The 54,029-nt window shown below is 35.2% G+C and carries 56 protein-coding genes, 2 tRNA genes and 1 pseudogene; 34 read left to right on the plus strand and 25 right to left on the minus strand.

The annotated features are described in order from the left end of the window. Window positions 1–808, plus strand: a pseudogene (locus ACNF4Z_RS05470) (hypothetical protein); the annotation flags it as partial. Between the two features lie 1,129 nt (window positions 809–1,937). On the opposite strand, the gene ACNF4Z_RS05475 reads toward ACNF4Z_RS05470, so the two are convergent. Continuing rightward, a tRNA-Thr gene (locus tag ACNF4Z_RS05475) sits at window positions 1,938–2,010 on the minus strand. A gap of 132 nt (window positions 2,011–2,142) precedes the next feature. On the opposite strand from ACNF4Z_RS05475, the gene ACNF4Z_RS05480 reads away from it, so the two are divergent. From ACNF4Z_RS05480 to ACNF4Z_RS05490, 3 genes are read left to right on the plus strand one after another with little or no spacing between them, the layout of a single operon-like run. Further along, on the plus strand, window positions 2,143–2,721 hold the full coding sequence (locus ACNF4Z_RS05480; RefSeq protein ID WP_458328235.1) for a DUF998 domain-containing protein: 579 nt from the start codon (window positions 2,143–2,145) through the stop codon (window positions 2,719–2,721). 41 nt (window positions 2,722–2,762) lie between these two features. Beyond that, entirely contained in the window at window positions 2,763–4,430 is a 1,668-nt protein-coding gene (gene hutU, locus ACNF4Z_RS05485; RefSeq protein ID WP_458328236.1) for a urocanate hydratase, read from the plus strand. A 38-nt stretch (window positions 4,431–4,468) separates the two neighbouring features. Continuing rightward, window positions 4,469–5,554: a sugar phosphate nucleotidyltransferase gene (locus tag ACNF4Z_RS05490; protein ID WP_458328237.1), complete on the plus strand. Its 1,086-nt coding sequence runs from the start codon at window positions 4,469–4,471 to the stop codon at window positions 5,552–5,554. A gap of 2 nt (window positions 5,555–5,556) precedes the next feature. Here the strand turns inward: ACNF4Z_RS05490 and ACNF4Z_RS05495 are convergent, their stop codons facing one another. From ACNF4Z_RS05495 to ACNF4Z_RS05510, 4 genes are all read right to left on the minus strand, one after another. Further along, complete coding sequence (locus ACNF4Z_RS05495) at window positions 5,557–6,444, minus strand: coiled-coil protein (protein ID WP_458328238.1); 888 nt, start codon at window positions 6,442–6,444, stop codon at window positions 5,557–5,559. Between the two features lie 76 nt (window positions 6,445–6,520). Beyond that, window positions 6,521–7,153, minus strand: a complete 633-nt coding sequence (pyrF, locus tag ACNF4Z_RS05500; RefSeq protein ID WP_458328239.1) for an orotidine-5'-phosphate decarboxylase — start codon at window positions 7,151–7,153, stop codon at window positions 6,521–6,523. A 28-nt stretch (window positions 7,154–7,181) separates the two neighbouring features. Beyond that, window positions 7,182–8,216 carry a cell division protein FtsZ gene (locus ACNF4Z_RS05505; protein ID WP_458328240.1) on the minus strand — a complete coding sequence of 345 codons (1,035 nt, stop codon included), beginning with the start codon at window positions 8,214–8,216 and terminating at the stop codon, window positions 7,182–7,184. Between the two features lie 46 nt (window positions 8,217–8,262). After that, window positions 8,263–10,161: an AMP-binding protein gene (locus ACNF4Z_RS05510; protein WP_458328241.1), complete on the minus strand. Its 1,899-nt coding sequence runs from the start codon at window positions 10,159–10,161 to the stop codon at window positions 8,263–8,265. 328 nt (window positions 10,162–10,489) lie between these two features. On the opposite strand from ACNF4Z_RS05510, the gene ACNF4Z_RS05515 reads away from it, so the two are divergent. Together ACNF4Z_RS05515 and ACNF4Z_RS05520 are read left to right on the plus strand one after the other, a co-directional pair. Then, window positions 10,490–11,014, plus strand: a complete 525-nt coding sequence (locus ACNF4Z_RS05515) for a hypothetical protein (protein ID WP_458328242.1) — start codon at window positions 10,490–10,492, stop codon at window positions 11,012–11,014. A gap of 55 nt (window positions 11,015–11,069) precedes the next feature. Continuing rightward, window positions 11,070–11,582, plus strand: coding sequence for a hypothetical protein (locus ACNF4Z_RS05520; protein WP_458328243.1), 513 nt, complete (start codon window positions 11,070–11,072; stop codon window positions 11,580–11,582). Here the strand turns inward: ACNF4Z_RS05520 and ACNF4Z_RS05525 are convergent. Further along, on the minus strand, window positions 11,579–12,937 hold the full coding sequence (locus ACNF4Z_RS05525) for an acetyl ornithine aminotransferase family protein (protein ID WP_458328244.1): 1,359 nt from the start codon (window positions 12,935–12,937) through the stop codon (window positions 11,579–11,581). The two genes, ACNF4Z_RS05520 and ACNF4Z_RS05525, sit on opposite strands and share 4 nt — an antisense overlap. A gap of 113 nt (window positions 12,938–13,050) precedes the next feature. Here ACNF4Z_RS05525 and ACNF4Z_RS05530 point away from each other — a divergent pair, with 113 nt between their 5' ends. The 6 genes from ACNF4Z_RS05530 to ACNF4Z_RS05555 all read left to right on the plus strand — a co-directional run bounded on the left by ACNF4Z_RS05530 (window position 13,051) and on the right by ACNF4Z_RS05555 (window position 16,039). Continuing rightward, entirely contained in the window at window positions 13,051–14,034 is a 984-nt protein-coding gene (locus tag ACNF4Z_RS05530) for a VIT1/CCC1 transporter family protein (protein ID WP_458328245.1), read from the plus strand. 97 nt (window positions 14,035–14,131) lie between these two features. Further along, the gene (locus tag ACNF4Z_RS05535; protein ID WP_458328246.1) at window positions 14,132–14,584 is read left to right on the plus strand and encodes a 30S ribosomal protein S19e; all 453 of its coding nucleotides are present in this window, start codon (window positions 14,132–14,134) and stop codon (window positions 14,582–14,584) included. Between the two features lie 13 nt (window positions 14,585–14,597). Beyond that, window positions 14,598–14,939: a DNA-binding protein gene (locus tag ACNF4Z_RS05540; RefSeq protein ID WP_458328247.1), complete on the plus strand. Its 342-nt coding sequence runs from the start codon at window positions 14,598–14,600 to the stop codon at window positions 14,937–14,939. Window position 14,940: 1 nt separating this feature from the next. Continuing rightward, a complete protein-coding gene (locus ACNF4Z_RS05545; protein ID WP_458328248.1) occupies window positions 14,941–15,096 on the plus strand; it encodes a 50S ribosomal protein L39e in 156 nt (51 codons plus the stop codon). Window positions 15,097–15,105: 9 nt separating this feature from the next. Beyond that, complete coding sequence (locus tag ACNF4Z_RS05550) at window positions 15,106–15,372, plus strand: 50S ribosomal protein L31e (protein ID WP_458328249.1); 267 nt, start codon at window positions 15,106–15,108, stop codon at window positions 15,370–15,372. Between the two features lies 1 nt (window position 15,373). Beyond that, a complete protein-coding gene (locus ACNF4Z_RS05555) occupies window positions 15,374–16,039 on the plus strand; it encodes a translation initiation factor IF-6 (RefSeq protein WP_458328250.1) in 666 nt (221 codons plus the stop codon). Here the strand turns inward: ACNF4Z_RS05555 and pyrE are convergent. Both pyrE and ACNF4Z_RS05565 read right to left on the minus strand, forming a co-directional pair. Further along, window positions 16,029–16,532, minus strand: coding sequence for an orotate phosphoribosyltransferase (pyrE, locus tag ACNF4Z_RS05560; protein ID WP_458328251.1), 504 nt, complete (start codon window positions 16,530–16,532; stop codon window positions 16,029–16,031). The genes ACNF4Z_RS05555 and pyrE overlap by 11 nt on opposite strands. Before the next feature lie 32 nt (window positions 16,533–16,564). Beyond that, window positions 16,565–17,014 (minus strand): DUF5680 domain-containing protein, encoded by a 450-nt coding sequence (locus tag ACNF4Z_RS05565; protein ID WP_458328252.1) that lies wholly within the window; start codon window positions 17,012–17,014, stop codon window positions 16,565–16,567. A 107-nt stretch (window positions 17,015–17,121) separates the two neighbouring features. Here ACNF4Z_RS05565 and ACNF4Z_RS05570 point away from each other — a divergent pair, with 107 nt between their 5' ends. Both ACNF4Z_RS05570 and ACNF4Z_RS05575 read left to right on the plus strand, forming a co-directional pair. Beyond that, window positions 17,122–17,919: a dienelactone hydrolase family protein gene (locus tag ACNF4Z_RS05570; protein WP_458328253.1), complete on the plus strand. Its 798-nt coding sequence runs from the start codon at window positions 17,122–17,124 to the stop codon at window positions 17,917–17,919. Beyond that, window positions 17,916–18,059 (plus strand): hypothetical protein, encoded by a 144-nt coding sequence (locus ACNF4Z_RS05575; RefSeq protein ID WP_458328254.1) that lies wholly within the window; start codon window positions 17,916–17,918, stop codon window positions 18,057–18,059. The genes ACNF4Z_RS05570 and ACNF4Z_RS05575 overlap by 4 nt, the downstream gene beginning before the upstream one ends. Here the strand turns inward: ACNF4Z_RS05575 and ACNF4Z_RS05580 are convergent. From ACNF4Z_RS05580 to ACNF4Z_RS05600, 5 genes are read right to left on the minus strand one after another with little or no spacing between them, the layout of a single operon-like run. Continuing rightward, entirely contained in the window at window positions 18,051–18,656 is a 606-nt protein-coding gene (locus tag ACNF4Z_RS05580; RefSeq protein ID WP_458328255.1) for an METTL5 family protein, read from the minus strand. The two genes, ACNF4Z_RS05575 and ACNF4Z_RS05580, sit on opposite strands and share 9 nt — an antisense overlap. A 1-nt stretch (window position 18,657) precedes the next feature. Further along, the gene (locus ACNF4Z_RS05585) at window positions 18,658–18,960 is read right to left on the minus strand and encodes a hypothetical protein (RefSeq protein WP_458328256.1); all 303 of its coding nucleotides are present in this window, start codon (window positions 18,958–18,960) and stop codon (window positions 18,658–18,660) included. Between the two features lie 57 nt (window positions 18,961–19,017). Continuing rightward, the gene (locus ACNF4Z_RS05590; protein ID WP_458328257.1) at window positions 19,018–19,236 is read right to left on the minus strand and encodes an LSM domain-containing protein; all 219 of its coding nucleotides are present in this window, start codon (window positions 19,234–19,236) and stop codon (window positions 19,018–19,020) included. An 11-nt stretch (window positions 19,237–19,247) separates the two neighbouring features. Further along, window positions 19,248–19,397, minus strand: a complete 150-nt coding sequence (locus ACNF4Z_RS05595; RefSeq protein WP_458328258.1) for a hypothetical protein — start codon at window positions 19,395–19,397, stop codon at window positions 19,248–19,250. Continuing rightward, a complete protein-coding gene (locus ACNF4Z_RS05600; RefSeq protein WP_458328259.1) occupies window positions 19,397–19,933 on the minus strand; it encodes an exosome complex RNA-binding protein Csl4 in 537 nt (178 codons plus the stop codon). Before ACNF4Z_RS05600 ends, ACNF4Z_RS05595 begins: the two co-directional genes overlap by 1 nt. A gap of 135 nt (window positions 19,934–20,068) precedes the next feature. Here ACNF4Z_RS05600 and ACNF4Z_RS05605 point away from each other — a divergent pair, with 135 nt between their 5' ends. Continuing rightward, the gene (locus tag ACNF4Z_RS05605) at window positions 20,069–20,239 is read left to right on the plus strand and encodes a DNA-directed RNA polymerase subunit K (protein WP_458328260.1); all 171 of its coding nucleotides are present in this window, start codon (window positions 20,069–20,071) and stop codon (window positions 20,237–20,239) included. A gap of 9 nt (window positions 20,240–20,248) precedes the next feature. On the opposite strand, the gene metG is transcribed toward ACNF4Z_RS05605, so the two are convergent. Genes metG through ACNF4Z_RS05625 form a run of 4 tightly spaced genes read right to left on the minus strand, consistent with a single transcriptional unit; the run spans window position 20,249 to window position 24,926 of the window. After that, a complete protein-coding gene (gene metG / locus ACNF4Z_RS05610) occupies window positions 20,249–22,360 on the minus strand; it encodes a methionine--tRNA ligase (RefSeq protein WP_458328261.1) in 2,112 nt (703 codons plus the stop codon). 3 nt (window positions 22,361–22,363) lie between these two features. After that, window positions 22,364–23,860 carry a lysine--tRNA ligase gene (lysS, locus tag ACNF4Z_RS05615; protein ID WP_458328262.1) on the minus strand — a complete coding sequence of 499 codons (1,497 nt, stop codon included), beginning with the start codon at window positions 23,858–23,860 and terminating at the stop codon, window positions 22,364–22,366. Next, on the minus strand, window positions 23,861–24,475 hold the full coding sequence (locus tag ACNF4Z_RS05620; protein WP_458328263.1) for an orotate phosphoribosyltransferase-like protein: 615 nt from the start codon (window positions 24,473–24,475) through the stop codon (window positions 23,861–23,863). Between the two features lie 7 nt (window positions 24,476–24,482). Next, entirely contained in the window at window positions 24,483–24,926 is a 444-nt protein-coding gene (locus tag ACNF4Z_RS05625; RefSeq protein WP_458328264.1) for an HIT family protein, read from the minus strand. 115 nt (window positions 24,927–25,041) lie between these two features. On the opposite strand from ACNF4Z_RS05625, the gene lipA reads away from it, so the two are divergent. Genes lipA through lipB form a run of 6 tightly spaced genes read left to right on the plus strand, consistent with a single transcriptional unit; the run spans window position 25,042 to window position 31,214 of the window. Then, entirely contained in the window at window positions 25,042–25,899 is an 858-nt protein-coding gene (gene lipA, locus ACNF4Z_RS05630) for a lipoyl synthase (protein WP_458328265.1), read from the plus strand. Beyond that, window positions 25,900–26,892 (plus strand): thiamine pyrophosphate-dependent dehydrogenase E1 component subunit alpha, encoded by a 993-nt coding sequence (locus tag ACNF4Z_RS05635; RefSeq protein WP_458328266.1) that lies wholly within the window; start codon window positions 25,900–25,902, stop codon window positions 26,890–26,892. Next, window positions 26,889–27,863 carry an alpha-ketoacid dehydrogenase subunit beta gene (locus ACNF4Z_RS05640; protein ID WP_458328267.1) on the plus strand — a complete coding sequence of 325 codons (975 nt, stop codon included), beginning with the start codon at window positions 26,889–26,891 and terminating at the stop codon, window positions 27,861–27,863. Before ACNF4Z_RS05635 ends, ACNF4Z_RS05640 begins: the two co-directional genes overlap by 4 nt. A gap of 5 nt (window positions 27,864–27,868) precedes the next feature. After that, complete coding sequence (locus tag ACNF4Z_RS05645) at window positions 27,869–29,260, plus strand: dihydrolipoamide acetyltransferase family protein (protein WP_458328268.1); 1,392 nt, start codon at window positions 27,869–27,871, stop codon at window positions 29,258–29,260. Window positions 29,261–29,266: 6 nt separating this feature from the next. Further along, the gene (gene lpdA / locus ACNF4Z_RS05650) at window positions 29,267–30,586 is read left to right on the plus strand and encodes a dihydrolipoyl dehydrogenase (RefSeq protein WP_458328269.1); all 1,320 of its coding nucleotides are present in this window, start codon (window positions 29,267–29,269) and stop codon (window positions 30,584–30,586) included. Beyond that, a complete protein-coding gene (gene lipB, locus ACNF4Z_RS05655; RefSeq protein WP_458328270.1) occupies window positions 30,552–31,214 on the plus strand; it encodes a lipoyl(octanoyl) transferase LipB in 663 nt (220 codons plus the stop codon). Before lpdA ends, lipB begins: the two co-directional genes overlap by 35 nt. On the opposite strand, the gene ACNF4Z_RS05660 is transcribed toward lipB, so the two are convergent. Beyond that, complete coding sequence (locus tag ACNF4Z_RS05660; RefSeq protein ID WP_458328271.1) at window positions 31,192–31,626, minus strand: hypothetical protein; 435 nt, start codon at window positions 31,624–31,626, stop codon at window positions 31,192–31,194. The genes lipB and ACNF4Z_RS05660 overlap by 23 nt on opposite strands. A gap of 136 nt (window positions 31,627–31,762) precedes the next feature. On the opposite strand from ACNF4Z_RS05660, the gene ACNF4Z_RS05665 reads away from it, so the two are divergent. After that, complete coding sequence (locus ACNF4Z_RS05665; protein ID WP_458328272.1) at window positions 31,763–32,944, plus strand: hypothetical protein; 1,182 nt, start codon at window positions 31,763–31,765, stop codon at window positions 32,942–32,944. Here ACNF4Z_RS05665 and icd read toward each other — a convergent pair. Beyond that, entirely contained in the window at window positions 32,925–34,130 is a 1,206-nt protein-coding gene (gene icd, locus ACNF4Z_RS05670) for an isocitrate dehydrogenase (NADP(+)) (protein ID WP_458328273.1), read from the minus strand. The two genes, ACNF4Z_RS05665 and icd, sit on opposite strands and share 20 nt — an antisense overlap. 81 nt (window positions 34,131–34,211) lie before the next feature. Between icd and ACNF4Z_RS05675 the strand changes: the two genes are divergently transcribed. The 5 genes from ACNF4Z_RS05675 (at window position 34,212) to ACNF4Z_RS05695 (ending at window position 39,869) form a co-directional block, all read left to right on the plus strand. Next, complete coding sequence (locus ACNF4Z_RS05675) at window positions 34,212–35,480, plus strand: adenylosuccinate synthase (protein ID WP_458328274.1); 1,269 nt, start codon at window positions 34,212–34,214, stop codon at window positions 35,478–35,480. 50 nt (window positions 35,481–35,530) lie between these two features. After that, a tRNA-Pro gene (locus tag ACNF4Z_RS05680) sits at window positions 35,531–35,603 on the plus strand. 2,075 nt (window positions 35,604–37,678) lie between these two features. Then, window positions 37,679–38,692, plus strand: a complete 1,014-nt coding sequence (locus tag ACNF4Z_RS05685; RefSeq protein ID WP_458328275.1) for a hypothetical protein — start codon at window positions 37,679–37,681, stop codon at window positions 38,690–38,692. Window positions 38,693–38,728: 36 nt separating this feature from the next. Then, window positions 38,729–39,595, plus strand: a complete 867-nt coding sequence (locus ACNF4Z_RS05690) for a hypothetical protein (RefSeq protein WP_458328276.1) — start codon at window positions 38,729–38,731, stop codon at window positions 39,593–39,595. Between the two features lie 76 nt (window positions 39,596–39,671). Next, the gene (locus ACNF4Z_RS05695; protein WP_458328277.1) at window positions 39,672–39,869 is read left to right on the plus strand and encodes a hypothetical protein; all 198 of its coding nucleotides are present in this window, start codon (window positions 39,672–39,674) and stop codon (window positions 39,867–39,869) included. 348 nt (window positions 39,870–40,217) lie between these two features. Here ACNF4Z_RS05695 and ACNF4Z_RS05700 read toward each other — a convergent pair whose 3' ends face one another. Beyond that, complete coding sequence (locus tag ACNF4Z_RS05700) at window positions 40,218–40,406, minus strand: hypothetical protein (protein ID WP_458328278.1); 189 nt, start codon at window positions 40,404–40,406, stop codon at window positions 40,218–40,220. Window positions 40,407–41,520: 1,114 nt separating this feature from the next. Continuing rightward, window positions 41,521–41,790, minus strand: coding sequence for a DNA adenine methylase (locus tag ACNF4Z_RS05705; protein WP_458328279.1), 270 nt, complete (start codon window positions 41,788–41,790; stop codon window positions 41,521–41,523). 686 nt (window positions 41,791–42,476) lie between these two features. Between ACNF4Z_RS05705 and ACNF4Z_RS05710 the strand changes: the two genes are divergently transcribed. Next, window positions 42,477–43,136, plus strand: coding sequence for an ATP-binding protein (locus ACNF4Z_RS05710; RefSeq protein ID WP_458328280.1), 660 nt, complete (start codon window positions 42,477–42,479; stop codon window positions 43,134–43,136). Between the two features lie 24 nt (window positions 43,137–43,160). Then, window positions 43,161–44,039, plus strand: coding sequence for a hypothetical protein (locus ACNF4Z_RS05715; protein ID WP_458328281.1), 879 nt, complete (start codon window positions 43,161–43,163; stop codon window positions 44,037–44,039). Window positions 44,040–44,044: 5 nt separating this feature from the next. Here the strand turns inward: ACNF4Z_RS05715 and ACNF4Z_RS05720 are convergent, their stop codons facing one another. Next, the gene (locus ACNF4Z_RS05720; RefSeq protein WP_458328282.1) at window positions 44,045–44,872 is read right to left on the minus strand and encodes a DNA adenine methylase; all 828 of its coding nucleotides are present in this window, start codon (window positions 44,870–44,872) and stop codon (window positions 44,045–44,047) included. 160 nt (window positions 44,873–45,032) lie between these two features. Between ACNF4Z_RS05720 and ACNF4Z_RS05725 the strand changes: the two genes are divergently transcribed. The 3 genes from ACNF4Z_RS05725 to ACNF4Z_RS05735 all read left to right on the plus strand — a co-directional run bounded on the left by ACNF4Z_RS05725 (window position 45,033) and on the right by ACNF4Z_RS05735 (window position 47,630). After that, window positions 45,033–46,025: a DNA-methyltransferase gene (locus ACNF4Z_RS05725; RefSeq protein WP_458328283.1), complete on the plus strand. Its 993-nt coding sequence runs from the start codon at window positions 45,033–45,035 to the stop codon at window positions 46,023–46,025. Further along, complete coding sequence (locus tag ACNF4Z_RS05730; RefSeq protein WP_458328284.1) at window positions 46,009–46,536, plus strand: BglII/BstYI family type II restriction endonuclease; 528 nt, start codon at window positions 46,009–46,011, stop codon at window positions 46,534–46,536. The genes ACNF4Z_RS05725 and ACNF4Z_RS05730 overlap by 17 nt, the downstream gene beginning before the upstream one ends. Before the next feature lie 107 nt (window positions 46,537–46,643). After that, a complete protein-coding gene (locus tag ACNF4Z_RS05735; RefSeq protein ID WP_458328285.1) occupies window positions 46,644–47,630 on the plus strand; it encodes a hypothetical protein in 987 nt (328 codons plus the stop codon). A gap of 53 nt (window positions 47,631–47,683) precedes the next feature. Here ACNF4Z_RS05735 and ACNF4Z_RS05740 read toward each other — a convergent pair whose 3' ends face one another. Beyond that, on the minus strand, window positions 47,684–48,034 hold the full coding sequence (locus ACNF4Z_RS05740) for a recombinase family protein (protein ID WP_458328286.1): 351 nt from the start codon (window positions 48,032–48,034) through the stop codon (window positions 47,684–47,686). Then, on the minus strand, window positions 48,024–48,272 hold the full coding sequence (locus tag ACNF4Z_RS05745; RefSeq protein ID WP_458328287.1) for a recombinase family protein: 249 nt from the start codon (window positions 48,270–48,272) through the stop codon (window positions 48,024–48,026). The genes ACNF4Z_RS05740 and ACNF4Z_RS05745 overlap by 11 nt, the downstream gene beginning before the upstream one ends. A gap of 2,594 nt (window positions 48,273–50,866) precedes the next feature. Here ACNF4Z_RS05745 and ACNF4Z_RS05750 point away from each other — a divergent pair. Continuing rightward, window positions 50,867–53,362: a penicillin acylase family protein gene (locus tag ACNF4Z_RS05750; protein WP_458328288.1), complete on the plus strand. Its 2,496-nt coding sequence runs from the start codon at window positions 50,867–50,869 to the stop codon at window positions 53,360–53,362. Further along, window positions 53,352–53,702, plus strand: a complete 351-nt coding sequence (locus tag ACNF4Z_RS05755; RefSeq protein WP_458328289.1) for a hypothetical protein — start codon at window positions 53,352–53,354, stop codon at window positions 53,700–53,702. Before ACNF4Z_RS05750 ends, ACNF4Z_RS05755 begins: the two co-directional genes overlap by 11 nt. 135 nt (window positions 53,703–53,837) lie before the next feature. On the opposite strand, the gene ACNF4Z_RS05760 is transcribed toward ACNF4Z_RS05755, so the two are convergent. Then, on the minus strand, window positions 53,838–54,029 hold a 192-nt coding region (locus tag ACNF4Z_RS05760), incomplete at its 5' end, for a transposase (protein WP_458328290.1).

The following is a 54,029-nucleotide window of genomic DNA, read 5'->3' on the forward strand; positions in this document are numbered from 1 at the left end:
CTTTGATTCATCCAACGGATACATATATGTGGAGAATTCTGGTTCCAACAATGTCTCAGTTATAAATGGTTCAACAAACAAGGTTATCTCAACAATTTCAGTTGGAGCACATCCATATGGATCAGCCTTTGATTCATCCAATGGATACATATATGTTACTAACTTTTTTTCAGGATCTGTAAGCATAATATCTACTGAAAAACCTTCCGCAACATATCCCGTAACATTCACAGAATCCGGTCTCCCATCAGGCACATCATGGTCTGTAACCCTTAACGGTACAACTGAATCATCCACAACAGACACAATAACATTCACAGTACCAAATGGAACATACTCATACTCGGTATTATCTGTATCAGGTTATACTGTAACACCATCATCAGGAAGCATAACTGTCACTGGAGCAGGTGCTTCAGTAAACATAAAATTCACACCTATTAAGACAAATGTTAGCAAATATACAGTCACACTCACAGAATCCGGTCTCCCATCAGGCACATCATGGTCTGTAACCCTTAACGGTACAACTGAATCATCCACAACAGACACAATAACATTCACAGTACCAAATGGAACATACTCATACACTGTCACAAATGTATCCGGCTATTCAGTGTCACCATCATCAGGTTCAGTAACGGTAAGTGGGAAAAGTGTTTCAGTAACCATAACATATACTTCCACATCTACAAGCAAATCTACATCTTCCGGAATCTCTTATGTGGAATTCTACGGCATAATAGGTGCGGTTGTTGCCATTGCAGTCATAGGTTCTGCAGTTGCACTTATAAAGAAGAGAAAATAGTCTCTTCCATCATATTTTCTCAATACTCTTTATTTAAGTGCCTGATCTATTTCATTGAGTGGGAGAAAAACATATATCAGATCAATTAAATACAATTAAATTAGATGCAAGCCTGTCATTTATCAATTGTAATATTTTTGATTATTATGCATTTAAGGCAAAATATTTAAGGGTTTAGATCAACCAGACACACGCATTTTTTCTGATCATGAATATGAATGATCAATTACTTTTTTATTTATAGGATCACAATTAGAAGGAATAATGCCACAAAGACTAAAAAATATACCAATCTTCATAATTCAATCCCTTAAACTTTCAGAGTTTTATTTTAAAACTTTGACAATGGGATTTCATTATCAAAAATTTATGTGTAGAAAATATGGCAAATATAGGGTATTCACGTTTATTCAGAGTTTGGAAAACAAAATTCTGACCTATACATGCGTGTGCAATAGTACTTAATTTATAGGACAAAAATAAAAAAATGCATTTTGAATTTCAGATTCAATCGCATTAAAACATCTAGAATTATTAGGTCTGTAATAAAATTTGGATGTTTAAAAATGGGAGAATCTGTTTTAAAAATGAGTTAAATTGTTTTTAATTTCAAAAGTCTTATATTTATTTTTTGATTATATTATTATGGCGAAAAGTAGTGCCCGTAGATTAAAAAGGGAAGTAAGAAAAAAAGGCTATCTTTTAGAAAGCGATTATTTCTGCACGATTTGTTAAAAAGATATAAAAATCATTTCAGACCTTATAAGAAATAATGATGGAATTAAAAGGGGAAAATTAAAATGAATTTCACAAAAATGTTTTTAAAATTGGCAGTTTTATTGGGATTGATATTATTTATTCGTATATTTTTAGAATAGAAGAGCATCTACCAGCTATTGTTCGGCCTGCTTATGATAATCTGATTTCTTTCCTGACAATATTGACTTTATTGGCGATATTTGTCACGGTCATATATACCGCATTGATCTCGTAGATTTTGTTCAATGATTCGGCACGAAGAAGGTATGATTATTATTTTTCATATTCTTGCATTTTTATATAATTAAAAATGTGAATTAGTATATAAAGAAAAATTTTTTCAAAAAATTATTTGGAGCGAATTATAAGAAGCCACTGGAGGGATTTGAACCCCCGACCTGCTGATTACAAGTCAGCTGCTCTACCACCTGAGCTACAGTGGCAATCAACTAAGTGATATAATTTCTTATTAGAAATACTTTAAGAAACTGGCACTGTTTTAACATTTATTATCTTTATATATAAAGAAAATAAAAGTATAGAAAAAATAATATTATATATTCTGGTAAATATTCATGGATGAAAAGAAACAGATTAAATATGGTGCACTCATTATTTTCATTGGAATTTTGATCTTTTATTTCGGCGTAAATATATCAGAATTCCTTCAGCCGGTTTACAGCGTTTCAAAGAATTCGATAAGTCATCTTGGAATAGCTTCCTACCCCTACATATTCAATGGGGCAATAATTTTACTTGGTATAACAGAAATCATAGGTAGTTATCTTTTGAAAATTTATAATAAATATTTTTTCATATTCATAATGCTTGGTGGAATTGGATCTGCTGGTGTTGGTATATTTAATGAACACTTTGGTTTTATTCATCTCGTATTTGCTTTTCTTGCATTCTTTTTTGGTTCAGCTGCCTCTTATATAGTATTGAGAAAGGAGAGGAATTTTGTTTCTGTAATATACGCCACTCTTGGAACAATATCAATAGTATCTCTGGTCTTATTTTCAATAGGAATCCTGGCAAAAATGCCCTCTTTCTATTTGGGATTGGGAGAGGGTGGTATGGAAAGGATGATTTTCATTCCTGAAGTATTATGGTCTCTTGCATTTGTATCAGCACTGGCGTTTAAAAATAGCTGATTTTTCAAAGACTAAATATACATTTTTTCTTATATGGAATTATGCAGGAATTTAGAGAGATAAGGGCACCAAGAGGTAAGCGCCTGAATACCAGAGGATGGCAACAGGAGGCAGCACTCAGACTTTTAATGAATAATCTGGATCCTGAGGTTGCAAAGGATCCAAAGAATTTGATAGTTTACGGCGGAAAGGGAAAGGCTGCCAGAACTTGGAGAGATTTTGATGAGATAGTTTCAATGTTGAAAGAACTTTACACAGATGAGACACTCCTCATTCAATCTGGTAAACCTGTTGGAGCGTTCAAAACTTCCAAAGATTCACCAAGGGTTCTGATAGTAAATGCTCAGATAGTACCAAGATGGGCAACTGATGATATATTCTGGGACCTTGAAAGGAGAGGACTCACAATGTTTGGACAGATGACAGCGGGTTCATGGATATACATAGGTAGTCAGGGAGTTCTGCAAGGTACTTACGAAACACTTCACGCACTTGCAAAGAAGGAGTTTGGTCAAGATGACCTTAAGGGTAAATGGGTTTTGACTGCCGGTCTTGGAGAGATGGGTGGAGCTCAACCTCTGGCAATAACCATGAACAATGGTGTTGGCATAATTGTTGATGTCGATCAGGAAAAGATAGACAGAAGGTTAAAGGGAAAATATCTTGACGTTCAGGCCAAAGATCTTGAGACTGCCCTTAAAATGAAAGATGAAGCACTCAGTGAGGGAAAACCCTTGTCAATAGGTCTTCTTGGAAATGCAGCAACCATTTATACAGAACTTGTGAATAAAGGAATAGTTCCTGACGTGGTTACTGATCAGACAGCAGCACATGACCTGAATCTTGGATATATTCCAGAGGGTTTTACAGTTGAAAGTGCAAAAGAACACCTGGAGAAAAATCATGACGATTATATCAGGAAAGTTTACGAATCAATATCCAAGGAGGTAAGGGCTATTCTCGAATTCAAGAAGATGGGCTCAAAGGTTTTTGATTATGGTAATAATCTCAGAACAAGAGCTAAGGAAAACAACGTTAAGGATGCATTTGAAATAGAGGGTTATGTGCCCGCATATCTCCGGGACCTATTTTCCATAGGTTCAGGTCCATTCAGATGGGTTGCGCTTTCAGGAAATCCAGATGATATATTCAGAATAGATAAGGAGATATCCTATCATCTAAGTTATAATGAACACCTAGTGAAATGGTTGAAACTGGCACAAGAAAAGGTAAAATTTCAGGGGTTGCCAGCAAGAATATGCTATGCTGCCTACGGAGAGAGGGAAAAAATAGGATTGATTATAAACGATCTTGTGAAGGATGGACAGATCGAGGCTCCAGTTGCAATAGGAAGAGATCATCATGACACCGGATCAGTTGCATCTCCATTCAGGGAGACTGAGAACATGAAGGATGGAAGTGATGCAATTGCAGACTGGCCAATCCTGAATGCACTTTTGAATGCAGTGTCAGGTGCAACATGGGTTTCTGTTCATCACGGTGGGGGAACAGGTATAGGAAATTCAATACACTCTGGTTTTGTTCTTGTTGCTGAAGGCACAAAGGAATCTGAAGAAAAAATAAAAAGGGTTCTAAATGCAGATCCAGGCATAGGTGTGATACGCCATGCAGATGCAGGATATGATTCCTCCTCAGAATTGATAAAAAAGGGTGTAAAATTTAAAGTTCCATACTATAATGAAAAATAAGCTGGAAAAAAATATAATATAATTCATTATTTTGAAATATGGAAATAAAAGGAATACTGATGGCTGGTGGCAAGGGAACCAGGCTAAGACCTTTAACGTATTCAATTCCAAAACCAATAATTCCTGTTGCTGGTCGTCCATGTATTGATTATGCCATAAATTCTTTCAAAAGTGCAGGAATTGAGGACATAATAGTAACTACGGGATACAAATTTGAGTCACTTATAAAGGGAATCATGGAAAATGATCTTGGTTCTAAAAGCATACTCTATTCTGTTGAAAAAGAGCCAATGGGAACAGCGGGTGGAATAAAACTGGTGGAGAATTTCATTGACAACACAATGATGGTTGGTAGTGGAGACGTTCTTACAGATTTTAATCTGAATGAAGCATTGGAGTTTCACAGGGATAATTCCAATCTCATCACAATCATTCTTACAGAGGTGGATGATCCAACTCAATTTGGTATTGTAGAAACAGATGGTAAATACGTGAAAAAATTCCTTGAAAAACCATCGAAGGATCAGATATTTTCAAGATCAATCAATGCAGGAATATATATAATGGAGCCGGAAATTTTCAGGTACATACCAAAGGGTGTGCCTTATGATTTTGCTAAGGATCTATTCCCTAAATTGCTTTCAGAAGGCATAAAGATAGGTGCAATTAAATTGAAGGGGACTTGGCTTGATGCAGGAAGGCCTCATGACTTAATTAAGGGAACTCAACTGATGATAGCAAAATACGGAAGAGAATATAACCTGAAATATTTGAGTGGAACTGCAATAATAAAAGAAGAGCCAATGGGTAAAAACTTCAGATTACAGGGTAACTGTTATCTAGGACAGAATGTGAAGTTTGGTGACGGGGTTATTGTGGAAAATAGTGCTATTTACAGTAATGTGAGAATATTGGATAATTCAAGGATTTCAAATTCTATCATATTTGAAAATTGTGTCATTGAGAATGATAGTACTATAGAAGGATCATTGTTGATGAGAGGAATAAGAATCGGTTCAAAGACAGAAATTCATGACAGCGCACTTGCCTCAGGAATAAACATTCAGGGTGGCTCAAAAATATTTAATGTATCCTTATCTTCAGAAAATTCAGAAAATGAATAATTTTAAAGTAGACCTGCTTTTTGTAGAATTAAAAGGTCATCCGTAGTAAGCTGCTCACCATTTATGAATTTATTATATAGTTCCACAGCTTTGGTTTGCAATTCTCCTTCCTTCTCCTTCTTTTTTGTAGCTTTATTCTTTGAACTCAATGAGTGAATCATATTTTCTACTTCTTTGAGGTCTTTTTTTACTTTTATGAATTCCTGGTGTTCCTTCTCAGCCTCTTTATTGTTTTTTATGAAAAGTTCATGAAATTCATCTGCTTTCTTCTTGTTCTCATCAAGCTCCAGAAGTCCATTATTTATCTCTTCTCCAAGCCTGTTTATCTCTTTTGATATGGAATCTATTTCAGCCTTAAGTTTATCATACTCTTCTTTTCTTTTATTTATTTCATCAGAAATTTCTTTGTACGATTTACTTTGCTGTATGCTCTCATCTACCTTTGTTTTCATTATTTTTATTTCGTTTGCAAGTTTTCTTATCTGAAGAACAATCTTGTTCTCCTCATCCTTTGATAATTCTGTGGTTTGCTGCTTGTCCTCCAGTCTTTTCAACTCTCTTTCCTTTTTCTTCAGCTCAGCCGGATTGTATTCATCCGATTTGAAATTCTTTTTCTGTTCTCTTATCTTCTCTCTTAACTTTTTAAGGTCCTGAAAAACCTGTTCTTTCTGATCCCTAAGCTTCTGAACTTTCTCTATAAGCGCAGACTTTTCAGAAATCTTTTGCAAAACAGCCTCTCTCATTGACTTCGTCTTTTGGTTTAACTTATCTCTTTCCTCAGCATAGTAATGGCTTTCGCTTGAAAAGCTGTCTCTCTTTCTTACATGTTCATCTGCGAGTTTCTTTAAAAGATCTTTTTTCTGTTCTAATTCTGGAAGGACTTCACTCATAATGATCAGTCATCGCCTTATAATGACTGTATTTACCTTTCTAATATATAACTTTCGTAATGTGATAACCTCTTTATTATTCCTTAATCGTTTTTATAATATCTTCAACAGTTTTCCTAGGATTTTCTGATTGATAAATTGTTCTTCCAACAATTATATAATCTGCTCCATTTTTAATTGCATCCTTATGATTTCCACCTTGAGCTCCTATGCCCGGTGATATTATTTTCATGTTTCCTTTAATCTCTGCAATCTCTTTTAACAATTTGTAATCGTTCCCTGGAGCAACTATGCCGTAAACTCCAACATCCCTGGCTGTTTCTATTAAATCCATATAAAATCTATTCATAAACGCTTTGGCACCATCGTTGCTCATGGCACATACTGCAAAGACATTTGTTCCATCTGCAGATTTTACAACCTCCATAAGGGAGTCTTTTCCTGGAAAAACATGTGATATGTATCCAAATGGTTCATAATCTTTAAATTGTTCTATTATCATCCTGTTGGTATTTGGAATGTCGGCAATTTTAAGGTCCAGTATAACATTTCCAATTTTTGACAATTCCCCTACTATACTTTTTCCACATGATAATATTGTTGGCCAGTTGATCTTGAAAGAGAACACAAGATCATTAATATTTGAGGCAATATCCAAAAGATTATTCCTGTTCAGTATATCCAAAGAGGCTATAATTCTACTTTTCATCTTTCATTATGTTTTGCATATTAAAATATTATACTGAGGGGATTGCTTCCTCCTCTTTTCTCAGTCCAGAATTAATTTCGTTTGATTTTACACCACTCATTACAATGGTTATCTTCACGGCCCCTTTCATCTGTTCGTTTATGTCAAGACCATAAATGATCTCTGAGTTCGGACCTGTCTTCTCTCTCAATATTTTCAGTATTTCCTTGAGTTCCTTCACTTTAAGATCAGATCCCTCAATTTTAACAAGGACTCCCCTTGCATCGGTGCAATCATAATCTATTATTGAGTTTTTCAATGAATTCTCGATAGCAAATTTAATCCTTTCCTCGCCACCTGTTCCTGTACCACTCCCAGTCATAATCTCTCCGGATTCATATGCAACTCTTGCAAAATCGTTAAAATCAATATTTATGAGTGATGGCTTTCTTATTAACTCTGAAATATTCTCTATCTGATTTATAATGAAATCATTTGCAATCTCATAAACTTCCGAGTTTCTTCTCTCCCTGTATATCTCTGATATCTTCTGGTTCTTTATTTCAAATATGGTGTTACAATACTTTTTCAGTTCTTCCACACCCATGTTAGCAAATACCTTGTTCTGTTCCCCCTCATTATTCAATGGCATGGTTACAAAACACATGGTCATTACATTGTTTTTCTTCGCCATCCTTGCTATTTCAGGAGTTGCACCAGTACCGGTCCCTCCTCCCATTCCGCAAATGAGAAAAACCAGATCAAATTTTTTTATCAGGTTTTCCAGTTTATTATCATCCTCAATAGCTGCCTCTTTTCCCTTCTGTGGATCATTTCCTGATCCTCTTCCCTTTGTGGCTGAATTCATTCCAATTACTATCTTATTTGCTATTTTCTTCTCTCTCATGGATATTGCTTCCGTGTTAATTCCAACCTTAATTACACCATTAAGCTTCCCTTTGATTTCCATATCCTCTATTACATTGCATCCGGCTCCCCCTATCCCCAAAACAGCTATCCTGACAAGGGAACTTTTATTGTACTCCTCAATCTTGTCATCCAATTCACTATCAAGAACTGACATTCGTCTTACCTCAATAAGACAACATTATAATAATATTTAATATTTTCTATTGTTTGTATAATATATTTTTACCAATTTCTTTTATTTTGTATACAAGATCAGGATTGGCAAGTGTGGAAATATCTCCAGTTTCCTCATTACAGAGAGCCGCCCTCAGCACTCTTCTCATTATCTTTCCGTTTTTAGTTTTTGGTAGTTCATCCAGGCAAACAATATATTTGGGCTTGAAAGATTTGCCAAAATATGCTGTTACTCTCTCTTCTATTTCCATTTTAGTCTGTTGACTGTTATTCCCAGTATAAAATATACCGATAGCCTCACCTTTTTGTTCGTCTGGAATCCCCACTACGGCAGTTTCAGTCACTCCATTTATCCTATCACATATGTCTTCAATTTCACCAGGTCCTATTCTTTTTCCTGAAGTTTTTATTACATCGTCTGATCTGCCCAGAAGAAAGAAATATCCCTCTTTTGTCTGTATGGCCCAGTCTCCATGGACCCAGTATCCTTTGACTTTACTCCAGTATGATTTTATGTATCTTTCATTATCTTTCCATATCCCTCTGGTCATTGATGGTAAATGAGAATCTGTTGCAAGATATCCCGGAGAATTGAATACCTCATTTCCATTGTCATCAATGACTTTAACTCTCATACCAAGGCCACGGTAAAGACATGAATTGAATAAAGGTATGGAGGGTGTGGAGGCAAGAAAACATCCTATTATGTCAGTTCCTCCTGATACATTGCATATTGGTATGCTTTTTTTTCCAAGTTCTTTGAAAAGGTAATCATAAGATTCAGAATCCCAAGGTTCACCGGTAGAGGCAAAGGCTTTCAACCCTTTAAACGATCTTTTTATTCCTGCAGCCTTTAATGACCTCACAAAAGTGGGAGATAAACCAAGAATGGTAACATTATTTTTCTCAACAATTTCCCAAATTCTCTCCTTATTTGGATAATCAACAGCCCCTGGATATAGAACACATGTACCTCCTAAAGCATTTGATCCAATAATTTCCCACGGGCCCATCATCCAACCAAGATCTGTGATCCAGAAAAGAGTATCTTTTTCCTTAAAATCAAGATAATATTTTACTTCCTTGACCACATTAATGAAAGAGCCGCCATGAACATGAATAGTTCCCTTTGGCTTACCTGTTGTTCCTGAGGTGTAAAGCATTATTGCAGGTTCCTCAGAATTCATTTCTTCCGACTTTATGTATTCTCCACTCTCCAGAAATTCATTGTATTCTAACCAGTTACCTTTTTTTCCATTTATTACAATAAGTGTAAAGCCAAGACCATCAATGGTTTCTGCCATTCTTATTTTTTTCCCCTTTCTTTCATATTCATCTATTGTGAAAATGTATCTTATACCTGCGTCCTCTCCTCTTACCTTAACAGCTTCTTCTCCATATCCTGAAAAGATAGGTACGGCCACCATACCTGCTCTCATTATTGCGTACATTGAGATGACCGCCTCTGGTATCATGGGTAGATATATCCCAACTCGATCACCTTTTTTCAGCCCTAATTTTTTTAATGATCCTGCTAATTTTCCAGATAATCTGTCAAGTTCCTTATATGAAATTTCCTTTCTTTCACCACTCTCAAATTCTGCAATGATTGCAACTTTTTCAGAATCCTTATATCTTTCAACGCAGTTGTATGAAATGTTGATTTTTCCATTTACATACCATTTTGTAAATTCCTTACCATTGCTGTCGTCAGCAACTTTACTATACCTTTGATAAAACTCAATTCCCAAAAAGTCAGGAAGTTTCTCATAGAAATCCAGAATATTATCATCTGAAAATTCATAAAGAGAGTTTATATCGGATAATCCAAATTTTTTTGCAAGGTCCAAAAGGTTACTATTCTCAACGTGGGTATTATCAGGTATGTATAATTCAGCCAATTTATTTCCGTTTAATTCTATCATTATTGTAAATGTATCTTTTTATTAATTATATTTCCCCAGTGTCCATATCTTTTTAATTATGACACTCTGAAATGAAAATTTCATTTCATTAAAAATAAATGACGTTTTCTTCCGTAATTATTCGTGTCGAAAGTTTATTCATAAACATACATCTTCTTTCATAATATTCAAAAATACAAAAAATAGGTAGGGCAGACTAAATTTATGTTATATGATTTTTCTTTTTATCTTGAATTTTATCATGAATAATTTAGCAATTATTTTATAAAATTCTATTAAGAAACGAAAATTGTAAATATTTTTATATATGTAATTATATCTAAATAAGATGTCAACAAACAGGTCAAGTCATATTATAATTATTGTCAGTTCAGTTATAGGTCTTCTGTTTGCAGCTATTTCACTGGCATTCCCAGTTTTTTCAATAAAGGAAACCAGTTCGGGTTCAATAATTCAGGTTTCTCAAACATTTAACCTAAGTTTTTTTAATTTGTCCTATTCTGCTTTTGGTATAAATCATAGCGTATCCATATTTTCCAAAAATTTAGATTTAAAATATTTTCCTGATATAGTATTGGCCTCACTTGTTATATTGATACTTTCAATGGTTTTTTACCTTATTCAAGTAGTATATACTGGAATTAATGGGAACAAAATGAGAGGCGGTAAGAGAACTTTTGCAGTAATCGGAATGATATTTGGAATTCTTTCGCTAGGTGTTTATTATGCTGCAATACTTTACCTCATTAATGTCATAAACTCTTCCAACGTTTCATATTCTTACTTTCCAAGCATTGGGTTTTATTTCATAATCGTTTCAATTATCGGAGGTATTATTGCAACAATCTCTTAATTCATTTCTAATAATTCACTGCAAATCTATTATATTATTAGGAATTTAGGAAAGGTTGAACGGTAGCATATACGAAAGAGAACTTGTATCAATCCTTTCAGGCAATAAGAATTCTATAAAGAAAATATCAAAAAATCTTGACATACTGGAGGCAGACAATTACAGGTCAATTGAAAATAAGCCATTTTTTGTATCTAGATCGGCTGGTTCAAAAGGCGCGGATATAATAGCTGTAAGGTATGATCTATCTTTTATAATAGAGGTTAAAAGCAGTTCAGATGATGTTCTAACCTTCTCTTCATCTTCGGGTAGAAATCAAAAACAGGCAGGAAAACTGATAGACCTTTGTGAAAAAGCAGGAATAATGTTGATCTATGCATTCAGGCTAAAAAAATATGATGGCGATCCATGGAGAGTTTTCAGGTTGCCAGGCAATCCAAAGGGAAGAATGAGAATAGTTTACAATTTTCTACCAGAGGTATACAAATCTAAAAATGGAAATTTTATAATCAAATTTAATGATGGTATGAAGCTGAATGAATTTCTTTCCTTCATTAATAAAGATTAAAGAGATTGTTTTATTCCTTTTTCAAGAGCTTCAATCCCTTCGTCTATCTGTGCCTCATTTATTATAAGAGGCGGTATCAGCCTTATTGCACTTTCTCCTGTTCCTAGAACAATTATACCGTTTTGGAAAGCTTTGTATTCCACAGTGTTTCTTAATTTAACTGCTGGTTTCTTGGATCTCCTATCCTCAACAAAGTCTATTGCTTGCATCAGTCCAATACCTCTCACATCTCCAATCACATCGTACTTTTCCTGAAGCTCTTCCAGTCTCTTCCTTAACTTTGCTCCCATTTTTTCAGCATTCTTCACAGCATTTTCCTTTTTCATAGCCTCAATGGTTGCAATACATGAAACAGATGCCAAAACATTACCACCGTATGTGTTTGAGTGAAGGCCCTGCTCTGGGAAGTCATATTCTGACTTTATAACTATTGCACCCATAGGTAACCCATTTGCAATTGCTTTTGCAAGAGACATTACATCAGGTTCAACTCCAAAGTGTTCAGAAGCAAAATATTTTCCTGTTCTACCGAAGCCTGTCTGAACCTCATCAACAAGGTAAAGCATATCATTGTCGTGTGCAAGTTTCATCAGTTTTTTGTGGAAATTCATTGGTGGAACAATGTAACCCCCCTCTCCCTGTATAGGTTCAACCATAACTGCAGCCACATTTTCCTTTGGAGCATACATGTTCAGTGTGTATTTCTCTATAAATTCCAAAACGGCCTCAGTCAACTCCTCTGGATGCTCGTACCCATCAATTCCGAATGGGTTCCTGTATGGATTTGGAAACGGTACATGCTCAACTCCTGGCATAGTTGGAAATAACCATTTCTTTTGAATTGCTTTGGACGCCGTGAATGAAAGAGAGCCCTGGCTTCTTCCATGAAATGCACCTATGAATGCTATGAACTGGCTTTTCTTTTTGTTTATCCTTGCCACTTTTATGGCAGCTTCATTGCTCTCAGTTCCGCTGTTGGTAAAGAATACCTTCTTAGGGCTGTTTCCTGGAGATATTGAAATGATGGATTTTGCAGCTTCGACCTGCTCTTTATAGTAAAAATCAGTACCTGCAAAATGCCATAGTTTCCAGAGCTGTTCCTGAACTTTTTCTGTAATGTATGGATGGATATGGCCCATATTATTCACACTTATACCAGCTGCAAAATCAATATACACGTTATCATCAACATCTCTGACATAAACTCCCTTTGCATCCCTGGCAGCTATTGGCAGGGATTTGGTGCTGGTTACAAGATATTTTTCATCATCAGAAACTATCTCCTTTGCCCTTGGACCTGGTGGGGTCACCTTTATTGAAACATGTTCAAAATTATTTTTTTCCTGTTCCTGCATAATTATCAATATGTAAAGAGAAAGTGAATTTAATATGATTTCTTTGGAGATTCGAGATTAATTTACGATTTTCGTAATATATACTTTATATGTTTGAAGTTAATTGAGCATTAATGGAGAAAAACAAGGAGAAGGAGTTTCTCATTTCATTCTATAAGGACGAACTAACAGATATGGAATTTTACAATAGACTTGCAAAGTCAACAAATGATATGGAATTTAAGGATAAACTTTTTTTTCTGGCAGGAATAGAAAAAACCCATTCTGAATATTGGGGACAGAAGCTTACGGAGTATGGTGAAAAAATTGAACGTTTTAGATATAAAAAATTGAGAGTCTCACTACTTTATTTTCTCTCATTCATCCTTGGCAAAACACTGACCATTAATCTTCTTGAAAGGGGTGAAGTGGAAAGCATTATTAAATACAAAAAATTCAGAAAAAGTTTAAAAAATGAGGAAATCAAAGGTGGTCTGGATAAAATAATTGAGGATGAATTGAGCCATGAAAGTGTATTTAACAGTATGAATGAAACCACCGAGCAATTTCTCGACAGGATTCAGGCGACAATATATGGTATGAGCGATGGTCTTGTAGAAGTTCTTGCGGCAGTTGCCGGATTGACTGGAATAATTCAAAATGACTTTATTATAGGACTGGCTGGGATTGTAGTAGGTATTGGTGGAACTATAAGTATGAGTTTAGGTTCATTTTTATCAAAATCATCAGAAAGTGAATTCAGGATATCTAATATTAAAAGAGAGAACCTACTAAACAATGAAAACAGATCAGATGAAATAAAAGAGCAAAAGAAAAGGTCTACAAATTCTGCACTTTACACAGGTTTATCATACATTCTAGGTGCAATTTTCCCCGTATTCCCATTCTTTATAGGAATTGGAAACTATGCAATCATACTTTCGGTGATTCTTGTGGCCTCTGTGCAGGGTATTACCAGTTCAATTATTGCAATATCTCTCAATACATCAATAATGAAATCTGTTGCGAGAGCTTCAGTACTATCTGTTCTTGCTGCACTTGCAACATATATAATCGGCTTAACATTCCACATATATTTCCACATAAGTGTGCTCTAAAACAATAAAATACAATTATTTTTTTTCAAATCTTAAAACGATTGGAAGAAAAAAGTTATTAACATTTTGAAAATACAGTCTGACTGAGTGAGCAAAGATGGTAAACATTAAGCAGGTACCACCAAAATTATTAATTGAAAAAATGAAAGAAGAACTTCAAAAAGATGAAAAAATATCCGAGCCAGAGTGGACAAAATATCTTAAGGCGGGTTCCCATAGGGAGAAATCATGGACACAAGATGATTGGTATTATAGAAGGCTGGCTTCTACATTAAGGAAGGTTTATGTGAAGGGGAAGATCGGAATTCAAAAAATTTCATCAGATTATGGAGGAAAAAGAGATAAGGGATCTGCAATGTATCACCCAGTTGAGGGTAGCAGGTACATCATAAGAAAAATGTTTCAGAAACTTGAAGAACTTGGTTATCTGGAAAAAACTAAGGAAGGAAGAAAGGTAACTCCAAAGGGGGAAGCCTTCATGCACAAATGTGCTGAGAATATAATGAAGGATATTTCAGAAAAGATGCCGGAAATTAAAAAATACCTCTGAGGGGGTTGTTAAAATGGATGAGGACAGGGAGCTTGAGGAAATAAGAAGGAGAAAGCTTCAGGAGATTCAGAACAGCAGGGCTGCTCAGGAAGAACTGGAGCAGGAAAAAGCTGCACAGGAGGCTGAAAGAGCAAGAAAGATGCAGATACTCAGGCAGATACTTGATCCTAAAGCAAGAGAAAGGTTGTCAAATTTGAGGTTGGTTAAGCCGGATATGGTTGAAAATGTTGAAAATCAGCTTATTCAACTGTATTCCATGGGAAGGATCAACAGAGTAATTAACGATGATGAATTAAAGCAGCTATTGGGAAAAATGATGGACAGTAAACGTGAAATTCATATAGAGAGGAGATAAAATGAGCAGGAATAAAGAGACTGGAAGGAAGATAAGGTTATTAAAAAAAATGAAGCAGAATAGAAGAGTACCTGGTTGGGTTATATTGAGAACCGATAGGAAGGTAACTCAGAATCCATATAGCAGAAACTGGAGAAGAAACAAGCTTAAACTATGAGGTGAAATAGTGGCAGAGGATGTATCAAATGAAATTATAATAACGGTGAATCTGAGAAAGGCTGTTAACAGCTCAAAAAAAAGAAGGGCTGATTCAGCAATTTCAATTTTAAAGAAATCTGTATCCAGATATACAAAAACAGAAATTGGTAAAGTCTGGATAGATCAGAAAGTTAATGAAGAAATATGGAAGAGAGGAAAATACAAAATACCTTCGTACATAAAAGTTAAGGCATTGAAATTACAGAATGGGGAAACCGAAGTATTGATGCCTTAAAATGATAAAAAAATTATCCATATTTAGCAATCCATTCATAGGCCTATACGTAAGGGCTTTTGACGATGTGGCCATAATCCCCTCAATTCTTGATGATAATGTAAAAGCAGAGGTTAAAGAAGTTTTAGGGGTTAAATTGCTTGAAAGTTCAGTAGATCCATCCTATATGTATGGAGTTTTTTCCGTTATTAATGGTAATGGATTGATAGTAAGTGGTTTTCAGATGAAAGGGAAAATAGATTTTGAACTTGGCGATAGAAACATTATGTATATGGACGAGGTAATAAACGCCGTTGGTAATGACATTATTGCAAACGATCATGCCGCTATGATACATGAGGATTATGATCCGGCAACTGTTAAAAAAGTAGAGGATGTTCTGGGTGTTGAAACAGTAAGAGGGAGAATAGGGGCATTTCCTACTGTTGGATCTGCAGCTGTTGTTACAAACAGAGGAATGCTTGTAAACCCTGAGGTAGATGAAGACTCTATGGAAATTCTAAAGGATCTTTTCAAGGTAGAAATAAAGACAGGAACTGCAAACTTTGGGAGCCCCATGGTAGGAGCAAGCATAATAGCTAACTCAAAAGGGGTTCTGGTAGGTTCAGATACAACATCAATAGAACTTTTAAGAATTGATGATGTTTTTTTTCCTTCTAATCCTTGAGAATATCCCTCACATTAATTATTCCTATTAATTCAACGCCATTCTCACTAAGTTTTTCTCTCCCACCCTCATTCCTATCCACAACGGTTATGACTCTTTTTACCTTCATGCCATTTTCTCTCAACACATTCACGGCCCTTAAAACGGATGCTCCAGTTGTAACAACATCCTCGATTATGTCCACTTCCATATCATTTACAGGATTTCCTATCAGTATTTTTTTTAGTCCATGTGTTGCTTCCTTTCTTATTATAAAATAGGGTATTTTCATCTCATATGCAACAGCAGAAACAATTGGAACTGCACCCAATTCAACGCCTCCCACAGCCTCTCCCTTAATCCTTTTACAAACTTCACTCACTATTTCCTTAAGTATATGGGGAAATGCACAGGCATCCTTAATATCTACGTAATAATTTGATTTCTTTCCTGAACTCAAAGTAAATTCCCCTCTTTTTATTGCCCCGCTTTCCATAAGCATTTTTCCAAGCATCTTATCCTCAATGCTAATTTATTAATGTATTTTTATTCTATGAGGCAGCCTGAGTAATGCTGTTCATAAATAATCTCATCATCAAACTTCACAGTTTCATATCCCATAAAATAATCAATTTCTCCCTCCCACTGGTTTTCATAGGTAAAATTGTCAACCGTATAAAATTGAGGGCCCCTAACTGGAAATTCTCTCTCTGTTTTTGATAGTGCCTCTTCAATAACATGTTTAATTGAGGAGTATGGAAAATCTTCATAAACAGTTATACCGGAATAAACTATTGAAAAAACAGGTACTGAATTTTTCATAATATACTCTATACCTGAGAAACTATTGGTTCCTGAGAAATTATTAATATATTCAAACTCCCCTTTTTTGTAGATTTCTGAATATATTTTTCTGACACTCTTTCTCTCATCAGTCACCCTGAATTTCAATTTACTCCTGACTTCATTCAAAAAATCAAAAATTTCCTCATTCATTAAACAGGAATGATCTATTTAGATTATAACTTTCGTTAATTCAAAATCATATTTTTTGAATATAAATAATTTGTAAAAATTTAACTAGTTAAAATATATTGATCATCATGGATGATCTTTCAGAAAAAATTGGGAAATTTAAAGGAACAACTGGGGTCAATATGGATTTTTATGAAGTCCACAAAACTGGAAACGAGAGTGGCAAAAAGGTCATTGTGATCTCTGAAATCTGGGGCGTGACGGCATTCATAAAGGATTTTTCAAAAAGGCTTGCAAGGGAGGGTTACGTAGCTTATGCACCTGATCTCTACTCAAGGCCGGAGGACAAAAATGTATTCACTGAGGAAAATATAATGGATGCAATGCGCCCCATGTGGTCACTTCCACCTGAAAAAAGAAGGGATCCAGAAGCCATTAAACAGATATTTTCAAAGTTAAATGATAACGGAAAGAAAATATTCACAAAGGTTACACAGGAAAGGGAACAGATGGAAAAACAGATGATTTCAGATCTTAAAAGTTTCTATGATCAGACGATCAAGAATGGAGAAAAAGTTGGTGTGGTCGGATTCTGCATGGGAGGAGGTCTCGCATTTCAATTAACCACAGAGAGGCCATTTTCAGCAACTGCGGTATTCTACGGTGCAAATCCAAGGAATCTTGACGATTTAAAAAACGTAAAGGGGGCAATCACAGGCTTTTATGCAGGTGAGGATAGCGGAATAAATGCAGGATTAAGCGATCTGGTAAAGAAGGTTGTTGAGTTAAAACTAGATTTTGAAATGAAACTATACCCTGGAACATATCATGCATTTTTCAATGATACGGGTATGAGCTATAACAAGGATGCCTCAATGGATGCATGGGAAAAACTGAAACACTTTTACAGGAGGTACCTTCAATGAGTGAGCTTAAGGAGAATGAAGAGGGTATTTTTGACGGATGTTTCTATGTGTGGGTGGACGTTACAAAGAAGTATATGGAAGGAAAAAATGTTAAAAGTATATTCAACAACTATGAAAAATTAAAAGAAAATTCAAAATGAAGAATTTATAGCAGAAACAAAAAGCACTTTAATCATCACTTTTTCATTTTTATGATGTGGGTATATATTCTTTATAACAAATTTTTCAATTTCAAACCTAGTAATCTCTGCCCTCTCAGAAACATACTTTTTCACAAAATCATAAGCCTTTTCATTATGTATGAAATAAATGTATTTTGAGGTTTCAAATATTTTATCCATTAATGGGAGATCATTGTTTTTTCTATAAGAACCAAATGGAGGGTTACACAGGGAAGTATCATATCTTCCAATAAGGTTGGATATGTCCGATGCGTATAGAGTGAAAGATTTCTCTTCCCCAATATTTCTGAGAATAACGTTCACCTGGTCAAGATCCACCTCTATGGCTACAACATGTTCAGCTCCAAGCAGAAGGCTTCCATATGAGAATAGACCATTTCCTGAACCTGCGTCAAGAACGGTTCTTTGCTTTATATTTCCATCCAGATAAGCGTAATGCAATAACTGAGAAGCTATGATAGGATCAGTTTCATACTGTTCAAGTTCTATCTTCCTATTTCTAATGGGTAAAAGGTTTTGAATCTTAATTTCCAGATATTTTTTGTCTATTTTCAATTCAGGTTGAAGTGGCCATTTCTATAATTCTTTTTGCCATTAACTCAGACTCCTGAGTTGAATACCCTCTCTTCATTAATATGGATTCAATGTTTTTGATGGCTCTTTGTCTCTTCCATGTTCCCTCTTCATGAACGGCCTGTACTATATAATAAACAAGCTCCTTATCTACGTCCATCCCTAGCCTTTCCCTTAGCTTAATCTGCCATATAGGAATAAGAATAACAGGAATGTTCCTCAGATTATTGCTCTCTCTTCTCTTTGCAATAATCTTTTCGATATCCTTTCTCGCATTCCTTGCCATCGGGTTGCAATCTAACTAAAGTAAATAAATCTATTTTTATTCAATAAAATATATAATTTATATTATCTTTGTAATTCTAACAATGTTTGATCCTCTAAGAATAATTTTCCCAAGTTTTCTCGTTGAGTTTTCTCCCATTTCCTCAGCTGTTTCAAGAACCATGTTCATGAATTCATCAAAACCTGCAAGCGTTCCCTCATATACTCTGTTATCCTTTATCAGGACTGAAACTTTTTTTGACAGACTATCTTCAAGCATTTTCATCGGCAGCATCATCCCATTTCACCTCAATTAAATTCGTCATCCTCCATTGAATCCTGCTTCATAATATATTGTATGAGTCCTCTCAGCATTTCTTTCATTTCATCAAGCTCAGCCCTGAGGTTTTTAACCTCCGCGTTTAGTTTTAGCACATCATCATTTATTGTCCTTTCCATCATAACACCCCATAATCCTTACTTGTCTTCCTCATCTCTGATCTCTCACAGTTTCTGCAGTAGAGTGAGCTTCCATTTAGAACCAGTATGTTCCTGCATCTGCTGCATCTTGATCTAATCACTCCAAATTCATGTCCTTGAAGGCTTATCTCATAATTCTGACTCTTTCTTACAACCATGCCTTTTATGAAGTCTCCAATTTTAACCATTGTACCGAGATGTCCATCATAGTTTCTTATGAAGCCCTCATCCTCTATGTACAGTATTTTCTCACCCTGTTTCAAACCAACAATCCTTACCAGCAGTTGCTTCTGGTCAGATTTTATGATCTGGCCATAAATAACATCACCTGGTTTAATGGTTATTCTCTCTTTCCCATCATCAACCATTATCTCAAGTTTCTTAACGTCTCTAATGACTTTTCCGGCTTTCAGAGATATTATCTTCCCGTTAATCTCCATTGTATTCTTTGAAGGAAAATATTCCTCTGCAGTTGACAGTTTATCACCTGGTATAACGACTTCCAATTTTTCCAATCAGATCAACGAAGTAAGTTTTTTAACTTTATTAATTTTTTTAAAAAAAACCTGATTTTATGGGCTTTTATTAATTTAAAAATGAAACAAAAAATTATTATAGAGTTATTTATTACCTTAATTCCTGCGATTTTTATGCAACATACAAAATTCGAAAAAGCTAGGATAATAGGGGCTCGTGCTTTGCAAATATCAATGGGTGCTCCCGTTATCATAGACATACCCAGAAACGTTATAGATCCTGTTGATATTGCATTGATGGAATACGAGAATGATGTTATACCAATAACTGTTAGAAATAATTAAAAATAGTTTTTATTTTATGATGGATCTTGGTGAAACCTTTCCATCCACAAATATTGCCATTTTTCCATTTGCTAGAAAGGGAAGTCTTTCCCTCCCTACCTTTGCGGTTGGAACAATCCTTCCTCCAATTTCTTCAACTCTCAGTTCATAAGAATAAAGGTTTTCAATGTCTATCTTACTAACTCCGCTGAATTTAAGATTTCCAAATGTCACATGTGTTCCTTCAGGTTCATCCGTTGTTAATATGTGTGCACCATTTTCATCCTGGGCTGCAAGAAGCATCCCCTGTGATTCAATCCCTCTTATTTTTGAATGTTTTAGATTTTTAACAACAATTATTTTCTTTCCTCTTATGCTTTCGGGACTGTAATAAGCCCTAAGTCCAGCAACTAATTCAATTTCCCCATCACCAAGAGATACCTTAAGGTGAAGTAGCCTGTCAGCATCGGGATGAATTTCAGCATCAATTACCCTTCCCACAACTAAATCCACATCCACCTGGTCATCCTTTGGAAGGGATAGTTTTTCAAATGGCACTTTTCTCTGTTCTATCCTGTATTTCTTAAAATTATCCATCTCACCAAATTCTCTTGGAAATTTTTCTTGGTGCATACTGTACCATATTTCCTCAGTGGAAAATGGTACAAAGGGGTGGAGCGTCACTGTAAGCAAGTCAATTGATTCCATTGCATGGTAAAGAAGATCAGAACAGGCAACTGGATCATTTTTAATTAGTTCCCATGGTTTTCCATCATTCACATACTGGTTTGCCCTTTTCACAAAATCTAGCCATATATCCAGAGACTTTCTGAATTCAAGCTTTCCCATATTTTTAATATAATCTGAAAGGAATTTCTTTCCATCCTCAACTATAGAACCTGAGAGACACCTTTCTTCATTGTGTTCAGGCATTATTGATTTACCAGATGAAAAAGAAAGCACCCTGTTAACAAGGTTGCCATATTTGCCTATGAGCTCAGAATTTACCTTGTTTTCCAGCTCTTCAAGAGAGAAATCAGAATCCGAATTCTCAGGAAGAATTGATGAAAGGTAGTATCTCAGATAATCAGGTGGTATAATTTGAAGTATTTCATTAACTGTGTAACCTATACCCTTTGATTTTGAGAATTTTTCCCCCTTAAATCTCAGGTATTCATTTGCAGTAACCCTCTCAGGAAGAAAATCCATTCCTGATGCCATGAATATTCCGGGAAGAAAGATTGAATGAAAAAATATATTATCCTTTCCCATAAAATAATAAAGTTTTGAACTCTCATACAATTTTTTCCATTCATTCATATTATCCGTATCATTCAGATACCTTCTTATGTTTGTTATGTACCCAAGCAAGGCCTCAAACCAGACGTATATTCTCTTTTCTTTCATGTCATCTTCGGGTACCTTTACACCCCAATCCATATCCCTTGTTATTGACCTGTCAATTAATCCACCGGAAGATATGTTTAAGGAAAAATCCCTTACATTTTTTCTCCAATCTTTCTTTCCACTTAGCCAGGAAACAATTTCATCCTGTAACGAGCTTATCCTGAAAAATATATGCTCTGTCTCACGAAATTCCGCAGCTGAACCGCATATGGCACAATAAGGCTTTATGAGTTCCTGTGGATCATATGTCCTTCCGCATTCATCGCATTGATCTCCCCTTGCATTTACATTGCCGCAGTTTGGGCAAGTACCGTTCACATATCTGTCAGGAAGAAACCTTTTCTCCGTTGGACAGTATGCTGATGTCACATTTTTTCTGTAAAGATAACCTCTTTCTTTAAGAATTTTATAGAAGTAATTCACAGTCTCCTGATGAAGTGGATCCATTGTTTCCCCAAAGTTATCAAAAAATATCCCAAGTCTTTTAAAAGTTTCAAAATGTTCTTTGTGAAATTTTTCAGCAATCTCCTTTGGAGATTTTTTTTCTTTTTCAGCTTTCAATGCTATGGGAGTCCCATATTCATCACTTCCAGAGATGAATATTGTTCTTTTCCCGTTTAGCTTAGAGAATCTGTTGAATATGTCTCCGGAGAGGTATGCCCCAGCTATATGGCCTATATGCAGGGAATTGTTTGCATATGGGAGTGCACAATTTATTATTACAGTTTCTTTCATAATTTACCTGATTTCCAGTACGGATTTTAACCTTTTTAGTACAAATTCCCTTTCCATTATGGAGAGGAAAAATCCAAGTCTTGGCCCCTTTTCCTTTCCAATGAAAATCCTGTATAAACAGGAAAATCCATCCTGCGGTGAAAGACCACTTTTTCCTATGGCCTCCCTCAAAGTAGAATGTATGAATTCGGAATCCCATCTATCCTGTGATTGTAAAGTTTCCAATGCAATATTAACCATCTCTCTTTCCTTTTCATTCAGATCAACTTTTGCATTTATGGGACTAAGCTCAATTTTATAGGAATCAGGGGCATATGTTTCAGTCCATTTTTTTGCCAGATCAAATAGCTCACCATAATCTGCAGGATTCTTACCGGAGCGCTTTAATGCCTCCATAACTTTCTCCCTGTCTCCATAAACCTGAATCAGTGTTGATATGTGTCTGAAATCTGCAACTCCTGTTTTACCATAGACCATGCTCAGTTCCACAGACATTTTTCTGTCTTCATCCAGTTTACCATCCCTGTACATCTGCATATTTTTTTCAAATTCATCCATTAAGAAAAGGAGTCCCTCTCCTGGGTCAAAGTCAATATGTTTTGAAGGGGAAACCCTTGAAATAAGATATCTTACAGTATCAGGAGGCATGAATGAAAGTATTTCTGATGCTGGTATTGCTATACCTGTTGAGGAATGCATTGCCCCCTTTCCCTTAAGGAGTATTCTTTCATAAACAAGTGGTACTGGTGTTTTGTAATTTAGTATCTTTTCGCATAAGGCTTTTGCTGTGTCATAGGATCCACCTGGAGTCCCATGATCCTTTCCAAATGGCTCAATTGTTACGTTCAAAGCTTTCCATTTTGCAGGCCATTCCAATCTCCATGGCAGTTTTCCATCATCCTTGTAAACATTAGCCTCTCCCTCGTTACCGCATTTGCAGGTGTATCTTACAAACTCACCTTCCAGACTTTTTGCAGATGTGGCCTTTATACTCCCACATTTTGAACATATGGGGCTGTATGGAAACCACAGATCGTCAAGTTTTCTTCCGCTCACGTTTTCTATTATTTCTTTTACAGTTTCTCTCTTCTCTATGAGTTCAATTATTATAGGGCCAAGAAGACCATCTCTGTACAGATTGTGTGTTTCTATGACCTGTGGATGAATATCAAGCTTTTCCATTGATTCTCTGAATGGGTTAAGAAAATATTCTGAATATGTTCCTTCGCCATTTGGCGCGGGTATCCTGTAAAGAGGTTTTCCAACAAACTTTTCATATGATTGATCAAGAAATGGGTAGACCTTTCTCAAAGGATCAACATCGTCACAGAGATATATGAAATCTGCATCTATACCATTTTTAATGCAGGTCTTGTAAAGAATGTCACCTGTTATTATTTCCCTTAGATTGCCCAGGTGTATTGGCCCAGATGGAGAAATGCCTGTTGAAACCTTCTGATGTCCACTTAAACCATTTATGACATTTTCAGACCAGAACATCTACTCCAGACCCACCAGATTGGCTCTTATCAGTGATCTTATCCTGATTCCCTCTATCTGTTCTTCTGAAAGTTTTGATGCGACTGTAACTGCAAGAACCGGTTCACCGGATTCAGCTTTCACATCCTTAATTGTTCTTCTCATGGTTTCTCCCGTGCTCAGAACGTCATCTATTATAACGACCTTTTTTCCATTAACACCTGCATAATTGCTGCTGAAATAGCCGTCCTTTCTTGCGGGATGAGGTTTGTAAATTATAAGTTCCTTATTCATGAAATAGGATACAAGTGTTGCATATGGAATGCCATTCACATCAACACCCAGTATTGCATCTGGTTCAATATCCATTTTTTCCATCTCCTCATCTATAACGTCAACCATTATTTGGGCAAGTGAGGCAATCCTTCCGCCAAATACACCAATGCTTCTCCATCCAATCCTTACATCCTGTACATTTTTCTTTCCAGTGAAATCCTTACTTAAAAGCCAGGTTACAGTATTCACAGAAAGATGCAGCTCGGTGGATATTTCTTTGTCGGACATACCCTTTGTTTTTAATTCCATAGCCTTTTTGTATAGTTCTTCTATGCTATACATATCTGAGTAATATTCCATTTACATATTATAATATATCCATATTTTCTCTTAACTTCCTTTCAGATACACTTTTTTTAATCATGTCACAATGCTTTTTCAGGTCATCTTCGGTGGCCCATTTTCTCTCCCATCCGATGCGATCACCACAATGCCTAGGTATGAGGTGTAAGTGATAGTGCATTACCTTCTGGTTTGCACATTCACCGTTATTCTGTCCTATGTTAAGGCCGTCTGCATCAAACGCACTAACGATGATGCCTGACAGCAATCTTGCCAGTTCCTGAACCCTGTGATATGAATTTTTATCAATCTCAAATATATTTTCATAATGTTTTTTAGGAATAATCAAGGTGTGGCCGAATTCAACGGGAAATTTATCCATGAAGGCCATCACAGAATCATCTTCATAAATTATACTGGCCTCCTTTTTCTCAACTATTCTGCAGAATATACAGTCCTCAGAATTCACGATTTGGTATGTTAGGAAGTATTAAAATATTAACCTTAACAACACTTTGCATATAATATTTCATAATGGTTTGAAAAATAAATCAAATTAATAAGTCAAAAGAAGATTAACTTCCATGGAAAGGCCCGACTATGTAAAGGTAAGGCTGCCATCAGGTGAAACCTTTGCAAAAGTTAATTCTATTATAAGATCAAATAGTCTCCACACAGTTTGTGAGGAGGCAAGATGTCCAAATATTTCAGAATGCTGGGAGTCTGGTACTGCAACATTCATGCTACTTGGAAAAAATTGCACAAGGGGATGCAGATTTTGTTCAGTCACACACGGCAACGTTCAACCTTTAAATCCATATGAACCTGAAGAAGTTCTTGATTCTGCATTGAAAATGAACCTAAAGTTTGTGGTTTTGACCTCCGTGGACAGGGATGATCTTCCAGATCAGGGTTCTAAGGCTTTTGCAAGGACAATAAAAATATTAAAAGATAACGGATTAAAGGTGGAATCTCTTATACCCGATTTTCAAGGAAAAAAAGAATTAATTGATGAGATAATAAACGCTGGGCCGGATGTATTGGCACATAATATAGAGACTGTGAGACGATTAACTCCAAAAGTGAGGGATCCGAGGGCAGGTTATGATCAGTCTCTTGAAGTACTGAAATATGTGAAGGAAAGGGATAAAAAAATGATAACAAAATCCTCCATAATGCTGGGACATGGAGAAACGGAGGAGGAAGTTGAGGAGGCTATGGACGATCTTAGAAAGGTTGGTGTCGATATACTGACAATTGGTCAGTATCTAAGGCCCTCAAAAAAGCAGCTTCCCGTTACTGAATATAAATCCGCAGAAGTTTATAAACAACTTTATATTACAGGAAAAAGAAAGGGTTTCAAATTTGTTGCTTCTGGCCCGCTTGTCAGAACATCCTACAGGGCATTTGAAGCTTGGATTGAAAATAACAGAGGTGATTGATTGGGAGAAAAGGAAGAAATTGTAAGAGCATACAACGCTATGGTTATTTCAAGAACATTTGACAAAAGAATTATGATGGCCCAGAGGCAAGGGAAAGTTGGATTCTATACACCAACAATGGGACAGGAGGCAATACAAATTGGGCTTTCAATGTGTCTCACTGATGATGACATATTCTTTCAGTATTACAGGGACGTGCCGTTAATGATTCACAGGGGTGTTCCCGTTGAAAAACTTATGGATCAGATAATTGGAAACAAAGAGGATGAGGAAAAAGGGAGGCAGATGCCCTCTCATTTCAGTGCCGTGGATTATCATTTCATGAGTGTTCAGAGCCCTGTGGCAACTAACCTGCCACTGGCTGTTGGATATGCATATAAAAAGAAATACAGGAATGAAAAGGGCATAGTGACAGCATCATTCGGTGACGGTTCAAGTTCAGAACCTGACTTCCATGCAGCCATGAATATGGCGGCTGTATGGAATGTTCCTGTTCTCTTCTTTTGTGAAAATAATGGTTGGGCAATATCAATACCCACTGAGAAGCAGACAAAGCAGGAAATATGGAAGAAGGCTGATGCATATGGAATGAAAGGCTATAGGATAGAAGGCAGGGATCTTCTTGAAATGTATGAGCAAACAAAGCCTATTGTGGATATGATGAGAGAAACTTCTGAACCCGTGCTTATTGAAGCAGTTTGTTACAGGATGGGGCCCCATTCAACATCAGATGATCCAACTAAGTACAGAAAGAATGAGATAACGGAAGGCAGTCCAAACGATCCTATAGTTCTGACGGAAAAGAAGCTTATTGAAAGGGGCTATATTGATCAGGCACATATAGAAAAAATAAAGAAAGAGGCAAATGAATTAATCGAAAAGAAACTGGAGGAAAGGCTCTTGATCCCTGAGCCCAGCGATGACACACTGTTCCAGGATATCTATGAAAATAAGAACTGGATACTTGAAGAGGAGGAGCGTGATCTGCAATGAGTTCGAAGACCATGAATATAGTTCAGGCACTTAATTCAACACTTGATCAAATGATGGCAAAGGATGACAGGATAATACTTCTTGGAGAGGATGTGGGTGTTGATGGCGGAGTGTTCAGGGTAACTGACGGTCTTCTATCCAAATATGGGGAGAAGAGGGTAATTGACACTCCTCTTGTTGAACTAGGAATAGTTGGTTCTGCAATTGGTATGGCACTTGCTGGATTGAAACCTGTGCCAGAGATACAATTTCAGGATTTTATATTCACAGCCTTTGATCAGCTGGTCAGTCAGGCTGCAAAAATAAGATACAGGAGTGGAGGCAGACTAAAGGTACCAATGGTGCTGCGTACCCCCTATGGAGGAGGCATAAGAGGGGGTCTGTATCACTCACAAAGTGGTGAATCTTATTTCGTACATACCTCAGGTTTAACCGTGGTAACGCCATCTGGACCATATGATGCTAAAGGTTTATTGATTTCAGCATTGAAGATGAATGATCCTGTGATATTCCTTGAGCCCAAAAAACTTTACAGGTCAATCAAGGAGGATGTACCTGAGGAGGAATATGAGATACCTATTGGAAAAGCATCCCTTGTAACTGAGGGTGACGAGTTCACTTTCATTACATATGGAAGCATGGTGCCACTTGTCAAAAAGGTGGTGACCGATAATAGAATAAGTGCTGACATAATCGATCTGAGAACACTTATGCCTTATGACGGAAAGTCAATAATTGAATCAGTGAAAAAGACGGGTAGGGTAATAATTGTTCATGAGGCTCCAAGGACACTGGGTATGGGTGCAGAGATATCTGCCTTCATTTCTGAAAGGGCAATTGATTATCTAATTGGCCCTATTTTGAGGGTTACTGGTCTTGACACTCCATTTCCTTACAGACTTGAGGAGAAATATCTCCCTGATGAGACAAGAATAATGAAGGCAGTAAAGAAATTGAGGGAATTCAGGTGATTTAAATGTATAAATTCAAACTTCCGGATATTGGAGAAGGAGTGGCAGAAGGGGAAATAGTTGCCTGGAAGGTAAAGGAAGGGGACAAAATTGCAAAGGATCAGGATATGGTTGAAGTTATGACCGATAAGGTAAACGTAAGCATACCCTCTCCCGTTTCCGGCACAGTGAAGAGGCTTCTGGCAGCACAGGGCTCAGTTGTCAAGGTAGGCTCTGAAATTATAGAAATAGACGACGGCTCTTCAGATTCAAAAATAGAAGAAAACAATGAAGGTAATCAATCAAAAGAGGAAAATAAAAATATAAAGATGAATATAACAGATGGTAAAAAGGTGGATTCAATGCAAAACGCTAATGATGGCAAGGTGGATAGGGTAATAGCCACACCGACGATTAGAAGAATAGCTAAGGAAAGAGGAATTGACATTGAGACAGTAGTTCCAACCGGGCCAAACGGCAGGATAACAATAGAAGATCTGGATAGAACCGAAAGGGAAATGAGAGAAGGAAAAAACAAAAAAATGGAAGAACCAGTTCAGCAGGTAAGTGCAAAACCACAGAGTGCCCAACAGGTAACAGAAAAGCCTGCGCAAAGCGAAGATAAAAAAGAGCTAAAGGTGGAGGAAGTAAAAACCATCCCATCAACAGAACACACTAAAGAGGTTGTTGAGGAAATTCATGAAGAAAAGGTAAAACCTGAGGCCAAACATTTGGAATCAGACAAACTTATAGAAATGAAGGGTTTAAGACGAATCATATTCGAAAAAATGACAAAATCCAAGCAGATAATGCCACATTTCATGATAACAGAAGAGGCCGATGTAACAGAAATAATGCAATCCACAGAAGCAATGAGAGAATCAGGGATAAAGATAACTGTAACACCAATTTTTGCAAAGATTGTATCAGAAGCATTGAAGGAATTCACAAAGTTTAACTCAATCTATGATGAACAGAATAAAAACTACATAATGAAAAAAGACATAAACATAGGAATAGCTGTTGATACACCTGCAGGTCTAACAGTTGTAGTGGTTAAGAATGTTGATAAAAAGAGCATTATGGAATTGAACGAGGAGATAAGGGATCTTGCAGGAAAGGCAAGGGATGGAAAGCTTTCACTGAGCGATGTCCAGGATTCAACATTCACACTAACAAACGTTGGATCAATAGGAGGACTTATATCAACACCAATAATCAACTATCCTGAGGTGGCTATACTTGCAACTCACCGTACATTTTCCACAATTGATAAGAATGGCAGTCACAGAAGGCATATGTATCTTTCACTCTCCTGTGATCACAGGCTCATAGATGGTGCTGATGCGGCAAGATTCATAAACAGAATAAGGGAATACATGGAAAAGCCATTCCTTTTAAATTTAAAACTAAGGTGAAAATTGATGAAGTATGATGCTGTGATCATCGGTGGGGGCCCAGGTGGTTATTCAACTGCAATTCGACTTGGCCAGAAGGGGAAGTCAGTAGCCCTAATTGAAAAAAACAGAATGGGTGGTGAATGCCTTAATTATGGATGTATACCATCGAAAGCTCTGATTGAAATGGCAAACAATATTGGATATCTTAAATCGCTTCCGGGGGTTAGAATCAGTTACAATATAGATATGAACCAGTGGCAAAACTGGAAATGGACAATGATAAATCGTCTTGTATCTGGCGTGGAAACATTATGCAGAGCCTATGGTGTTAGAATAATAAATGGTGAAGGTTACATCGTTGATAAAAATCATGTACGAGTGAATCAGGAGGTTTTACAGTGCGATAACATCGTAATTGCAACAGGTTCATCTGCAGTAAGCATACCATCATTCAAGGATGTTTCAGATAACAGGGATATTCTTGACATAAAAAACGTTCCAAAAGATCTAATAATAATAGGCGGCGGATACATAGGGGTTGAAATAGGAACCGCCTTTGCAAAGATAGGTTCACAGGTCACAATTATTGAGATGCTCCCTAACATATTGAATGGATTTGAACCTGAACTTGTTAAGCCTGTTGAAAGGAGAATGAAGGAACTTGGAATAAGGATAATGCTTTCGGCAAAGGTTCAGAGTGTTGAGAAGAGGGATAAGTATTACATTAAACTGGAATCAGGAGCAAATCTCTCTGCTGACAATGTACTTGTTACTGTGGGAAGAAAACCAAATACAGAGGGTTTCGGCCTTGAGAACATAAACGTTGAAATTGAAAACGGATTCATAAAAACAGACAACAAAAAAATGACAAAGGAAACAAACGTTTATGCTGTTGGTGATGTGAGCGGTGGTCCAATGCTTGCACACAAAGCCTTTTATGATGGAGAAATAGTGGCATCAAATATATGCGGTGAAAAGGCCACTGTTGATTATATGGCAATGCCAATGGTGGTATATTCTGATCCAGAAATAGCATTTACTGGGAGAAAGACTGAACATTTCACAAGATATCCTCTGGCTGCTAACGGAAGATCACAGGGTCTGAATGAAACCACAGGATTCTATACACTTTATTATGATGATAATGGATATGTTGTTGGAGCTGCAATTGCTGCCCCACATGCCTCTGAAATGATAAGTGAAATCTCAGTTGCGGTTGAAACAGGTGTTGCAATTGGTGATATTGGCATGACAATTCATCCACATCCTACGGTCTCGGAAGGTATACAGGAATCCGCACAGATTGCATATGATAAACCTCTCCACTTCAAGCCTATTGGTTGATTTAAAGAGAACAGACTATCTGCAGTGCCTTGAGTTTCAGAGACAGTTAAGGGTATTACGTTCAGAAGATAAAATACCCGATACATATATTTTTACTGAGCACAACCCTGTTTACACAATTGGAAGAACTGGAAATCCTGAAAATTATCCTGGAATCAATCCAATAAGGACAGAAAGGGGTGGAGATGTAACATATCATGGCCCAGGACAGATTGTTTTGTATCCAATAATAAGGATTGGAACTGCAAATAAAATAAATGTAGGCGAAATGATAAACTATATTTTGGGAATTTTCGAAAAAACTCTAAGTTCTATGAATTATGAAGTTTCACGTGGCCAGGAACCTGGGCTCTGGATAAATGTCAATGGGGTTAAGAGAAAGGTGGCTTCATTTGGTATGAGAATTGAGAATGGTGTCACAATGCATGGGGTATCACTGAATTACTCCTCTGAAGTGCTAGAAGGCTTCAAGAAAATAAAACCTTGTGGTTTGGATCCTGAATCCATGTATTTTGTAAATTCATCATACGAAGATTTAAAGGCAAATCTTGAAGAAAACATAAAGAAAAATTATATAAAATGTGATATTTCTGATATTTCTAATTTCACTCACTTTTTGAATTTTTGATTATTGAACCGCCAATGAATCCACCAATTGCCGGTACTACCCCACCCTCAATGAGTATTTTTATAAGTGTCTGTGTGGAATTAACCTTGTAATATGCTCTTACCTCACTGAAGACTGAAAAAGCCTGGTTAAGCACAAAGAAATTTCCAGTGTAATTGCTTATGTCTGTGAAAAGAGACGGGCTTACCAGTATGGACATTTCGAATACTACCACTGAAATTATAAGTCCACCAATGAGAGCAGCTGCAAATCCTCTTCCGGGACCCCTTGCTATGAGACCTCCAAAAAAACCAGAAAGTATCCATCCAAGACTCAGGAATGGGCCCAGTATGGCCATTGAAAGAAAAGTGGCTGCCATACCCAATCCAAAGTTGCCACTGCTCTTGTTGGGTATCAGATATTTGGTTTTCATAAAAAATGGATAATTTCTTTTATATTAAACTTATGTTATCATATTTTGAAAGTAATTAGAAAATTATAAAGTAAAAATGCATTCATTCAATTACCAGAAGTGTTTCAGTATTTTGTATTATAATGGGTGAAAAATCATGAAATCATTAAGTGTATTCGATGGAACCGAGATAGGTGAATTTGAAACAATAATGCCTGAAATTTCCAATATCAGGGAAAAAGTACCAGTTAAAACATATGATATTCTTAAAAAATTTGAAAATTCTCTGGACACAATACTAAGGGAATCATCTCTGATGAATATGGCATGCAGCGAAACCGGAAAAACTAAACATGCTGTAGGGAAGGAAATAGAAATTGCAAGGATGATTGCGAGGAGGAAAATGGCACCAAGAGATCATATATTCCTGAACAGAATTTCCTGCAATAGGATCAGTTTTTATTTTACTGACAAGTCAAACCCATTTATTTCAATGGCTTATGCTTTGCAAGAATCCTTCCAGAGGAATACAATTCCTGTGATCATACCGGACATTTCAAACCCACTGACAATAATGTGGATATGCAACCACATGAATCCAGGGGAAAACATGATCTATCCCTTATACATGGTGGACAAAAAAGAGAAAATAAGAGAAGAAATTTTACAAAATTACTTGCAGAGCGATATCACATTCCTTGGTGATTCCCAAAATGAGAATGAATATGATTTTAAATCAGTAAGAAGGAAAACATTTGGGGCAGGAATTTCAGTAATAGGAAAGAAATCATACATAAACCAGTCAGTCTTTGATATATTTGAAACAAGTTTGAACCATTTTTCCAATTCAGGCTTTCGTGATTCCATTTTTTTTATAGAAACGGGCGAATCTAAATATTTTATAAACAGATTATCCGAGGAAATAAGAAGAAGAGCGGAAAAGTTTTACGGGCCTGACAGCAATGTAAATTATTTCAATGGAAGGGAACAAGTTGAGATGGACAGGGAGATATCCAGAAACATGCTGAAATTCAATTTCGATTATGTTGAAGATCTGCCGGAAACCGTCCATATATTCAAAAATGAATATGGGCCATCTACAATGAATGATCTTAAACTCAGAGCACTTAACGGACCTATCCTAACAGTAATAGGTTACAGCAGTCTGATTGACGTTCTCAACATGGTTGATAATACAATCGGTATATCATATTTGAATATACTTTCTGATTCTTTTGAACACTATGACCTATTTTACAATAATCTTCCAGGAAGGATAAAAGTTGGAAGAAATCTATCTTCCATTGACAGAATAAATTTTATGGTTTCATCCTGTTGATTATTTCGTTTGCAAACTCAGAACATTTAAGTGCAGGTATGTTCAGTACCCTTGCAAGATCCTGTGTAACCTTCTGATCTCTGTAACACTGTTCAACTGCCTTTTCTAATATGTCTGCAGCTTCACTCCATCCAATATGCCTCAGCATCATTACGCCTGAGAGTATCAGTGAGGTTGGGTTTGCAATATCCATTCCTGCATATTTTGGAGCTGATCCATGAACCGCCTCAAATATGGCATAAATATCCCCAATATTCGCTCCCGGAGCAATTCCCAAACCACCAACCTGAGCTGCAAGGGCATCTGAAAGGTAATCTCCGTTAAGATTTGTTGTTGCTATCACATCATATTCTGAAGTTCTTGTTAGAACCTGCTGAAACATGTTATCTGCAATCCTGTCTTTAACCACAATTTTACCAGAATAAACTTCTGGATTCTGAAGGTATTCGTCCTCCTTAACTGTTTTATCTCCAAATTCCTTCTCTGCAACCTCATAACCCCAGTCCTTGAATGCCCCTTCTGTGTATTTCATTATATTTCCCTTGTGTACAAGGGTTACACTCCTTCTCTTATTTGCAACAGCATATTCAAGTGCTTTTCTAACAAGCCTCTGACTCTTGAATCTGCTTATGGGTTTCACACCAATACCAGTATCATCTGATAATTTTATACCGAATTCAGATGAAAGGAAGTTCCTTACCTTTGCAGCTTCCTCTGAGTTGTACTTCCACTCAATTCCTGCATAAAGGTCTTCTGTATTCTCTCTGAAGACAACAGCATCCATCTGCTCCGGATGAACCACAGGTGAGGGAACTCCGGGAAAATATCTCACTGGCCTTACATTTGCGTAAAGGTCAAAATGTTGCCTCAATGTAACATTCAGGCTTCTGAATCCCTGTCCCACAGGAGTTGTAAGTGGACCCTTAATTGATATTACACATTTCTCAAGCTTTTCAATGGATTCCTGTGGAAGATGCTTCCCAGTTTTATTATATGCTTCTTCTCCAGCCTCAATTTTTTCCCATTCTATGGATCTTTCTCCATTATAAGCAATTTCAAGTGATCCGTTTATGACCTTTATCATGGCTGATGTTATGTCAGGACCGATTCCATCTCCTTCTATATAACCTATTGTTGGATTGTTTCCTACCTGAATCTTTCCGTCTTTGACTGTTATGTATACCATATATCTTTATTTCAAACAACCTTTAAACCTTTTTCACATGAAAAGCTAATATATAGTATGAGTGAATACGATTGATAAAAAATGCGGCAGGTTGTTGTTGGACTGCAGTTTGGTGACGAAGGAAAGGGAAAAATTACTGATTTTTTAACGGGCAAGGATACTATCATAGTGAGATACAATGGGGGAACAAATGCAGGTCATACTGTATCTGTGGATGGAAAGGAGTTTAAATTTCACCTCATGCCGGCAGGCTCACTTGTATCACAGGAGGTATTCCTGGGAAACGGAATGGTGATAGATCCTTTCGCTTTTCTCCAGGAGTATGAAAAAATAAGAGAGGAGAATCCAGAACTCAAAGTTCATATCAGCGAGGGTGCGAACGTGGTGACAGAGATACACAAGTTCATCGACAGGGCAGAGGAGGAGAGCAGAGAGAACAGGATTGGAACAACATCACATGGGATTGGTCCAACTTATGAAGAAAAGTATTCAAGAAATGGTATAAGAATTGAAGACCTGGGAGATAAGGAAAAACTGGTTAAAAAGATAAAATTGCTGTGCAGAACAAAGAAATCACTTCTTGAGAAGAGTAACTATTCGGATCCAGCTGAAATTGACAGGGTAGCTGCCAGTCTTTATTCAGTGTGGGAAAAAATAAAGGATTATGTGGAGAGGACTGAAATAACATTATGGGGATATGTTGATTCTGACAGGAACATGCTGTTTGAAGGAGCCAATGGGGCCCTTCTCGACATAGATTTCGGAACATATCCTTTTGTCACATCATCGAATACAATTTCCGGTGCGATCCACAACGGCAGTGGTGTATCAATGAGGAAAATTCACAGGGTTGTGGGAGTAGCAAAGGCATATACCACAAGGGTTGGAGAAGGGCCTTTCCCAACAGAGCTGTCTGGAAAGGATGGAGAAAAACTAAGAGAGTCCGGTTCAGAATACGGGACAACCACAGGAAGACCAAGGAGGGTAGGTTGGTTGGACCTTCCCATACTGAAATACACAACAAGATTGAATGATGTTGACATTCTTGCAATAACAAAGATAGATGTTCTTGGATCAATGAAGGAGATTAAAGTCTGCAAAGATTATGGAAAAGACAGAGGAGTAATGGAAGTGTTGCAGGGAAAGGTAAAGGCGAATCCACAGTACGAGATTTTTGACGGTTGGGGAAATCTCGCTGAGGATGAAAAATCCATGATTATAGAAAGGGGAAAAGGTCATATGCCTGAGGAGATGGAAAAATATATTTCATTCATAGAGAAAATTATTGAAAAGCCTGTAAAGATTATATCTCTGGGAAAAAACAGAAAAACAACTCTTGTTAGAGAATGACTTCTTCCCATTCAACAAATTTTTTAAGCTTTTAATTCATTCACTGGTAAGGGGCTGTGGGGTAGCTTGGTATCCTACGGGCTTTGGGAGCCTGAGACCCCGGTCCAAATCCGGGCAGCCCCATTGTTTTTTTTTAACTATTGCAAATTACAATTTTTTTATTTGATCTAAGAAAAATTATATAAAAAGAATTCTCAATTTAAATTCATACTATCTTATCAAAAACGTTTATTAAATTCAAAAATAAGTATGTCAAAGGAAATAATTTGTTGAGTTATTTTTCTGCCATCTGACCGATCAGAGATCAAACAGTGCTAAGAAAACTTTAATGTCATTTTCAATTTTCTTAATTCTAATAAAATTCTAATTAATTATCAATATTTCAGCCTAATATACTTTTAAAACACTTTTCACTCAATTCAATAATTAAAAAAATAATTATTTACAATAAAATTTTTTATTGGAATTAGAATAAATCTATAAAAATGATTTACTTATTGATCTATTCACTTGGTATTGCATTTAATGAGGAATATAATTGAATAATTCGGGCATTTCAAATTTTATGAACATTCAAACAAATTTATAGATTTATGTGCAAATTCATAATGCTGGATATGTAGAGCAATCAAATATCAATGAGTATGAAGATCATAGACAATGTAGGTGTTCATTCATAAAAGAAAGTGAAAGTATACAGACAGGCAGATATTGAACATAATTATTCTATCGTAAATATTCAATATCTCATAAAGATCTTCGAGTATATTCCTTAAAAATAGGAGGAATATATAAGAATCATATAAATCGTAAAAATAAAATAATTCCAGACATTATTTCCATTAGATTATTTTTATTTTATCTTCAAGCAATTAGCATTGACATTGCCATGGTTCATTGCATAGCAATAATTGCAAAAATTGTTTGCTTCATTTTAAAATCTGCAAGTTCCACAGAGTTGATGAGAAAATGGAATAATTATAAGTATCCAGATGATGAATGCTCCTTTGTGAGACATTCTCTATCCTTAATGAGATAATTCATTTTGAAAATAAGTGGCATGTGGTGAACATGGATTATGATAATGCAGTTAGATTAATTATAATTCCATATAATCTAGTGCTTATATCAAACATCAGGAATTGTTAAAATCAAAGGTGAGTAATGAAGTTCGTCATTTTCTGATATGTGATACACTCTATCAAATAAAAATAATTCTTTTTTATTTTTAAAGGTTGTTATTTAATTTTGCTAACAAATGTTATATATAATAAAAAAAAGACATAGACTCAAAAAAACCTTAATCATTTTTTTAAAAATTGAAATACATAGTTAATGATTACACCAATCCAATTCTGAAAAGGAGGAAAAAGGGACAAAATTTCCTTTTTCCTGCTCATTATCTAAATTAAAAACACTCTTGACATTCACTTAAAAATTGTATAGAAAAGGAATGAATTTTATAGATTTAGGTAGATTTAAAAGACGCTTGTAATATAAAAAATCAAAATTACGAATCTCATTTTCAACTTTTATTCGGCAATCTAAGTTTTTTCCATATTAATCATGGATTTAGAAAGTGGAATTGTTATTAATATTTCAGTAAACATTATTAAGTGAAAGATATTATATATGTTAGTGGGAATTTTTGGCAATTGAAAAAGTGTTAAGGGTAGAGGAAATCGTAGACTTTCCCTAGATTCAGTTAGTCAGAAAAATGTGTCATGATTTTCAATTACAGAAGAGCAAGCAGAGACGGCAAGACATCTAAATTTTTTATCCCATATCAATGTCATGTACGATCACATCAACGTGGAGGAATTGAAGCGGGGAAAGCTAACAAGAATATTCAACAAATACGTCGAGACGAACGGCAATGGCGAATTAAGTCTCTGGTGCGAACATGATAAAACATACAATTGCTGGCACGTCAAGGCCGCGTGGAAAAATCTCCAAGTGTAAAAGATGATGATGCAATACGAAGGGAAGGCCAAAATTTGTTTTAAATGTCATGCAAGTAATGATTTTGATGCTGTATACTGCAAGAAGTGTGGGGTGAAACTTGGATGAATAGCTACGGAAAGTAAAATAGAGAGAAGATCGAGGAATTGGAGAAAAAAGGAGGGATTGAAAGTAACCGGAAAAAATATGTATATTGTTGATTATAACATAAAAAGTGGAGTGAAACTTTGATGAAAATGGAATTTAGAGATATTGGAATAAATGATAGTTTTTTTAATCCCACACTGAAAATAACGGTAAAATGCCAATTTGAAAATGGGAAACAAGCTCTAATTAGCGCTTCCGGAGACTTGATTTATAAAGGGAAAATAATTGGAAAACTAGAACTTTGGAAAGAAAACGATCTGAACGGAAGCCATATAAATTTCCCTATAAACGCAATAGAAATTAAGGACAGGAAAGAAGATGAAAAAATTGATATAAGCCTTGAATTTAAGGTAGAGTTAAAGAAGAAAGTTGCAAAATTAATAAACGATGAAAGGAAGTCTGAGAAAAAAGGTGATGTTCTTTTAGAGGCTGATATCAAGATATTTTATTTTGAAAACTCAACTTTTTTGATAGATTCAAAAATAGATTTAAAGTTATCAAATGCTCCTGAACTGTATCTTTTATCTACGCTCAGTGGAAAGACCCAATTACAACTCAAAACCGCTTCTACTAAGATACCCATCATAATAAAAGCTTCCGATTGGATAAATGATTATGCACCAAAACTGTGCCTAGGAGAATATGAAATAATTGAAATTCTAAAATTTAACAAGAATGTTAACCCAAATGCAAAAGGGTTTGAGGAGGTTATTCAGAAAATAGCTCGGGCAAACACTAAATTATTAAAAAGGGAAAACCCTGACGACATACTTTCAGACTTGAGAAGCGCATGGGACATATTCGACAAATACCATAAAGACTACTACAGCGAAATAAATAAATTAATAGGAGCCGACTCGAAAGTAGAGGAAAAAGAGCCTTCAAAGGAACAAAGAATAGAGGCAATACAAAAAGCTGTGAAAGTATACTTGGAGAGCACCAACGAACTAAAAAAATCAATAGATAAACTGACCCAGATTGGACCTCATAGAGAGACATATCATTCGACAATAGACGATGCTGAATTGGCATTCAGATTGACAACATCTATGATTTCGTACTATTCTATTATTCTTTCTAAGATCACAAAGGAGTCTAAGTAAAATGAGGCTATTTTCTAGAAATGGAGGTAGTTCTTAATGGAGCAGACCGACAAGATTTTTGTTTTAGATGGCATTGAATACTGGCCATTGGAATACGATAAGGAGGATGACATGGAAAAAGACATTATAATGAATGCGCAACGAATATTTGGAAGCAAATCAATCCTTATACGAAAATTAAAAATTAAACCTCCTGAGGGTAGTAGTAGAATTCCGGATATGTATATAATAACCTTAAATCCAAATAGATTGTATGTTATTGAAGTTGAACGCATAGTACATAGTATGACTGATCATATAACTCCTCAAATAAGCGGTTTCTATAGGATAATGTTAGACCACACAGCTCGTTCAGATCTTATAAAGAAAATATATGAATATATAGACAAGAACAGTGAAATTAAAAATCTCTTTGAAAATAGAGAAATACATAAGACAATAACAGATATTGTTCAGCAAAACTATATAATTACATTAATTATTGACCATGTTACTAAAGAGCTAAAAAAGGCATTCAGCAATCTAAAGAATCCGCCATTGATTCTTGAATTTAAAAAATATAAGAGAAAAAATGCTGATGTATATGCTTATCAGTTTGACACATTAAATATAGATAGTGATTCGTCACAAAATATAGTATTAACAGCACAAAAGCAAGTTGATAATAATACTAGCGTGAGTAAACTCCTCCCCGGTATGAAGTTATATGCCAGATATAAAGGGGAGCTTTTAACAGCAGAGGTAATTCAGGATGGTTCGATAAAACTAAAAGATGGCACTATAAAGAAATCACTTTCAGGTGCAGCAAGATATATTACTAAATCTTCCGTGAACGGAAATATATTTTGGCATTATGATGAAGAATGCAAGGTACCGATTAGAAGGGTTAAAAATAAATTATAAAATAAAAGAATATACCATTAATCCAATTCGATGAAACTATGATCATAAATATTAACTTAGAAGTTGATGACTAGATATGGAGAAAGAAAAAGATGACCAAAATTGGGTTGTAGAAATAATCGATTTGCTAACAAAGAATGAATTATTTTCGCAACTCAACTCGGGCAAGGAAGAATTGATTAAAACTTTTGACGTTGGAGCTTGGACTCTGCTAAAAGAAAGGGCAATGACTTTTTACTCTCCTAGCTATCTAAGAATATTGAGGAGAATTTAATTGGAGATCAGAAAAAATCTTATCTGAAAAAATGCACTGAATCTCATGGAACTTTTATTACTTAATGTTATTAGTGAGTCTTTTGTTACTTCCACCATCCCAAAAATAATCTACTTATTAAGTGTTAAGTGAAATTTTTTCTCCTTGATGGAATCAAAGTATCCCATTGATATGCCTTCACCCTGCATTAAGTCTAGTTCAGTTGTATTCGAGCTTCAGGTGTGAAGGTATTATCTATAGAGGTTTTAGTGTTTCAAGATGCGATTCTTTCTATCATATCTCACAGATCGTCTGAAAATGATGTCATAATATTGAGTGAATACATTATAGATATGAAGATAACACTTTTTATTGCACCATGTCATTTGTGTTTAAGAGTATTTTGAGTCTGGCATAAGGTGGTGCAATCCTTGGTTGTATTATACTGCTTAGTTCATAATCCATTGTCGCTTTTGAAACCTGAACTCGCACCTGATCCTTATAATCTGAAAGAAGATAGGAATCTTTTATTCCAAGAGGTGACACTGTCGGAAACAAATTTGACCCCTGCTTACAAAGCCTTTTAAAGCATCCTTCTTATAGTAGATGGCAGTGAATGTATGCAGTCGTCCTGAGCAGAATAAGTTATAAACTTGACGACCTTCCACTTCTTCCATCTTATCTTTTCAATTACATCATCTATTTTTCACGATATATAGAGATAATTCACAGGTTTTGTTTGTAAGTAAATCTGCTCTTCTATCGCCATCTCTTTTATTATTTGCTTGACATAGCAGAGCCTTCAGGCATGAGTAAATCCAATTGTAAATTTAAGTGCTCAGCCATCTGAAAGTTTCTTGTCTAGTCATTTCTTTTCAATCCAAGTTAATGTTGAATGCTCGATCAATAGTGGATTAATGTGAACTATTACATGGGAGACCTTCCTGGAATAAATGTAGTAAATATAGTATTCAAAGCATTAACTCTCTGCAATAATTTTTTATATCTAATTTTTCCTGATACTAATCTAAGCTTTAAAGGCAGCATGCCTTTAAATTTAATGATCACAATAAAATTCCTTGAATTATGTCACATTTTGTTATTTTTTTTATCTATAAAAATATATATTTGCTTAATATTCAAAGGTATTACACCTATATGACAAAATTTGTAGGACGTTTAAGATTACCCCACATAAGAGAATGGGGCTTAAGTGGAACAGTAAAACGTCTCAATCATCTATGTTTTATCTCTCAGGCTTGCATTTATTCCATAATTTAAGTCCCTTCATGAGTATGGGCTAACCAAAGACTCTTCTGACTAATTCATAATTATATAGGTTTAACGGATATTTTCCCTTAATTTGACCTAATATATCTCTTAAATCAATAAATCACTGTCCTTTATCCCATATTCATAAAATCCTTTGACATTTTGGTATGTAGGATTAAGATGAAAGAAATTCATCTCGGAATCATATCTTTTGATTAAATACTTGAAGTTGAACATCTTGATGGTCCATAATGTTACTAACTCTTAACGATCACAGATAATATCACTAGTCTTCAGAAGTTTTAGTGATTTATTCCTTTAGGTCTAATAGAAATAAGATTTGCCCTGGCGGTTCAAGGAAAGAATTTTATATATATCGGAACGTGCTCTCGATATTATTCTAAGTTTTTTCCATGTATTTCAAGAATAGAGCCCTGGATTTCAAGATATAGTACAGTTTCTCAATTACTTTATCACGGTTATTCCTCACTTCCTCGAAAAAATTTACAAGATCCGCATTCAGGTCGTTATACACCTTTATCCTGGCGTCCGCATTCATGAGTACTTTGCCGGATCCCCCGAATACGTCAACAAGGGTCGTTTTCTTCGCATTATTGATAATTTTAAGGATATCCGGAAGCATGTAATACTTCCCGCCGGGATACGCCATAAGAGATTTGTAAGAGTTCACGAATCCATAACTTAGCCAGGTAAATGTCTTTGTGTTTTCGCATAATTGTATGCATCTGAAAATCCTTATATTCACTGAATTAATGGAATTTTATGGACACTTCACTCAGGGTCGATATGGAAACTCTTCTTTTACTCAAAGAAATCAAAACAAGGATAGAAAAGGAGTACGTAAGCCCATTGTACTTTAACTTCGTTCTAAAATGGTAAATATATAAGGCTGAAAGGAAAATAATTATTTTAAATTGATCTTATTTTTTTATACTCAATAAAGGAAAACTTCTACTTCATTTCCTCAAGCCTGTTCGCTAGCCCTACATCTTACCCAAAGATTTATTGCATGCTGTAAAAGTCCTCAAGTATCTTATTGATTTAATTCACTGCCTTTAGGAATATCTTTCCATTACTACGCTGGTTAATTTCTTAATAGTTTCTTCCAGCTTGGACAACTTGCTCTCGTATTCAGATTTCAACTAGCCCATGAGAGCATCCTTTTATGTTTCCTGAAAGTTAAACATCGTTGATAGAGTTATTTAATTTGCTCTTAAACAAAATTCAGAATATTATTTATTATTCTTCATAAAATATTTCTAAAAATAATAAATGATAAATTTACAACTTTTTCATTTCTACCTATATTTAAATATGAAAATCAATTATATTATTATGGATAAATCTACAGAAACACAAGTTAACATAAGTATAATCCCTAAAAAAAGGATATTAAGGTCAATGGCAACAGACTTAGATTATAAAAAAGCATTGCTGGAAATGATAGATAACTCTATAGATTCATGGAATCGAACCAAACCAAATCAAAAGTTGATAATTAATATTAAGTTAGATAAGGAAAAGAATAGCCTTTACTATAGGGATAATGCTGGTGGGGTTAAAGAATCCGATATTGCAAGGATGTTTACACTTGGAGAAAATTCAAACGGGAAAGATGATGCAACTATAGGTGAATTTGGTGTGGGGCTGAAAAGGTCTTTGTTTGTCCTAGCTAAAAAGTTTGAAATAAGAAGCAGATCACCAGGTGAGTTGGGCTTTAGAACTGAACTCGATGTGGAAAAATATTTTGATGATGAAAACTGGGAGATAATATATTATAAAGGAGCTAATCTCGATGAGGGCGAGACTGAATTCGAGTTTACCGAACTTACGTTCGAGTTTCCGGAAAAGGCTGAACGAGAATTTAGAAAACTCATTGCGGAAACATATGCTTATAGCTTTTCTAATAATGGGGAGATTTTCATAAATGATAATGCAGTCAAATTTTCTAAATTTGAAGAATGGTCAAAATTTGATTCTCCATACGAAAAATAATCAGCAAGAAATTTCAATACTTCCGTGAATTTAAACGGAAATGAAATATCATTGAAGGTAAAAGTTGGATTAATGGAGAGATTTCACCAAACTGGTGATTGGGGATTTTATATTTACTGCAATAATAGACTGATTATATCGGCCGCAAAATCACCAGAGCTTGGCTTCAATGAGGCAGAATTTCATTTTCCGCATGCAAGATATGCAAGATTCAGATGTGAGATATTCCTTAATGGGCCAAGTTATCTTATGCCATGGAATAGTACAAAATCAGGGTTAAATTATGATAATCCAGTAATTAAATATATATTAGGTTATATTAAAGAAATTTCCTTTAACTATCTTAAATTCTCATCTAAATTAGCTTCTTCTAGAGGATTTGGTTCCCAGCAACCCATAAGCCGGAATATCGGACACATTAATGAAACTAACGTGAAAAATATAGAAACTATCGCTAAGGAATACCAAAATATTAAAATTAAAAGCTCTAGCGGCTCAATGAATACTAGGAAAGAAAAATTGACCCCGTGGAAACAGGGAATTATTGATGCCATAAAAATTGCCGAAATTCTTATACAAAGAAAGAAGCCTGAGCATAAGAACAGAATCATCCTGATCATACTAGATTCAACTATTGAGATAGCTTTTAAAGACTATCTGTTTTACGTAATAAAGGACAATACCAAAAATTCAGATTTTGAAAGTTTAATGAAAAATGTGCAAAACAGATCAAAGAATCAGGGAATAAGCGATACGACGTGGATAACTGTTAACAACCTTCACCGGAACAGAAATAAACTATATCACGAACACCTTGATTTGACCGTTACGGATCAGAGCATTGTCACTTTCAAGGCAGCAGTTATTGAAATAGTAGAAAAATTGCTTTCGGTAAATATTTGATTTGATCAAAAATTTCTAATAAGAATTTCCTTTTTATTCCCCCTTCCATTTCCGTTACTGTTAATGCTGTAATGACTATTCACAATAATTTTACTATATCCAGAAAATTTACGTAGAACATTTTCTGATAGACTGTTACTGAGTATTACTTTAACTCCTCTTGAAGTTAATTTACTTACCGCCTTCTCCAATTCATCTAGGTTGTTCTCCGTAAATGGAAACTGGTTGTATTGTATGAAATTACTTTTTTTATTTCTAGCATAGGGAGGATCGAGATATACAAAATCACCGGCCTTAACAAATGAGATTACTTCCTTGTAATCTGAAAGTAAAATTTTCGTATTTTCCAATAGCAATGAATAATAAATGATTTCTCCTTCATTTGGCAAGTGATAAACACTGTAACCACCATATGGCACATTAAACTCACCTCTGGAATTTGTTCTCCATAAACCATTAAAGCATGTTTTGTTAAGATAAACAAACATTGCAGCGTTTTCAACATCATTAATAATTTTTTTGCATTCTCGATTAAACTTTCTTCTTACTTCTAAATATGCAATGTTCCCATTTAAATTTCTAAAATTGTCAAGTTCTTCATCCAAATCATATGGCTTCTCTTTCACTATCCTTAGAAAATTGATTAATGATGGATTAACATCTGAAATTACTGCGTCCCTTATCTTTCCCATTGCTTTAAGATTCCAGAAAAGGGCTCCTCCTCCTACAAAAGGTTCATAATATGTAAGAAAATCCTTCGGGATCGAATCCATTATTTGATTGATCAAACCTGTTTTTCCTCCTGCCCATTTCAATAGGTTAGGTATCCTCATTCTTTTACTTCCGATATTTACAGAGATCATAAGGGATAATACAGCAAGTATTTAGATCTTTTTCTATTAAAGTGAGGTAATATATCTCAAGTTAATTTAAGTCAATTTAAAAGTTAGAACCAGGATAAATTTAAGTAAAAATCGAATATTACTTTTTATTATGCTAAAGGAAGAGGAACTTGTTTTTTCAGATATCACCTCTAAAAGGATAAAATATGGTGTTTCACAAACATATCTTCCCGGATTTGATCTTCTTATTGGCAAGAATGATTCCCTGGAATTCCTGAAAACAGTTCCTGACAAATCTGTCAGATTGGTTGTAACCTCACCACCTTACAATATCGGGAAGGTTTATGAGGAAAGAGTTAAACTTGATGAATATCTTTCTTATCAGTCTGATGTGGCAAAAGAGTGCGTAAGAATACTCCAGGATGATGGAAGTATTGCGTGGGAGGTTGGCAATTATGTTTATAACAGGGAAATATTCCCTCTTGATTATTTCTTCTACAGAATTTTCAAGGAACAAAATGGAATGAAGATGAGAAACAGGATCATATGGAGGATTGAACATGGATTGCATGCATCACTGAGATTTTCTGGAAGATATGAAACCATATCATGGTTCACCAAGTCTGATGATTATATATTCAATCTTGATCCCGTGAGAATACCACAGAAATATCCTGGCAAAACACATTACAGGAAAGGTGAGAAATATGGTAAACCATCTGGAAATCCTTTAGGCAAGAACCCCGGAGATGTATGGGACATGGTTCTTCAGGACTGGGAAGAACAGATTTGGAATATACCAAACGTGAAGGCAAACCATCCTGAGAAAACAGAGCATCCTGCACAGTATCCCATTGAACTTGTTCAGAGGCTTGTTCTGGCACTCACAAATGAAGGGGACACCGTACTGGATCCATTCGGAGGAGTGGGATCATCAGCCCTGGCATCACTCCTATTGAACAGGAAGGCAATAAGTATTGAAAGAGATGACAAATACATTGACACTACAATAGAAAGAGTGAGGGCAATGGCAAATGGCACACTTAGAATAAGAAAACTTGGTACAAAGGTTTATGAACCAACAGGTAAGGAAAAAGTTTCAAGGATACCAGAGGACTGGTTAAAATATGAAAGTGATAAGTGAATTCTCTCAAAAGGATGGAAAAAAGTACATAAGTGAACATTTTCCGAATGAGCTTTCAGAAATTTATGAGGTAATATCACAAGTTGAACTCCAAAATTTCAAAACCAAAGTCAGCAAGGAGAAAACAATGCCGGGGCAGATGCTATACAGCCCACCATTACTGAACAGAGAATACAAGATGAGGTTTAACGCCCTGGGATGGTTCGAATACAGGATAAAGTTACCTTTTGGGAACGGGGCATTCAGGGAAATGGATTTCGTAAAGAATCGGCTAGGAGTTGAGGTTCAGTTCGGAAAATACGCTTTTATGGCCTATAATGTGTCTGCCAAGATGACAATATTTCACAATCATAACGTGATTGATGCCGGAGTTGAGATAGTACCAATGAAAAATATGGCCGATCAAATGTCCTCTGGTGTTTCCTACTTTGAACAGATAAAGTGGGACCTGGAGAACAGGGGAGTTGCTGACATCGATATACCAGTAATAGTGATGGGGATAGATGGATAAAAATGATAACTAGGAAATGGTTCTTTGTAATCATATTTCTATCTTATTTGTTTATTGCTATAATTTCTGTAGTTCTTTGGCAATTTAAATTTAAAACATCTGTAATAATGTCGTTTTTGGAAATCACAATTCCGCCTTCTGTTCCAGCATTTTTGGCGATATTTTTATCTTTATACAGCTTTCAAGCAGAAGAAGCTCGGAAAGGTGAATTTCTAAAAAACATACAAATAAAGAAAGAGATTAGTGAGAGCCTGAAGAAGCACTACAAAGATGTATCAGATCAAGTTGATGAAGTCAAAAAGTCAATGAACTGTTTTCCCGACAAGATTTTGGGAGATGATAATCTCCACGTTATGAAGTTAAATACTAGATATATTAAAAGGCCATATCCAAGGAATGTTGAAAAAGCTATGTTCCATTTTGAAGCAGAGTTCAATACTGAAAATCCAGAATTTCTGGAGAATTTTAAAAAATCTGAAGAGATTGTCGATAGATTGAATCAAAAAATTGATGATCTTGAGTCTAGAGTGATAAAATGTTTACAACAGCAAAACAAAAATAGTAGTATCAATGTAGCAATTAGTTTTGATAAAAGAGAATGTTCTGATAATAAGATTAATGGAAAAGAGGTTTTTAGATGTGCTTATGGAGTTTGGTGTAACAAACAAGAATATAATAAAGAGGTGTTAGAAATAGAAAACTATTTGAAAAGTATGAATAAAAATAACACTGCAAATACAAGGGATGGAAGTCCAATTATTATAAAATCAAAAAATTGGGAAAATTCGCAAAATTACTCAGTAGAGTGGAAATCTAGCATGACATTGGCCCATGTGAAATCACGTGATACTGGATTAGAAATCATCAAGTTGCTTTTAAAACTCCTTAAGGACTCAAACTTTAAGGAAAAATGTGAAAGCATAGAAAACTGTAAAAAAGAAATAAACAAAAATAGAGATGAATTTTACAAAAAACTTGAAAAGATAAAGTTGAAGATTAATAACAATGAACTACTTTATGTTGTGGATTGCTGTCCATTTCATGAAGAAAAAAATTATATAGAGTCAGTATTTGGGAAAACGGGTCTCTATTGACATAATCCATTTATCTCGCCCTTCTCATAATCTCTGAAGAACCTAACCCTGCTTTATGTATCATTAATTATTCTCCTCACAGGCGTTATGGAGCAGTCCATTAATTTTGCTATGGCCCTCATGCTCATCCCCTTCTCCTTCAATTCCAGTACCTTCTTTGGATCGATATACTTTCCTCCATTGGTTTTTGAAGTCTTCAGTGGCGGCCTTCCGAACTTAACACCTTTGGCCTTTGCCTTTTCTCTGCCTGCTGAAGTTCTTGTATTGATCATTGTTCTTTCAAACTCTGCAAAAGAGCCCAGAATATGCAACAGCAGTATTCCATTTGGTGAGGTTGTATCGATTCCGCTGTTCTGGACTAAAATGAATCCTATTCTATTTTTTTCAAGTTCTTCAATATACATACCTGTCTATCTTTGTGACAACGAAAGCATTTGGCTTTGTTTTTTTGAAATCTCTCATCATTCTTTTGAATTGCTCCCTCTCCATATTTGCTCCTGATTTGGCCTTATCTTCGTATATTCTGTAATCCCATCCTTTATCCTTGAAGAATCTCTCAAGGATCTCTTTTTGTCTCTCATTTAATCCCTGCTTCACCTCTTCGATTGTAGATGCCTGAACATAACCAAAAGCAAGTATCATTTTTATCTCACAAAATAATAACGCAAATGTTATTAGACTTTCCATTTTAGTAACAACATCGTTTCTCATTCTGGTCGAATTATGTACATGACGTTACTTGAGACTTTAAATAGGTCTGTGCTTAGTGAGTTAAAAGATCCCCTTCCTTGATCGTAAAAAATATTTAAAGAAATCAATCAAATTTAAGCCATGACATAACGAGATGTGAATATTGTCATTCTAAGACTTTGCACAATGGATATAATACATAAACTCAAGTTAAGATTCAATTATTATATATAATAAATCAGACAATACCTATCCCTTTGAGTATCAGAAGAATGCTCCCAATCATACCTGCAATATACAGATATTTGATTATGTCAACTTTCTTTCTTCTGTACACGTTATTTAATGTCACATTGTTATTTATAAGTTTCCTTCTCTTCATGATTAAGATATCCTGCGACAAGTCCTGAAAGCAATGCTGTGCCAAACCATACATCAGCAGCTTATACTTTTGTCAAAACGAACATGGATATTAACCCACTAGCTGCTGGTATTGACAATCCTTAAAATGCCTCAAGCATGGACAGTAAAGAAAAGCCTCTAAGGAAATGTTTGAGCAAGAGGTGAAATCTCTTCCGTCTTTTAGTGTTAATGGTATTATCGAAATTCATTCTTACTTTTTTTGGCATCGATTGATCTGAGATAAGTTTTCTTTCCATTCCTCAATGATCAAATTTAATCACTTTTAATTTACCTCCAATTAATTTGCTTTACTTTCTTCTTAACGATCCCCAATGTAAACAATCTGATTATTCTTCTGAATTTTGATAGTATCCGGAATTTTGTGTAAGAACAAATGAAATAACCCCATCAAAAATGGATAAATTTCATGAAACATAAAAGAATGCCTCCTAAGAATAACCACAGGAGGCAATGAATAATGGAAGAGTTTTAAAAAAATATGTGAAATTGTTAGCAAGACCGTGAAGGAGTTCATGGAATCTCTCATGAAGAGAGATATAAAGGCATACCTTGAAGAGAATAATTGTTCAAGGAATAGATATCATGAAGGATGTCCTCGAAAAGAATAGGAGAAGATCAATGAAGATCCTTAATCTGAATGTAACTTAGATTGATTATAAATGGTTAATGAGACCACATAATGGACATTATAAATAAATTGATTAGATCGAGCAAATGTTCTAGGATATTCATTCTTCTTGATTACACAAAATTTAAGGACACTATGGCATAAGTTTTGAAACTATCAAAAATAAGGAAGAGAAACGAAGTAATACCGGGTTTTGCTATAGAAATACCACAATATGTAGTGTAAGCAATGAAATATGGGTTTTTATATAACCTCGGTCTTTTATTGCAATAGTGTGTTTAATAATCAATAAGGTCAATGAAAAGATAAAGTTATTGGGTTAGGGGAATAAATTAAAGATAAGCATACGCATTCACTAATCAGATGAATTTAAATAGCTTCTTTTTGAATTTAAATCATTTTATAAATTTTTAAAGGTTTTTTGTATTGAATATTATTCATTGTATTTACTAAGCAATGAAAGATCACTCTTTTACGTTAAAAGAAAGAAGTTGTGTATACTGACTTGGAGTAAAATATACTATCTTAGGTATATCTGGGGTGAAGTTATAAATTTAAACTCTAAACTTTTCATATGAAAGGTATTTCTAGTATTGCCTGTATCCAAAAAAGTGGTAGAAATATTCCATTCCTTTTTCAATTTGTCACCACATTAATGAAATCCTTTTTCAAAGCCATCGTAATGGATAATTGCATCGCCTATGACATACTATCCTCTTCTATCTTTGAATGAAAATAACACTATATCCCCATTTTATAATTTAGGGCTGTTTCTTCCCCAATACCTTTCCCAACTTGAGGAGAACATCATCGTTTTACTTACGTCATCTAAGAATTGGTTTATTCCAAGTTTTCCAACATGCTCTTCCTAATGTGTGGCGACCTCGATCTTATGATTAATTGCCATTTATGATTAATCCATCACTACTTCGTAATTCTCCTCTAACGAAAAGAAATTTTTAACTTTTTAAGGGTGTAACTAGATTAAAATTTTTTGGACATTCATCATTGAATGTTAAAGGTAATTTTGAGTTAATCAGTAGAAAAAAATTTAATGAATAAAAATAATTGACAACAATGTAGATATAAATGACGCAATTATCATTCAATTTCTAATTTATATGTCAGATTGAAGAAAGTTTGATACAATCTCTATCTAATCTCCTTATTTTTATGATTGAGAAATAAATTAATGGATTCACAGAATAAAAGATGAATAAAAATCCAAGTATATTATGCCAGTATACAATGAAAATATCGAAAATTCGCAAAAAGTGTGAGACACCTTATATTCAATTAATTCTAAAGAATGATATAAAATATATTATTAGTAAATAAATATCTTTTTTGCAAATAAAAGTGAGTATAATGAAGGTCAACCAGTTATTAGAGAATTGAATAAAAGAAGAGAAATAACAGAGAAAAAATTAAAGGTAAAATTTTGCCCAATCCGTTTTCACCCAAAGTTTATAAAACTCTATTTTTATCCCTAATTGTGAATGTAAAAACAAAAAAAATCATTTCAATTTTTATAGCGGTAGCTTTACTTGGGGTGGTTGGATATGTTTCCACACAATTATCGGTTTTAAACCCTTATAATGGGGCTTTTGAATCTTTGAACTCAAATAACATAACCTCCGGGACAATAATAATTCCTCAGATTTATGGAAATGTAACTGTTGATATAGATAGTTCTGGACTTGCACATATTTATGCAAATAACAATACAGATTTATTCTTCGCTCAGGGTTATTACAGTGCGTCACAAAGATTATTTCAGATGGAGCTGCAATCAGCCCTAGCTGCTGGAAACCTTACAAGTCTAGTAGGATCAACTGGTCTCGCATCTGACATAACTATGAGACTTATTGGTTTAAACAGGAATGCAGAGACTCTACTTAATTATTTGAAGACAAATTATCCCACATGCTATGGTTATTTGCAGGATTATGCAAATGGTGTCAACGCATTTATAAATTCTTCACAATCTAAATACATCCTTGGCTTCAAACTACTTGGAGTAAAGCCATTTTTATGGAGTGTATTTGATTCCCTTGTATGGCAACAGTATATGTCCTGGAGCCTTGCAACAGGTGCCTGTTCAGTTCTTCAATCAGATATGTTTGAAATTAAACTTGGATACACTAATTATTCACAAATATGGCCATACTATCCTTATTATACTGAAAATATAACAATGGTTCCAGGCTCAGGAACAGTTAACGGTTACAATTTGACTGATCAAGGAATTAATGTTTCATATTTCTGGAATCAGGATTGGTTTTCAAGCTGGGCTACGGGCATAAGTGGGAAAATTCTCAATGATTCATACAATCTCATCCTGAGTGCGTATAACAACATAAGCGATCCTTATGCATTGCCCGGTTCACATGACTGGTCATCTCCTGTGGGATCAAACAGCTGGATTATCACATCTAATTATTCATTATGCAATGAAAATATGCTTGCCAATGATCCACATCTGCCTCTGCTTGCTCCATCCTTATGGATTCCTTTTCAATTGGTTGACAATCAAATGAATGTTACAGGTTGGGGTTTGGCAGGTGTTCCAGGTGTACTTATAGGCCACACTTCAAACACATCTTTTGGACTAACTACTCCAGAAGGAAATTCAGCCAATGATTATCTGGAAACTCTTCAAAACAATACATACCTATACAACGGGAATTTTGTTAACATGACAGAATGCTCTTACACACAGGATGGAAACCATTATGTTGTATACTGTACAAATAATGGTCCACTTATAGCAAGAAACAACAGGTATGGAATAAGCTTAAATTGGGATTCCAGGTATCCATCACTTGATTTACTTGCTGAAATAAAACTGGATATGGCAAGCAATTATTCTGAGATGATGAATGCACTGAAATTCTGGGGACCAGCACCTCCTCAGAATTTTGCATTGGTTTCACTGCATCATGCGGGATACATAACTGCAGGTGGATATCCATTGATAAATGAAACATTACCTGACGGAAAGAATGTTAAGGTTGTTGGATCAGTATCACTACTAAATGGGTCCTCCTCAAAATATGAACCAGACGGTTATGTTCCATTCAAATATCTCCCACAGCAGGTAAACCCAGAACGAGGTTACATGTTTGCTCCAAATCAGCCAACCGTTGGCAAAAATTACCCATTCCCATTTGTTGGTTCATACTGGGCAAGTGGGGGAAGAGCTGAGTCAATATACCATTTTATACAATCTCATAATAAAATGAATCTTACTGATATGGAGGAACTTCAGTCAAATGTAACCGATTATTGGGCATCACAATATCTCCCATTGATATTGAAGCCCTTGGAAAATTTAACAAATATTAACTACACAGAGAGTTATGCTTTAAATCTTTTGAAAAACTGGAATTTTTCATATTATCAGGATATGAAAAATCCTACAGTTTATCTTTATTTGACAGCTGCAATATACAATATATCATTTAATAGAATTTATGAGAAATCGGGTTTGCTAAATATTGTTCCAAATCCATATACAAATACTGCGATTTATCTTGCTAAAAATTATCCAAACTCTTCCTGGTACAACGGAAATTTCAGTTCTACAGTCATCCAGGCTTTCAAAATGGCAATTTCCTTTATGGACTCAAAAATCGGAAACGTTTCAAACTGGAACTGGGGGAATGCTCATTTACTTGAAATAGAGAGCCTAACACAACTTCCTCAACTTTCAATCGGACCAATACCCATATGGGGTGGGAGACATACGGTTAGTGTAGGATACACCCCTCGTGTTCTACAATATCCTTTACCTTATGTTCAGATTGGCTCTTCACTAAGGGAAATCTCAATACCAGAAAAAAAGGTATTTCTTGGCGTTTTTCCAGGGGGTCCAAGCGAAAACGTGCTTAGCTACTGGTTCAAAAATCAGTTGGATCATTGGTTGAATCATCAATATTACATAATGAATAATCAAAAAACAGTGGTGGTGATAAAGTATGAACATTAAAATATCCATTGCCTTTTTAATATCTGGGATCGTAGCATCAATATTAGTATCTTATTTTCTTCACAACGTAATATTTGCATTTATACCTGCTTTCTTCTTCTTTCCTTTCAAAAGAAAAAGAGAATATGCAGTCTTTTTCTTAATAGGTTTCCTTAGCTTTCTGTTACCCTACTTTAGATATAACGAGTCATATCTTTTCTCTCTTGTGAAAATACTCTCTGGCATTTCAGGTATACCTGAAATGTTGGTGATCTCATTGTATCCATTACTAGGCGGACTCTTTCTGATGTTTGCCTCTATTATCATTTCATCATTGTACTCAATAGTTACAAAAAATTAATGCAATTTTTTCATTAAACTAAAATAAAACATATAATTATTTTTTTTAATTCCGTGAATAAAATTTTATCGATTATTTTAATATTTATGATGATAAACACTGGAAATTTATCATAGTGTCCCAAATGTTGTGTATTTATAAAGGATACCTCCTTTGGAACATTTCCTTAATCTCATCAATGCATTTATAATATCCCCTCAATGATCTCATTGACCATTTGTCATTTATCTCTGCTGCCCTCAGATAAATGATCTTCATTGCACTCTCTTCAGAAGGCATTGAATCAATGATCTTGATCCTTCTTCTTATCTCCTTGTTCATGCGTTC

Source organism: Caldiplasma sukawensis (assembly GCF_052315375.1).
GTDB lineage: Archaea > Thermoplasmatota > Thermoplasmata > Thermoplasmatales > Thermoplasmataceae > Cuniculiplasma.

Bases quoted from the DNA above. Each gene is read 5' to 3' on its own strand.
- ACNF4Z_RS05480 (WP_458328235.1), top strand. From the start codon at position 2,143: ATGGATGAAAAGAAACAGATTAAATATGGTGCACTCATTATTTTCATT.
- ACNF4Z_RS05755 (WP_458328289.1), top strand. From the start codon at position 53,352: ATGAACATTAAAATATCCATTGCCTTTTTAATATCTGGGATCGTAGCA.
- ACNF4Z_RS05620 (WP_458328263.1), bottom strand. From the start codon at position 24,475: ATGGAATATTACTCAGATATGTATAGCATAGAAGAACTATACAAAAAG.
- ACNF4Z_RS05575 (WP_458328254.1), top strand. From the start codon at position 17,916: ATGAGTGAGCTTAAGGAGAATGAAGAGGGTATTTTTGACGGATGTTTC.
- ACNF4Z_RS05570 (WP_458328253.1), top strand. From the start codon at position 17,122: ATGGATGATCTTTCAGAAAAAATTGGGAAATTTAAAGGAACAACTGGG.
- ACNF4Z_RS05495 (WP_458328238.1), bottom strand. From the start codon at position 6,444: ATGAGTGAAGTCCTTCCAGAATTAGAACAGAAAAAAGATCTTTTAAAG.
- ACNF4Z_RS05490 (WP_458328237.1), top strand. From the start codon at position 4,469: ATGGAAATAAAAGGAATACTGATGGCTGGTGGCAAGGGAACCAGGCTA.
- ACNF4Z_RS05675 (WP_458328274.1), top strand. From the start codon at position 34,212: ATGCGGCAGGTTGTTGTTGGACTGCAGTTTGGTGACGAAGGAAAGGGA.
- ACNF4Z_RS05710 (WP_458328280.1), top strand. From the start codon at position 42,477: ATGGATAAATCTACAGAAACACAAGTTAACATAAGTATAATCCCTAAA.
- ACNF4Z_RS05665 (WP_458328272.1), top strand. From the start codon at position 31,763: ATGAAATCATTAAGTGTATTCGATGGAACCGAGATAGGTGAATTTGAA.
- ACNF4Z_RS05740 (WP_458328286.1), bottom strand. From the start codon at position 48,034: ATGTATATTGAAGAACTTGAAAAAAATAGAATAGGATTCATTTTAGTC.
- lpdA (WP_458328269.1), top strand. From the start codon at position 29,267: ATGAAGTATGATGCTGTGATCATCGGTGGGGGCCCAGGTGGTTATTCA.
- ACNF4Z_RS05540 (WP_458328247.1), top strand. From the start codon at position 14,598: ATGGATGAGGACAGGGAGCTTGAGGAAATAAGAAGGAGAAAGCTTCAG.
- metG (WP_458328261.1), bottom strand. From the start codon at position 22,360: ATGAAAGAAACTGTAATAATAAATTGTGCACTCCCATATGCAAACAAT.
- ACNF4Z_RS05505 (WP_458328240.1), bottom strand. From the start codon at position 8,216: ATGTCAGTTCTTGATAGTGAATTGGATGACAAGATTGAGGAGTACAAT.
- ACNF4Z_RS05590 (WP_458328257.1), bottom strand. From the start codon at position 19,236: ATGATGCTGCCGATGAAAATGCTTGAAGATAGTCTGTCAAAAAAAGTT.
- ACNF4Z_RS05690 (WP_458328276.1), top strand. From the start codon at position 38,729: ATGGAGCAGACCGACAAGATTTTTGTTTTAGATGGCATTGAATACTGG.
- hutU (WP_458328236.1), top strand. From the start codon at position 2,763: ATGCAGGAATTTAGAGAGATAAGGGCACCAAGAGGTAAGCGCCTGAAT.
- ACNF4Z_RS05730 (WP_458328284.1), top strand. From the start codon at position 46,009: ATGAAAGTGATAAGTGAATTCTCTCAAAAGGATGGAAAAAAGTACATA.
- pyrE (WP_458328251.1), bottom strand. From the start codon at position 16,532: ATGCTTGGAAAAATGCTTATGGAAAGCGGGGCAATAAAAAGAGGGGAA.
- ACNF4Z_RS05725 (WP_458328283.1), top strand. From the start codon at position 45,033: ATGCTAAAGGAAGAGGAACTTGTTTTTTCAGATATCACCTCTAAAAGG.
- ACNF4Z_RS05660 (WP_458328271.1), bottom strand. From the start codon at position 31,626: ATGAAAACCAAATATCTGATACCCAACAAGAGCAGTGGCAACTTTGGA.
- ACNF4Z_RS05705 (WP_458328279.1), bottom strand. From the start codon at position 41,790: ATGGCGTATCCCGGCGGGAAGTATTACATGCTTCCGGATATCCTTAAA.
- ACNF4Z_RS05525 (WP_458328244.1), bottom strand. From the start codon at position 12,937: ATGCAGGAACAGGAAAAAAATAATTTTGAACATGTTTCAATAAAGGTG.
- ACNF4Z_RS05545 (WP_458328248.1), top strand. From the start codon at position 14,941: ATGAGCAGGAATAAAGAGACTGGAAGGAAGATAAGGTTATTAAAAAAA.
- ACNF4Z_RS05685 (WP_458328275.1), top strand. From the start codon at position 37,679: ATGGAATTTAGAGATATTGGAATAAATGATAGTTTTTTTAATCCCACA.
- icd (WP_458328273.1), bottom strand. From the start codon at position 34,130: ATGGTATACATAACAGTCAAAGACGGAAAGATTCAGGTAGGAAACAAT.
- ACNF4Z_RS05605 (WP_458328260.1), top strand. From the start codon at position 20,069: ATGCAACATACAAAATTCGAAAAAGCTAGGATAATAGGGGCTCGTGCT.
- ACNF4Z_RS05720 (WP_458328282.1), bottom strand. From the start codon at position 44,872: ATGAGGATACCTAACCTATTGAAATGGGCAGGAGGAAAAACAGGTTTG.
- ACNF4Z_RS05565 (WP_458328252.1), bottom strand. From the start codon at position 17,014: ATGAATGAGGAAATTTTTGATTTTTTGAATGAAGTCAGGAGTAAATTG.
- ACNF4Z_RS05535 (WP_458328246.1), top strand. From the start codon at position 14,132: ATGGTAAACATTAAGCAGGTACCACCAAAATTATTAATTGAAAAAATG.
- ACNF4Z_RS05695 (WP_458328277.1), top strand. From the start codon at position 39,672: ATGGAGAAAGAAAAAGATGACCAAAATTGGGTTGTAGAAATAATCGAT.
- ACNF4Z_RS05585 (WP_458328256.1), bottom strand. From the start codon at position 18,960: ATGGCAAGGAATGCGAGAAAGGATATCGAAAAGATTATTGCAAAGAGA.
- ACNF4Z_RS05640 (WP_458328267.1), top strand. From the start codon at position 26,889: ATGAGTTCGAAGACCATGAATATAGTTCAGGCACTTAATTCAACACTT.
- ACNF4Z_RS05555 (WP_458328250.1), top strand. From the start codon at position 15,374: ATGATAAAAAAATTATCCATATTTAGCAATCCATTCATAGGCCTATAC.
- lipA (WP_458328265.1), top strand. From the start codon at position 25,042: ATGGAAAGGCCCGACTATGTAAAGGTAAGGCTGCCATCAGGTGAAACC.
- pyrF (WP_458328239.1), bottom strand. From the start codon at position 7,153: ATGAAAAGTAGAATTATAGCCTCTTTGGATATACTGAACAGGAATAAT.
- ACNF4Z_RS05595 (WP_458328258.1), bottom strand. From the start codon at position 19,397: ATGGAAAGGACAATAAATGATGATGTGCTAAAACTAAACGCGGAGGTT.
- ACNF4Z_RS05530 (WP_458328245.1), top strand. From the start codon at position 13,051: ATGGAGAAAAACAAGGAGAAGGAGTTTCTCATTTCATTCTATAAGGAC.
- ACNF4Z_RS05745 (WP_458328287.1), bottom strand. From the start codon at position 48,272: ATGATACTTGCTTTTGGTTATGTTCAGGCATCTACAATCGAAGAGGTG.
- ACNF4Z_RS05510 (WP_458328241.1), bottom strand. From the start codon at position 10,161: ATGATAGAATTAAACGGAAATAAATTGGCTGAATTATACATACCTGAT.
- ACNF4Z_RS05515 (WP_458328242.1), top strand. From the start codon at position 10,490: ATGTCAACAAACAGGTCAAGTCATATTATAATTATTGTCAGTTCAGTT.
- ACNF4Z_RS05645 (WP_458328268.1), top strand. From the start codon at position 27,869: ATGTATAAATTCAAACTTCCGGATATTGGAGAAGGAGTGGCAGAAGGG.
- lysS (WP_458328262.1), bottom strand. From the start codon at position 23,860: ATGTTCTGGTCTGAAAATGTCATAAATGGTTTAAGTGGACATCAGAAG.
- ACNF4Z_RS05735 (WP_458328285.1), top strand. From the start codon at position 46,644: ATGTCGTTTTTGGAAATCACAATTCCGCCTTCTGTTCCAGCATTTTTG.
- lipB (WP_458328270.1), top strand. From the start codon at position 30,552: ATGATAAACCTCTCCACTTCAAGCCTATTGGTTGATTTAAAGAGAACA.